At 69.0% G+C, this 56875-nt stretch carries 46 protein-coding genes and 1 pseudogene; 26 read left to right on the top strand and 21 right to left on the bottom strand.

Features of this window, described 5'->3' with window-relative positions; all coding sequences use genetic code 11:
• Positions 1–389 precede the first annotated feature (389 nt).
• The 4 genes from bioD to ACWF82_RS29210 all read right to left on the bottom strand — a co-directional run bounded on the left by bioD (position 390) and on the right by ACWF82_RS29210 (position 4042).
• Positions 390–1058 (bottom strand): dethiobiotin synthase, encoded by a 669-nt coding sequence (bioD, locus tag ACWF82_RS29225; protein ID WP_452506358.1) that lies wholly within the window; start codon positions 1056–1058, stop codon positions 390–392.
• Positions 1055–2248, bottom strand: coding sequence for an 8-amino-7-oxononanoate synthase (locus ACWF82_RS29220; protein WP_452506357.1), 1194 nt, complete (start codon positions 2246–2248; stop codon positions 1055–1057). The genes bioD and ACWF82_RS29220 overlap by 4 nt, the downstream gene beginning before the upstream one ends.
• Positions 2245–3522: an adenosylmethionine--8-amino-7-oxononanoate transaminase gene (locus tag ACWF82_RS29215; RefSeq protein ID WP_452506355.1), complete on the bottom strand. Its 1278-nt coding sequence runs from the start codon at positions 3520–3522 to the stop codon at positions 2245–2247. Before ACWF82_RS29215 ends, ACWF82_RS29220 begins: the two co-directional genes overlap by 4 nt.
• A 64-nt stretch (positions 3523–3586) precedes the next feature.
• A complete protein-coding gene (locus tag ACWF82_RS29210) occupies positions 3587–4042 on the bottom strand; it encodes a MarR family winged helix-turn-helix transcriptional regulator (RefSeq protein ID WP_452506353.1) in 456 nt (151 codons plus the stop codon).
• 29 nt (positions 4043–4071) lie between these two features.
• Here ACWF82_RS29210 and ACWF82_RS29205 point away from each other — a divergent pair, with 29 nt between their 5' ends.
• The 3 genes from ACWF82_RS29205 to treY all read left to right on the top strand — a co-directional run bounded on the left by ACWF82_RS29205 (position 4072) and on the right by treY (position 9246).
• A complete protein-coding gene (locus tag ACWF82_RS29205; protein WP_452506351.1) occupies positions 4072–4629 on the top strand; it encodes a cupin domain-containing protein in 558 nt (185 codons plus the stop codon).
• A 67-nt stretch (positions 4630–4696) separates the two neighbouring features.
• Positions 4697–6829, top strand: coding sequence for a glycogen debranching protein GlgX (gene glgX, locus ACWF82_RS29200; protein ID WP_452506350.1), 2133 nt, complete (start codon positions 4697–4699; stop codon positions 6827–6829).
• Entirely contained in the window at positions 6826–9246 is a 2421-nt protein-coding gene (gene treY / locus ACWF82_RS29195) for a malto-oligosyltrehalose synthase (protein ID WP_452506348.1), read from the top strand. Before glgX ends, treY begins: the two co-directional genes overlap by 4 nt.
• 54 nt (positions 9247–9300) lie before the next feature.
• Here treY and ACWF82_RS29190 read toward each other — a convergent pair whose 3' ends face one another.
• Together ACWF82_RS29190 and ACWF82_RS29185 are read right to left on the bottom strand one after the other, a co-directional pair.
• Positions 9301–9726 carry a hypothetical protein gene (locus ACWF82_RS29190; protein ID WP_452506346.1) on the bottom strand — a complete coding sequence of 142 codons (426 nt, stop codon included), beginning with the start codon at positions 9724–9726 and terminating at the stop codon, positions 9301–9303.
• A 29-nt stretch (positions 9727–9755) separates the two neighbouring features.
• Entirely contained in the window at positions 9756–10112 is a 357-nt protein-coding gene (locus ACWF82_RS29185; RefSeq protein ID WP_452506344.1) for a nuclear transport factor 2 family protein, read from the bottom strand.
• 158 nt (positions 10113–10270) lie between these two features.
• Here ACWF82_RS29185 and ACWF82_RS29180 point away from each other — a divergent pair, with 158 nt between their 5' ends.
• Positions 10271–13048, top strand: coding sequence for an AAA family ATPase (locus tag ACWF82_RS29180; RefSeq protein ID WP_452506342.1), 2778 nt, complete (start codon positions 10271–10273; stop codon positions 13046–13048).
• Here the strand turns inward: ACWF82_RS29180 and ACWF82_RS29175 are convergent.
• A complete protein-coding gene (locus ACWF82_RS29175; RefSeq protein WP_452506340.1) occupies positions 13037–13252 on the bottom strand; it encodes a hypothetical protein in 216 nt (71 codons plus the stop codon). The two genes, ACWF82_RS29180 and ACWF82_RS29175, sit on opposite strands and share 12 nt — an antisense overlap.
• A 96-nt stretch (positions 13253–13348) precedes the next feature.
• Between ACWF82_RS29175 and ACWF82_RS29170 the strand changes: the two genes are divergently transcribed.
• Together ACWF82_RS29170 and ilvA are read left to right on the top strand one after the other, a co-directional pair.
• The gene (locus tag ACWF82_RS29170; RefSeq protein ID WP_452506338.1) at positions 13349–13783 is read left to right on the top strand and encodes a nitroreductase family deazaflavin-dependent oxidoreductase; all 435 of its coding nucleotides are present in this window, start codon (positions 13349–13351) and stop codon (positions 13781–13783) included.
• A 97-nt stretch (positions 13784–13880) separates the two neighbouring features.
• Positions 13881–15233, top strand: a complete 1353-nt coding sequence (gene ilvA, locus ACWF82_RS29165) for a threonine ammonia-lyase IlvA (RefSeq protein WP_452506336.1) — start codon at positions 13881–13883, stop codon at positions 15231–15233.
• 4 nt (positions 15234–15237) lie between these two features.
• On the opposite strand, the gene ACWF82_RS29160 is transcribed toward ilvA, so the two are convergent.
• Both ACWF82_RS29160 and treZ read right to left on the bottom strand, forming a co-directional pair.
• Positions 15238–16488 carry a serine hydrolase domain-containing protein gene (locus ACWF82_RS29160; RefSeq protein WP_452506334.1) on the bottom strand — a complete coding sequence of 417 codons (1251 nt, stop codon included), beginning with the start codon at positions 16486–16488 and terminating at the stop codon, positions 15238–15240.
• Positions 16489–16564: 76 nt separating this feature from the next.
• The gene (gene treZ / locus ACWF82_RS29155; protein WP_452506332.1) at positions 16565–18316 is read right to left on the bottom strand and encodes a malto-oligosyltrehalose trehalohydrolase; all 1752 of its coding nucleotides are present in this window, start codon (positions 18314–18316) and stop codon (positions 16565–16567) included.
• A gap of 135 nt (positions 18317–18451) precedes the next feature.
• Between treZ and ACWF82_RS29150 the strand changes: the two genes are divergently transcribed.
• Together ACWF82_RS29150 and ACWF82_RS29145 are read left to right on the top strand one after the other, a co-directional pair.
• Entirely contained in the window at positions 18452–18670 is a 219-nt protein-coding gene (locus ACWF82_RS29150) for a hypothetical protein (RefSeq protein ID WP_189034826.1), read from the top strand.
• Positions 18667–19290 carry a hypothetical protein gene (locus ACWF82_RS29145; protein WP_452506330.1) on the top strand — a complete coding sequence of 208 codons (624 nt, stop codon included), beginning with the start codon at positions 18667–18669 and terminating at the stop codon, positions 19288–19290. Before ACWF82_RS29150 ends, ACWF82_RS29145 begins: the two co-directional genes overlap by 4 nt.
• Before the next feature lie 141 nt (positions 19291–19431).
• Here the strand turns inward: ACWF82_RS29145 and ACWF82_RS29140 are convergent, their stop codons facing one another.
• The gene (locus ACWF82_RS29140; protein ID WP_452506329.1) at positions 19432–21435 is read right to left on the bottom strand and encodes a hypothetical protein; all 2004 of its coding nucleotides are present in this window, start codon (positions 21433–21435) and stop codon (positions 19432–19434) included.
• 70 nt (positions 21436–21505) lie between these two features.
• Positions 21506–25096: a DNA polymerase III subunit alpha gene (gene dnaE, locus ACWF82_RS29135; protein ID WP_452506360.1), complete on the bottom strand. Its 3591-nt coding sequence runs from the start codon at positions 25094–25096 to the stop codon at positions 21506–21508.
• A gap of 314 nt (positions 25097–25410) precedes the next feature.
• Between dnaE and ACWF82_RS29130 the strand changes: the two genes are divergently transcribed.
• The 8 genes from ACWF82_RS29130 (at position 25411) to ACWF82_RS29095 (ending at position 34838) form a co-directional block, all read left to right on the top strand.
• Positions 25411–26592 carry a sensor histidine kinase gene (locus ACWF82_RS29130; protein ID WP_452506327.1) on the top strand — a complete coding sequence of 394 codons (1182 nt, stop codon included), beginning with the start codon at positions 25411–25413 and terminating at the stop codon, positions 26590–26592.
• 206 nt (positions 26593–26798) lie between these two features.
• Positions 26799–27596: a LytR/AlgR family response regulator transcription factor gene (locus ACWF82_RS29125; protein WP_452506325.1), complete on the top strand. Its 798-nt coding sequence runs from the start codon at positions 26799–26801 to the stop codon at positions 27594–27596.
• On the top strand, positions 27593–27958 hold the full coding sequence (locus tag ACWF82_RS29120; RefSeq protein ID WP_452506323.1) for a hypothetical protein: 366 nt from the start codon (positions 27593–27595) through the stop codon (positions 27956–27958). Before ACWF82_RS29125 ends, ACWF82_RS29120 begins: the two co-directional genes overlap by 4 nt.
• 279 nt (positions 27959–28237) lie before the next feature.
• Positions 28238–29992: a sodium/solute symporter gene (locus ACWF82_RS29115; protein ID WP_452506321.1), complete on the top strand. Its 1755-nt coding sequence runs from the start codon at positions 28238–28240 to the stop codon at positions 29990–29992.
• A 151-nt stretch (positions 29993–30143) separates the two neighbouring features.
• A complete protein-coding gene (locus tag ACWF82_RS29110; protein WP_452506319.1) occupies positions 30144–30500 on the top strand; it encodes a DUF485 domain-containing protein in 357 nt (118 codons plus the stop codon).
• Positions 30497–32131, top strand: a complete 1635-nt coding sequence (locus tag ACWF82_RS29105; protein ID WP_452506317.1) for a solute symporter family protein — start codon at positions 30497–30499, stop codon at positions 32129–32131. The genes ACWF82_RS29110 and ACWF82_RS29105 overlap by 4 nt, the downstream gene beginning before the upstream one ends.
• A 72-nt stretch (positions 32132–32203) precedes the next feature.
• On the top strand, positions 32204–34147 hold the full coding sequence (gene acs / locus ACWF82_RS29100) for an acetate--CoA ligase (protein WP_452506315.1): 1944 nt from the start codon (positions 32204–32206) through the stop codon (positions 34145–34147).
• A 58-nt stretch (positions 34148–34205) separates the two neighbouring features.
• Positions 34206–34838 (top strand): LON peptidase substrate-binding domain-containing protein, encoded by a 633-nt coding sequence (locus tag ACWF82_RS29095; RefSeq protein WP_452506314.1) that lies wholly within the window; start codon positions 34206–34208, stop codon positions 34836–34838.
• A gap of 6 nt (positions 34839–34844) precedes the next feature.
• On the opposite strand, the gene ACWF82_RS29090 is transcribed toward ACWF82_RS29095, so the two are convergent.
• Positions 34845–35819: an NAD(P)-dependent alcohol dehydrogenase gene (locus ACWF82_RS29090; RefSeq protein WP_452506312.1), complete on the bottom strand. Its 975-nt coding sequence runs from the start codon at positions 35817–35819 to the stop codon at positions 34845–34847.
• A 174-nt stretch (positions 35820–35993) separates the two neighbouring features.
• On the opposite strand from ACWF82_RS29090, the gene ACWF82_RS29085 reads away from it, so the two are divergent.
• Positions 35994–36413 carry a QcrA and Rieske domain-containing protein gene (locus ACWF82_RS29085; RefSeq protein WP_452506310.1) on the top strand — a complete coding sequence of 140 codons (420 nt, stop codon included), beginning with the start codon at positions 35994–35996 and terminating at the stop codon, positions 36411–36413.
• On the opposite strand, the gene ACWF82_RS29080 is transcribed toward ACWF82_RS29085, so the two are convergent.
• Positions 36414–36884, bottom strand: a complete 471-nt coding sequence (locus tag ACWF82_RS29080; protein ID WP_452506308.1) for a VOC family protein — start codon at positions 36882–36884, stop codon at positions 36414–36416.
• 154 nt (positions 36885–37038) lie between these two features.
• On the opposite strand from ACWF82_RS29080, the gene ACWF82_RS29075 reads away from it, so the two are divergent.
• The gene (locus ACWF82_RS29075) at positions 37039–37893 is read left to right on the top strand and encodes a TIGR03619 family F420-dependent LLM class oxidoreductase (protein WP_452506306.1); all 855 of its coding nucleotides are present in this window, start codon (positions 37039–37041) and stop codon (positions 37891–37893) included.
• 4 nt (positions 37894–37897) lie between these two features.
• Here ACWF82_RS29075 and ACWF82_RS29070 read toward each other — a convergent pair whose 3' ends face one another.
• Complete coding sequence (locus ACWF82_RS29070) at positions 37898–38593, bottom strand: hypothetical protein (RefSeq protein WP_452506304.1); 696 nt, start codon at positions 38591–38593, stop codon at positions 37898–37900.
• Positions 38590–39543, bottom strand: coding sequence for a hypothetical protein (locus ACWF82_RS29065; RefSeq protein ID WP_452506303.1), 954 nt, complete (start codon positions 39541–39543; stop codon positions 38590–38592). Before ACWF82_RS29065 ends, ACWF82_RS29070 begins: the two co-directional genes overlap by 4 nt.
• A gap of 84 nt (positions 39544–39627) precedes the next feature.
• Between ACWF82_RS29065 and lspA the strand changes: the two genes are divergently transcribed.
• The 4 genes from lspA (at position 39628) to ACWF82_RS29045 (ending at position 42917) form a co-directional block, all read left to right on the top strand.
• Positions 39628–40248 carry a signal peptidase II gene (lspA, locus tag ACWF82_RS29060; RefSeq protein WP_452506301.1) on the top strand — a complete coding sequence of 207 codons (621 nt, stop codon included), beginning with the start codon at positions 39628–39630 and terminating at the stop codon, positions 40246–40248.
• Entirely contained in the window at positions 40245–41171 is a 927-nt protein-coding gene (locus ACWF82_RS29055) for an RluA family pseudouridine synthase (RefSeq protein WP_452506299.1), read from the top strand. The genes lspA and ACWF82_RS29055 overlap by 4 nt, the downstream gene beginning before the upstream one ends.
• The gene (locus tag ACWF82_RS29050; protein WP_452506297.1) at positions 41164–41904 is read left to right on the top strand and encodes a hypothetical protein; all 741 of its coding nucleotides are present in this window, start codon (positions 41164–41166) and stop codon (positions 41902–41904) included. The genes ACWF82_RS29055 and ACWF82_RS29050 overlap by 8 nt, the downstream gene beginning before the upstream one ends.
• A gap of 272 nt (positions 41905–42176) precedes the next feature.
• Positions 42177–42917: a hypothetical protein gene (locus ACWF82_RS29045; RefSeq protein ID WP_452506295.1), complete on the top strand. Its 741-nt coding sequence runs from the start codon at positions 42177–42179 to the stop codon at positions 42915–42917.
• 19 nt (positions 42918–42936) lie between these two features.
• Here the strand turns inward: ACWF82_RS29045 and ACWF82_RS29040 are convergent, their stop codons facing one another.
• From ACWF82_RS29040 to ACWF82_RS29020, 5 genes and pseudogenes are all read right to left on the bottom strand, one after another.
• Positions 42937–43188 carry a hypothetical protein gene (locus tag ACWF82_RS29040; protein WP_452506293.1) on the bottom strand — a complete coding sequence of 84 codons (252 nt, stop codon included), beginning with the start codon at positions 43186–43188 and terminating at the stop codon, positions 42937–42939.
• Positions 43140–43790, bottom strand: a complete 651-nt coding sequence (locus ACWF82_RS29035; protein WP_452506291.1) for a hypothetical protein — start codon at positions 43788–43790, stop codon at positions 43140–43142. Before ACWF82_RS29035 ends, ACWF82_RS29040 begins: the two co-directional genes overlap by 49 nt.
• 171 nt (positions 43791–43961) lie before the next feature.
• The gene (locus ACWF82_RS29030; protein ID WP_452506289.1) at positions 43962–44135 is read right to left on the bottom strand and encodes a hypothetical protein; all 174 of its coding nucleotides are present in this window, start codon (positions 44133–44135) and stop codon (positions 43962–43964) included.
• Between the two features lie 23 nt (positions 44136–44158).
• Positions 44159–44284, bottom strand: a pseudogene (locus ACWF82_RS29025) (isomerase); the annotation flags it as partial.
• An 80-nt stretch (positions 44285–44364) separates the two neighbouring features.
• Complete coding sequence (locus tag ACWF82_RS29020; protein WP_452506287.1) at positions 44365–46788, bottom strand: cation-translocating P-type ATPase; 2424 nt, start codon at positions 46786–46788, stop codon at positions 44365–44367.
• A gap of 35 nt (positions 46789–46823) precedes the next feature.
• Here ACWF82_RS29020 and rarD point away from each other — a divergent pair, with 35 nt between their 5' ends.
• From rarD to ACWF82_RS29000, 4 genes are all read left to right on the top strand, one after another.
• Positions 46824–47747, top strand: a complete 924-nt coding sequence (rarD, locus tag ACWF82_RS29015; protein WP_452506285.1) for an EamA family transporter RarD — start codon at positions 46824–46826, stop codon at positions 47745–47747.
• A 114-nt stretch (positions 47748–47861) separates the two neighbouring features.
• Complete coding sequence (locus tag ACWF82_RS29010) at positions 47862–51131, top strand: arabinosyltransferase domain-containing protein (protein WP_452506283.1); 3270 nt, start codon at positions 47862–47864, stop codon at positions 51129–51131.
• Between the two features lie 43 nt (positions 51132–51174).
• Positions 51175–52170: a UDP-glucose 4-epimerase GalE gene (galE, locus tag ACWF82_RS29005; protein WP_452506281.1), complete on the top strand. Its 996-nt coding sequence runs from the start codon at positions 51175–51177 to the stop codon at positions 52168–52170.
• Between the two features lie 102 nt (positions 52171–52272).
• Positions 52273–53202 carry an ADP-ribosylglycohydrolase family protein gene (locus ACWF82_RS29000; protein WP_452506279.1) on the top strand — a complete coding sequence of 310 codons (930 nt, stop codon included), beginning with the start codon at positions 52273–52275 and terminating at the stop codon, positions 53200–53202.
• 99 nt (positions 53203–53301) lie between these two features.
• On the opposite strand, the gene ACWF82_RS28995 is transcribed toward ACWF82_RS29000, so the two are convergent.
• Positions 53302–56541 carry an arabinosyltransferase domain-containing protein gene (locus ACWF82_RS28995; RefSeq protein WP_452506278.1) on the bottom strand — a complete coding sequence of 1080 codons (3240 nt, stop codon included), beginning with the start codon at positions 56539–56541 and terminating at the stop codon, positions 53302–53304.
• Between the last annotated feature and the right edge of the window lie 334 nt (positions 56542–56875).

Below are 56875 nucleotides of genomic sequence, written 5' to 3'. Positions count from 1 at the left end.
CCTCAACCGGGGGGTATGAGAAGCGGAACCAATAATAATATTGGCACTGACATTCATCGACACACTATTGAGTTCTCAAAGAACACACGCACAAGCTTCTACCCGCAACATTTCGTAGGGGCTTCGGCAGGGCAAGGGTTCATACTTTAGCGCAGGCAATCCACCGAAGCAAGTCCGTGGGTTGTAACCCTGCACACATGATCAGTCAGGCGCTCATCGTCCTACCTCGTTTCCCTGCACCATCCGCCAGCCTTGAGAGGCTCAGCAGTTCGGCACCGGGTCGGTGTCCGTGTCGCTCTGACTCGAATTAAGTTACGCAGCCACGAACGCGAAGTCAAATCGGCTGGTCAGAGCCGGTTTTGGACACCGTCCATGATCATCGGGGTCGATCATGGATGCCAGTCCGCAGGAAACCAGCTCGGGGCCGCGGCGGTGAAGCGGTCACGGTCCCACTGTCCCGCTCCAGCGGGGACTGCGCCGAGCAGCCCGGTCTCGGTGACCCGGGGCAGGTCGTCTCGATTGCAGAGCGAGGCGAGGTCGGGTTCCGTCGGCCAGGATCCGATGACCAGCCCGGCGCAGGGCACGCCGGCCGCGGCCAGGGTGCGCGTGGTGAGTTCGCTGTGGTTGAGGGTGCCGAGTCCGGCGGCGGCCACGACGAGAACCGGCGCGCCGAGTTTCTGCGCCAGGTCGAGCAGCGTGAACTCCCCCATCCGGACGAGAAGCCCGCCGGCGCCTTCGACCAGGACCAGGTCGGCGTCGCGCAACGCGTCGATCGCGGCGACGGTGTCACCGAGGGACAGCAGAGGCATGCCTGCGCGGCGAGCGGCGGTGTCGGGGGCGAGCGGTTCCGGGTAGCGGGCGAGTTCGAGGGTGCGGGTCACCCCGGACAGGCGGGTGACCTCGGCGAGGTCACCCGGTTCGCCGGGGGCGATGCCGGTCTGGGCCGGCTTGCACACCGCGACCGACCGGCCCGCGGCTTTGGCGGCGGCGGCCACGGCCGCGGTGACGACCGTCTTGCCGACATCGGTCGACGTGCCGCTGATCAGCAGGAGGCTCATGCCGTCACCACTTCCTTGCCGCGCGCCTCGGCGAGCACCTCGCCGAGGACGTCGGCGATGACGTCGAGTTCGGTGGGCGTGAGGTTCGCGCGGGCGGTCAGCCGCAGGCGGGAGGTGCCTTCGGGGACCGACGGCGGCCGGAAGCAGCCGACGTCGAGGCCGCGGGCCCGGCAGGCCTGCGCGGCGTCGTAGGCGAGCTGGGCTTCGCCGAGCACGACCGAGACGACCGCGGATTCGGGTTCCGGTACCCCGGCGATCCGCGCGATATCGGCCGCGCGGTCGAGCACCCGCGACGCCATCGCGGGGTCGCGGCGCAGCAGACCGAGTGCGGCGCGGGCCGCGCCGACCGCGGCGGGAGCGAGGCCGGTGTCGAAGATGAAGGTGCGGGCGGCGTCGATCAGGTGGGCGCGGATCCGCGCGTCGGCGAGCACGACCCCGCCCTGTGCGGCGAACGCCTTGGACAGGGTGGCGGTGATGACGAGGTCCGGTTCACCGGCCAGGCCCATCTCGTTGACCAGACCGCGACCGCCCGCGCCGCGCACACCGAGCCCGTGCGCTTCGTCGACGATGAGGACAGCGCCGTTGGCCCGGCTCACCCGGTGCAGGTCGGCGAGCGGAGCCAGGTCGCCGTCGGCGCTGAAGACCGAGTCGGTGAGGACCAGCGCGCGTTCTTCGGAGCGCTCCGCGAGCAGGCGTTCGACCGCGGCGACATCACGGTGCGGGGCGATCTCGACGCGGGCCCGGGAGAGCCTGCACGCGTCGACCAGGGAGGCGTGACTGCCCGCATCGGAGACGACGAGGGTGCCGCGTCCGGCGAGCGCGGTCACCGCGCCCAGGTTCGCGGCGTAACCGGACGCGAAGACCAATCCCGTTTCCGCGCCGACGAATTCGGCCAGTTCGGCTTCGAGCTGCGCGTGTTCGGCGGTCGTTCCGGTGACCAGGCGGGAACCGGTTGACCCGGCACCCCAGCAGCGCACGGCGGCGATCGCGCCCTCGACTACCTCGGGATGGCGGACCAGTCCGAGGTAGTCGTTGGAGGCCAGGTCGATCGCGGGCGATTCGGCGGCGCGCACGCGCAACTGTCTGCGTAGCCCGGCGTCGACCCGCTCGGCCGCGCGCTCGTCCAACCAGGTCAACGGATCCGTACTCACAGCTGAGGAGCTTACTTGAACGCTGTTCAGGGGCGTCATCCGAGCGAGGCCTTGACCGCGGCGCGCACGGCGCCGGTGATGGTGGCGACGTCTTCGGTGGTGCTGATGAAGGGCGGCATCGTGTAGACGAGGTTGCGGAACGGGCGCAGCCAGGCGCCCGCGTCGACGGCGGCGTCGGTGGCCGCGCGCATATCGACCGGTTCGGCGAGCTCGACGACGCCGATCGCGCCGAGCACCCGGACATCGGCGACGCCAGGCAGGCCGGCGATCGGCTCCAGACCCACCCGCAGCTCGGACTCGATCCGGGCGACCTCGCCCCGCCAGTCCCGCGAGCGCAGCAGGTCGATCGAGGCCACCGCGACGGCGCACGCCAGCGGATTGCCCATGAAGGTCGGCCCGTGCATCAGGCCGCCGTGCGCCGCGCTGATCGTCTCGGCGATCCGGGCGGTGCACAGCGTGGCGGCCAGGGTGAGGTAGCCGCCGGTCAGCGCCTTGCCGACGCACATCACGTCGGGCGCGACGCCGGCGTGGTCGGCGGCGAACAGCGCGCCGGTGCGCCCGAATCCGGTGGCGATCTCGTCGAAGACGAGCAGGACGTCGTTCTCGTCGCAGATCCGGCGCAGTTCGGTGAGGTAGCGCGGATCGTGCCAGCGCATCCCGCCCGCGCCCTGGACAACCGGCTCGACGATCACCGCGGCCAGCTCGTCGCGATGGGCGGCGACGGAGCGTTCGAGCTCGGCGACGTAGTCGGCTTCGAAGCTCACCGGTGGCGCGGGGACGAAGACCTGCTCGGTGAGGACATCGGTCCACAGCGTGTGCATGCCGCCGTCGGGGTCGCACACGCTCATCGGGGTGAAGGTGTCGCCGTGGTAGCCGCCGCGCCACGTCAGCAGCCGGTGCTTGCCCGGCTTGCCGGCGCCGCGCCAGTACTGCAGGCACATCTTCGCCGCGACCTCGACCGAGACCGAGCCGGAATCGCAGAGGAACACCTTGTCCAGCCCGGCGGGCGTGATCTCGACGAGCAACTGGGCCAGCCGGGTCGCCGGTTCGTGGGTGAGCCCGCCGAACATCACATGACTCATCCGCTGCGACTGCGCGAGCAGCGCGGCGTCGAGCACCGGGTGCCGGTAGCCGTGCACGGCCGCCCACCAGGAGCTCATCCCGTCGACGAGCTCGCGACCGTCGGCGAGGGTGAGCCTGGTGCCCGCCGCGCTCGCGACGACCAGCGGTTCGGTAGTCGCGGGGAAGCCGCCGTAGGGATGCCAGACGTGGTCGGCATCGAGGGCGGTGATCTGCTCGGGAGTCAGGTCCACAGGTTTCCTCGTCGTCGTCCGGTGCCGCCGGAGCGACGGCCTTGAACACCGTTCAAGTTATCACCTACGGTTCGCGGCCGACGGGCTGATCGGCGATGACTCCCGGAATGCGCCCCAGCGCGGTACGAACGTCACCGAGTGCGGCCCCGCCGAGTTCGGCCGCGACCGCCTCCTCGATCCGGCGAATGTGCTCGCCCGCCAGCGCGAGGGCCTTCGCGCCCGCCGCGGTCGCGACGATCAGCCGCGCCCGCCGGTCAACGGGGTCGGGGCGGCGCTCCACATAGCCGCACCGCTCGAGGTGCGTGACGAGTTCACCCATCGACTGCTGGGTCATTCCCGCGGCCTCGGCGAGCGCGGTCACCCGGGAGCCGCTTGGTTCCAGGTGCCGGAACACGGTGTAGTGCGCGGGCCGCAGATCGGCCCCCAGCCCGGCACGCAGCCTGTCGTTCAGCTCACGCTCGTACGCCTCGGTCGCCTGGACCAGCAGTTTCAGCAAGGTGGGCGGTCGATCCATTGACATAATAGGAAGGTTACCTTTATACCTGAGTAGTGGCTGACATCGGCACCGTCCTCACCTTCCGCAACGGGCACCGCGTGACGCTCATCGACCGCGGCGCCGACGACCGGGGCGCCTACCTGCGGCTCGAGCATGAACTCCCCCGCATCGGGCGCCAAGCGGGCCCGCACTGGCATCCCGAGCTCAGCGAGACCTGGACGATTCGCACCGGCCGGGTCCGGTTCCGGATCGACGGCACCGAGATCGTCGCCGGACCGGGCGACACCGTGACCGCGCCGCCGCGTGCCGTGCACGAGTTCTGGAACGAGGCCGAAGACACGGTCATGGATCACGTGATCCGCCCGCCGCTGCGGCACTGGGAGATGTTCGAGTTCTGGAGCGGTCTCGACAACGCCCACCGGACCACCGCGAGCGCACTGCCGCGCAACCCACTCGCCCTCGGCCTGCTCTGGGAGTACCAGGACGGCTACCTGGCCGGTCCGCCCGTGCCGTTGCAGCGGCTGATCTTCGGCGGACTGGCAGCGCTGGCCCGGCGCACCGGCTACGCCCGGCGGCTGCTCGCGGCCACGGGCGGGCTCGATGCCCGCTGACCAGGCGTGACGAAGCACCCACCGCGCATCCGCGCGGGCGGGGACCGGATTCCTCTACTGTCGTAGCATGTCGAGCCCGAACGACCGATCCGGTGAGGTGACCCCACTGGGCGTCTGGCCCGGCACCGCCTATCCGCTGGGCGCCACCTACGACGGCGCGGGCACGAACTTCTCGGTGTTCTCCGAGGTCGCGACCAAGGTCGAACTGTGCCTGATCGCCAAGGACGGCTCCGAGACCAGGGTGAATCTCGACGAGGTCGACGGGTATGTCTGGCACGCCTATCTGCCCGCGGTCACGCCGGGTCAGCGGTACGGCTTCCGCATCCACGGCCCCTATGAGCCGGAGCTCGGCTTGCGCTGCGATCCGAGCAAATTGCTGCTCGATCCGTACGGGAAGGCCTTCGACGGACAGTTCGTCAACGATCCGTCGCTGTACACCTACGGGCTGGATTCGCTGGGCCACACCATGACCGGGGTGGTGATCAACCCGTTCTTCGACTGGGGCGCCGACCGGCCGCCGAACCGGCCGTATCACGAGACGGTGATCTACGAGGCGCACGTCAAGGGCATGACGATGACGCACCCCGACATCCCCGAGGAATTGCGCGGCACCTACGCGGGTCTGGCGCATCCGGCGATCATCGGGCATCTGAAGAGCCTCGGCGTCACCGCGATCGAGCTCATGCCGGTGCACCAGTTCTTCCACGATCACGTGCTGACCGATCAGGGCCTGCGAAACTACTGGGGCTACAACAGCATCGGCTACCTCGCCCCGCACAACCAGTACTCGGCCCGACCGCGTGGCGATGCCGCGGTCGCCGAATTCAAGGCGATGGTGCGCGCGATGCACGCCGAGGGCATCGAGGTGATCCTCGACGTGGTCTACAACCACACCGGCGAGGGCAACCATCTCGGACCGACGCTGAGCCTGCGCGGCATCGACAATGCCGCGTATTACCGGCTCGACGAGACCGACCCGGAGCTCTACAAGGACTACACCGGCACCGGCAACAGTCTCAATGTGCGGCATCCGCACACGTTGCAGCTGATCATGGACTCGCTGCGCTACTGGATCCTGGACATGCACGTCGACGGTTTCCGGTTCGACCTCGCCGCGACGCTGGCCCGCGAATTGCACGACGTGGACCGGCTTTCCGCGTTCTTCGACCTGGTGCACCAGGATCCGATCGTGAGCCAGGTCAAGCTGATCGCCGAGCCGTGGGATGTCGGTGAGGGCGGCTATCAGGTCGGCAACTTCCCTAGCCTGTGGACCGAATGGAACGGCAAGTACCGCGACACGGTGCGCGACTACTGGCGTGGTGAACCGGCCACGCTGGGCGAGTTCGCCTACCGGCTGACCGGCTCGTCGGACCTGTACGAGTCGACCGGGCGGCGCCCAGGCGCGAGCATCAACTTCGTCACCGCGCACGACGGGTTCACGCTGCGGGATCTGGTGTCCTACAACGAGAAACACAACGACGCCAACGGCGAGGGCAACCGCGACGGGGAAAGCTACAACCGGTCGTGGAACTGCGGCGTGGAGGGCCCGACCGACGATCCGGCGATCCTGGAACTGCGGGCCCGCCAGCAACGCAATCTGCTGGCCACCCTGATCCTGAGCCAGGGCACGCCGATGCTGGCCCACGGCGACGAGATCGGCCGCACCCAGCTCGGCAACAACAATGTGTACTGCCAGGATTCACCGCTGGCGTGGATGGACTGGTCGCTGGCGCGGACCAATGCCGACCTGCTCGAGTTCACCCGCTCGGTGATCGCCCTGCGCACCTCCCATCCCATCTTCCGGCGCCGCCGCTTCCTGGCCGCCGGACCCGGTGACGGACAGGACCGCAAACGCGAGATCGCGTGGTTCACGCCCGGCGGTGCCGAGATGACCACCGACGATTGGCACAGCGGCTTCGGCAAGTCCCTGGCCGTGCTGCTCGACGGTGACGGGATTCCCGAACCGGGACCACGGGGCGAGCGCATCAGCGACGATTCGTTCCTGCTGTGCTTCAATGCGCACGACGAAGCGCTCGAATTCGTGCTGCCAGGACCGGAGTTCGGTGCCGAATGGACGTTGGCCCTGGATTGTTCGACCCCCACCGGCGCGGCCGACGCGGTGTATCCCGCGGCCGCGTCACTCCCCGTCCCCAGCCGCTGCCTGCTCGTCCTGCGCCGAACCACCCAGCCGAAACGATGACCGAGACCTACGTGACCGATCCGCTGACCCTGCTGCATCGCGCGCCCATCCGGCCGAGCGCGGTGCGCAGCACCTACCGGCTGCAACTGCGGCCGGACGCGCTCACCTTCGCCGATGCCCGTGCCATCGCCGAGTATCTGCAGCAGCTGGGTATCTCGCATCTGTATCTGTCGCCGATCCTCACCGCGACGCACGGCTCGACGCACGGGTACGACGTCACCGACCCCACCACGGTGTCGGCCGCGCTGGGCGGCCCGACCGGTCTCAAGGCGCTCTCGGACGAAGTGCGCAGTCGCGGGATGGGTTTGATCGTCGACCTGGTGCCCAACCACGTCGGCGTCGCCGATCCGCGGCAGAACCCGTGGTGGTGGGACGTGCTGCGCAACGGCCAGAAAGCCAAGTACGCCAGGTACTTCGACATCGACTGGAGTCCCGGCAACGGCGCGGGCGGCCGGTTGGCACTGCCGGTGCTGCAGAACGAGAACGACCCGGCCGCGCTGACCGTCGACCGCTCGGGGCCGGAACCGATGCTGGCGCTGCACGATCTGCGGTTCCCGATCGCGCCAGGCACCGACGGTGACAACGCGCTGCGCATCCACGACCGCCAGCACTACCGGCTGGTGAGCTGGAAAGCAGGCGTGTGCACCTACCGGCGGTTCTTCGCGGTGAACAGCCTGGCCGCGATCCGTCAGGAGGACCCCGAGGTCTTCGAGGCGACCCACCGCGAGCTCGCCGCCTGGTGCGAACACGATCTGATCGACGGTGTGCGCGTCGACCATCCGGACGGCCTGTCGCACCCCAGCGCCTACCTGACCCGGCTGCGCAGGCTGATCGGCCCGCAGCGGCTGCTGCTGGTGGAGAAGATCCTCGCCAACCGCGAACCCCTCGACGCGACGCTGCCGGTCGACGGCACCACCGGGTACGACGCGCTCGCCGATCTCGGCGGTGTGCTGATCGACCCGGTGGGCGAGGCGACGATGACCGAGTTGTCCCAGCATGTCGCCGGGCACGGCAGCGACCGGGCGTGGTTCGGCGAGACCGAGCACCGGATCAAGCGCGCGGTGGCGGAAACCATTCTCGCGCCGGAGATCCGGCGGCTGGTCGCCGCGATCAAACGGGATGGGAACGCGGGCAGTTTCGACACCCTCGCGGTGAGCAACGCGACCATCGAGGTGCTGGCGTTCATGCCGGTGTACCGGGTCGACTACGCGCCGCTGGCCGGGATCACCGCGGCCGTGGTCGCCGAGGTGGAGAAGCGCAATGCCGAGCTCACCGCGCCGCTGTCGGTGCTGGTGACCGCGCTGGCCAAGTGCGGTGAGGCGGCGACCCGGTTCTCCCAGGTGTGTGGCGCGATCACCGCCAAGTCGGTCGAGGACACCATGTTCTACCAGGGCGCGCGGCTGGTGTCGCTGCAGGAGGTTGGCGGCAATCCGGCGCGATTCGGCCACTCCGTCAACGATTTCCACCTGTCCAACAGCGAACGCTCGCAGCGCTGGCCCGCGACCATGACGACGCTGTCGACCCATGACACCAAGCGCGGCGAGGATGTGCGCGCCCGCATCGGGGTGCTGTCGCAGGTGGCCGACATCTGGTCGCAGCGGGTGCGCGGCTGGCTGGAGACGACACCGGCACCGGATGGCGCGACGGCATTGTTCCTGTTGCAGAACATGTTCGGGGTGTGGCCCGCCGACGGCAGGCCCGCGTCGTCGGTGCCCGGTCTGCGTGACCGGCTACATCTGTTCGCGGAGAAGTCGATTCGCGAGGCGGGTGTCAAGACGTCGTGGGAGGAACCGGACGCGCAGTTCGAGGCGGCGGTGCACGGCTGGCTGGACGCGGTGATCGATGGTCCGGTCGGTACCGGTATCGGCGATCTGGCTCATGAGCTCGCACCGCACGCCTGGTCGGATGCGGTGGCGCAGAAGCTGTTACAGCTGTGCGGTCCCGGCATCCCGGACATCTACCAGGGCACCGAACTGTGGGAGGACTCCCTCGTCGACCCCGACAACCGGCGGCCGGTGAATTTCGCGATCCGCGCCGGATTGCTCCAATCCCTCACCGAGCCACCGACATTGGATACCACGGGCGCGGCGAAGATGTGGGTGGTCGCCTATGCGCTGTGGTTACGCCGGGAGCGGCCGGAGTGCTTCGTCGGCGGGATCTATCTGCCTCTGTACGCCGTCGGGGAGCACGCGCAGCGGCTGGTCGCCTACGGTCGCGGACCCGCGGGCGAGGCGCCCGAGGTGATCGTCGCGGCGACCAGGCATTCCGTGGGTCTCGCCGCGACCGGCTGGCTCGATACGACACTGCAACTGCCGGAAGGCAATTGGATCGACCGGCTCACCGGCAACACCTTCGCGGGCAGTGTCCGGATCGACAAGCTGTTCGCCCGGCTCCCGGTCGCGCTGCTGGTGCGCTGATGGTGCGGGGCCACGATGTCGTGGCCCCGCGTTTCCGGTCCGCGTTGCGGGTGGTCAGTGGCCGATGCCGCGCAGGCCCCGGTACTGCAGTGCGGCGAAGGCGCCGACCGTGACCGCCTGCATCACCGCCCAGACGGCGCCGGCGACGGTCAGTCCGAGGACGCCGGTGACCAGGGCGAGCAGACTCGCGACGACCCAGGTCGCGTTGCCGATCGCCACCGCCGCCGCACCGGACCGGGGCACTGGCGACTTCCGGCCGACCACGGCGACCGCGAGGCCGTAGGCGGTGAGGAAGGCGCCGATGGCGAGGCCTGCCCGGGAATCGAGGCCGAGCAGTCGTTCCAGCGGCTGTGCCAGCGCGAGGTAGGCGAGGCCGTTCACGGTGGTGACGACGGCGTCGAGGCGCAGCGACAGGCGCAGCAGCGGCTCGCCCGGAGCGAGCAGGGCGGACAGGCGGGACGGGGCGGTGGCGGTGGTCATGGCGGATCTCCTGGTTCGGGAAGGGTGGGTCAGGCGGGGGCGGGGACCTGGTCGAGGAAGCCGTAGACGCTGTCGATGCGGCCCTCGGCGAGCACGGCGACGTCGAAGCCGATCACGACGGGGTCGCCGTCGGCGGGGCCGAGGCCCCAGGTGAAGCGCACCTGGTCGTGGTGGGCGTCGACCGGTCCGGCCAGGCGGAAGGTCCAGTCGGGGAACTGGGTCTGCACGCCGGCGATGGCCGCCTCGAGTTCGGCGTGGCCGGTGACCGCGACCAGGGGGTCGACATAGCGCGCCTCCGGGGTGAACAGGCGGGCGACAGCGGCGCGGCGGGCGCCGGGTTCGCGGGTGTTCCATGCCTCCAGGTACTGCGCGACGACGGTGTTCATCTCGACCTCCGAAATATGCTGTGAGCTGGCGTTTCGCTGGTTGTTCCTGCGATGACACCTACGTTATGGCGCACCGGGGGTCCGCCGAATCAGTCGCCTATAGGTACTTCGCGCGACGTACTTACCGCCGGTACCGGTACGGCGATACCGTGGTGCGCATGCTGCACGGACGCGAAGCCGAACAGGCCACCATCGACGACCTGCTGACCGGGGCGAGGGGCGGGCGCAGCGGGGCGCTGGTGCTGCGTGGCGAGGCCGGGATCGGCAAGTCCGCACTGCTGGATTACGCGGCGGCGCAGGGCATTCCGACAGTGCGCAGCGCGGGGATCGAGTCGGAGGCCGAATTGCCTTTCGCCGCACTGCATCTGCTGGTGCGGCCCGGGATGGAGCTGGTGCGGCAGTTGCCGCCGCGGCAGCGCGACGCCATGGAAGCCGCGTTCGGACTCGGCGACAGTACCCCCGCCGACCGGATGCTGATCGGTCTCGCCCTGCTGACGCTGCTGGCCGAGGAGGCGGCCGAGGGCCCGCTGCTGTGCCTGATCGACGACGCGCACTGGCTGGACCGGGCGACGGCGGAGACGCTGTTGTTCGCGGCACGCAGGCTCGACGCCGAGGGCGTGGTGATGCTGTTCGCCACCCGCTCCGGCCCCGACGACTTTCCCGCGCCCGGCCTGCCCGAACTGGCGCTGTCCGGGCTGCGCGCCGACGCCGCCGCGGCGCTGCTCGACGCCGGACCGACCCGGCTGACGCCGGCGACGCGGTATCGGTTGCTCGCGGAGTCGGGCGGCAATCCGCTTGCCCTGCTGGAACTTCCGTCGGTGGTCGGCGCGACGGACGACCTGAATCCGTTGCCGCTGACGCAGCGACTACAGCTGGCTTTCCACGGCCGGATCGCCAGGCTCCCTGCTGCCACCCGGACAATCCTGCTCGTTGCCGCGGCATCGGGCGCCGGAGAGCTCGCGCCGGTGGTGCGCGCCGCCGCGGTACTGGGTGCGGCGCTGCCCGATCTGCAACCGGCCGCGGACGCAGGCCTCATCAACACCGACGGACAGACTCTGACTTGGCGTCACCCGCTGTCCCGCGCCGCGGCGTACCGGGGTTCCGCGCTCACCGACCGGCTCGCCACCCACCGAGCCCTCGCCGACGCGCTCGGCGGCGGCAACGACACGGCCGATCTGCGAGCGTGGCATCTCGCCTGTGCCGCAACGGGTCCCGACGAGCACGCCGCGACCGCGCTCGAGCACACCGCCGATCGGGTCAGGCGCCGCAACGGATTCCACGGCGCGGTCGCCGCCTACGACCGCGCCGCGGCACTGAGCGTCGACACCGAAGCCCGGCTGCGCAGGCTCGTCCTCGCCGCCGAGACCGCCACCGAGGCCGGACTCACCGCCCAGGCCGCCCACCTCGCCGACCGGGCAGCGGCACTGAACGCCGACGGTGATGCTCGGTTGCGCAGGCTCGTCCTCGCCACCGAGACCGCGCAGACCGGCCGACCGGCGCCTGCGGTAGACCAGGCCTCGCCACAGGCCACCGGTGACGGGTACGACCTGCGTCTCGACCTGGTTCGCGCGCAAGCCGAATTCGCGGCGGGCAAGCCGGGTTCCGCGCATCGGCGCCTGATGGGAGCGGCCGCAGCGGTACGGGAAACGGATCCGCGGGGTGCGGCGCGCATCGTCACCAGGGCGGTGCATACCGCCTGGTATCTCGGACCCGCCGAACTCGACGAGGTCGCGGAACTGCTGGCCACGCTGCGCCTGGACGAAGACGATCCCATCACCCCGATCGTGCGATACCTCACCGGATCCGTAGCCGGGAACCGCACGGTCGACCTGCGCGATGCGGCGGACACAGCCCGCGCGAACGGCGCCGACAGCCCTGCCGACCTCGTCCAGTTGTGCGGCAGCGGGCTGGTCGTCGGCCAGGACGACCAGGTCGGCGAGCTGGCCGACGAGCTCATCGGCGAGAGCCGCGAGCAGGGCCGGATCGCCTTGCTCGCGCCGCTGCTGTTCTTCCGTTCCGAGGCCGCGCTGTTCGGTGGACGCCCCGGGGAGGCCCTGGTCGCCGCGGAGGAGGGGTTGCGGATCGCCGAGGACATCGGCCAGCCGCAGTGGATCAGTCAGCTCACCGCGTTCCTGGCCTATCTGGCGGCGGTGCGCGGTGACGAGAAGTCCTGCCGCGCGTACGCCGATCGCGCGGCGGCCGAGGAGTTCGGTGGAGCGCAGTCGGTCGGGGCGCCGTGGGCGCACGCGGCGCTGGCGCTGCTCGCTCTCGGCAGGGGCAGCCTCGAGCAGGCAAGGGCCGAACTCGAGCACATGACGGTCGAACCGGCCCGCCATCACGTCAGCGGATTGCGCTGTCTCGCGGACCAGATCGAGGTCGCGACGCGGCTCGGCGCGACCGAACAGGCGGCCGAGGCATTGGCGAGGCTCACGGCGTGGTCGGCACAGACGGGACAGGAATGGATCGCGGCGCTGGCCGCCAGAGGCAGTGCGCTGCTGGCCGGCGGGCCGGAGGCCGAACAGCACTTCCTGGCCGCGCTCGCCGGGAACCGTCCGTTCGACGAAGCCCGCACCCGCCTGCTCTACGGGGAATGGCTGCGCAGGGAAAAGCGCAAGGTCGACGCGCGCGGGCAGCTGGCACAGGCACTCGAGCTGTTCGAACGACTCGACGCCACACCCTGGTCCGACCGGACCCGCACCGAACTGGCCGCGCTCGGGGTGGGTACCGGCGCCAAGGCGAGCGCAGGTCCGCTCAGCGTGCTGACCCCGCAGGAGTCACAGATCGTGCGGCTGGCCGCGCAGGGACTGTCGAATCGGGAGATCGCCGCGCGCCTGGTCCTGAGCCATCGCACGGTCGGGCATCACCTGTACAAGGCGTATCCGAAATTGGGTGTGCTCTCGCGCGGGGAGCTGAGCGAGCTCGACCTAGCGCAGTGAGTGCGCGCGGACGGCGCCGACCGACCAGCGCAGGGCGGCGACGGCGGCCGCGGCCAGCACCGCGGATTGCGGCGAACCGAGGATCAGCAGCAGCAGGGCACCGACGACGAGCCCGGCGACCAGCGCCTCGAGCTTGTAGACCGGCCAGGCACTGCCCGCGATGTCGACCGTCGCGGATGCTGCCGATGGGGTGACCACTGCCATGCACACAGGATAGACGCACGTCGAAGTTCGGGCCACCGAACTTTCGTGAACAGGCTTGTCGGGAACATCACACGACACGGAATCGTTGTGCAGGTCATGCCACTGACAGGAGAGTACGCACCGAGCACTTCGGACTGGGCCCGGAAGCAGGCCGAGACCTACGAGAACTCCGGCGGAGCCACCGGCACGTCGCTCCAGGGCAAGCCCGTCGTCCTGCTCACCACCAAGGGCGCCAAGACCGGCAAGCTGCGCAAGACGCCGCTGATGCGCGTCGAGCACGACGGTGAGTACGCCGTCGTCGCCTCGCTGGGCGGCGCGCCGAAGCACCCGGTCTGGTACTTCAACATCACGGCCGAACCGCACGTCGAACTGCGTGACGGAACGACCACCAAGGACTACACCGCCCGCGAGGTCTTCGGCGAGGAGAAGGCGCGGTGGTGGGGGCGTGCGGTCGAGGTGTGGCCGGACTACGCCGAGTACCAGAAGAAGACCGATCGCCAGATTCCGGTCTTCGTCCTCACCCCGCGCTAGCGTCCGCGCCCACCGAGCCCGTCACCCGGCGGGTTCGGTGCAGGCCACGGGAGGCGCGCCCTCGGGGCGCCGTTCCCGCCTCGGTACCATTTACCGGGTGTCCCCCATCGCTGACGTTGCCGAAGTGTCCGTAACCCGTCCGCCGCTGACCGCGGACGAGATCGACGCCGCCGCCAAGCGAATTTCCGACATCATCGAGCCGACCCCGCTGCAGTACTCCGCGCGGCTGTCGGCGAGCACCGGTGCGCAGGTGTACCTCAAGCGCGAAGACCTCACCGCGGTGCGCTCGTACAAGCTGCGCGGCGCCTACAACCTGATGGTCCAGCTCACCGCCGCCGAGCGCGCGGCGGGCGTCGTCGCGGCCAGCGCGGGCAACCACGCGCAGGGCGTCGCCTTCGCCTGCCAGGCGATGGGCGTGCGCGGGCGGATCTACGTGCCGACCACCACCCCGAAGCAGAAGCGCGACCGCATCCGCGTACACGGCGGCGAGTTCGTCGAGCTCATCGCCGTCGGCGAGACCTACGACGCGGCCGCCGCGGCCGCCGCCGACGATGTCGCCCGCACCGGCGCGACCATGGTGCCGCCGTTCGACGACCCGCGCACCGCCGCGGGCCAGGGCACCATCGCCGCGGAATTCCTCGAGCAGCTCGGCGCCGCGCCCGACCTGGTCATCGTCCCGGTCGGTGGTGGCGGTTGCCTCGCCGGCATCGGCACCTACCTGCGCGAACGCGCGCCGCAGACCGGCCTGCTCGGTGTCGAGCCAACGGGCGCGGCCTCGATGACCGCGGCCCTGGTGGCGCACGGCCCGGTGACGCTGCCCGAGATCGACCCGTTCGTCGACGGCGCCGCCGTGCGCCGCATCGGCGACCTGCCCTACCAGGCGGTGTCCGCCTTCGGCGGACGCGTGGTCTCGCACGGCTCGCTCCCGCTGCTCAGCACCACCGATTCCCCCACCGGCACAGCGTCTTTCCGGATGATGCACGTCGACGAAGGCGCCATCTGCACCGCGATGCTCGGCCTGTACCAGAACGAGGGCATCATCGCCGAGCCCGCGGGCGCGCTGGCCACGGCGGCGCTCGCCGAGGTCGACATCGAGCCGGGAACCACGGTGGTCGTCCTGGTCTCCGGCGGCAACAACGACGTCTCGCGCTACGGCGAGATCATCGAACGCTCGCTGGTGCACCGGGGACTCAAGCACTACTTCCTCGTCGACTTCCCGCAGGAACCCGGTGCGCTGCGCCGCTTCCTCGACGATGTCCTCGGCCCCGACGACGACATCACCATGTTCGAGTACGTCAAGCGCAACAACCGGGAGACCGGGGCGGCGCTGGTCGGCATCGAACTCGGCGCCACCGATGATCTGGCGTCGCTGCTGCATCGCATCGAGGAGTCCCCGATCCAGGCCGAGCGCCTGGAACCGGGTTCTCCCGCCTATCGCTACCTCACCTGAGCGGTTACGCGGCCGCGCGGTCGATCTTCGGCCCGCGGCTGCGGGTGGCGTTCGCGCCCGCGACGGCCAGTGGCAGCAGCCAGCCGAGGGCCAGCTGGTCATAGGGCAGCAGGGCCTGGTCGAGCCGGTTGTGCACGTAAGCGATCGACAGTCCCGAGCGCGGGTCGACCCAGCCGAAGGAACCGCCGAGCCCGATGTGGCCGAAGCCGTTCCTGGCGCCGGGCATCGGCAGGGAGTGGTAGCCGAGGTGCCACATCATCGGCAGATAGAACAGGGCGTGGTCGAGCTGGTAGGTCTGCACGCGGCGGATCGCCGCGTGCGTGCTCGGCTGCAGGAACGGGCGACCGTCGACGGTGCGGCCGTCGGCCAGCGCCGCGTACATCGTGGCCAGGCCCGCCGCGGTGCAGACGCCGTTGCCGGCGGGCATCTCGGTGTCGAGGATCGTCGGCTCGTCGCCATCGAGAATGCTGTCGAGACCGACGACGAACAGGCACCGCGCGGCGGCACCGAGTGGGCCGGGGACGCGCATGCCGACGCGGTCGAGGAATCCGGCGGCGATCGGGTGGCCGGCCAGTTTCAGGTGCGCCCCGGCCAGTCGCGCGTACTCGGTCGACGAACCAGCGGCCGGACGGCCGAGATGGATGCCGTCGATGCCGAGCGGATCGGTGACCTCGGTGCGGATGAGCTCGCCCATGCCCTGGCCGGTGACTGCCCTGGCCAGGCCGGCGAGCAGCCAGCCGTAGGTCAGCGCGTGGTAGGTCGGGACGCCGAGCAGCCGGTCGGGCGCGGCCAGCGCGAGCCGGTCCTCCATCAGCTCGTGATCGAGGGATTCGGCGGCGGTGGCGGCGACCGCGGGCAGCGAGGACAGCCCGGAACGGTGGGTGAGCACGTCGGCGACGGTGATCGCGCCCTTGCCGTTGGCGGCGAAACGCGGCCAGTATTCGGCGACCGGCGCCTGGTAGTCGATCAGGCCGCGATCGGCGAGCCGGTGGATGACGGTCGCGGTGACGCCCTTGGTCGCGGAGAACACGATGGGCGCGGTGTCGGCCGTCCACGGCCGGTCCCCGGCGCTGCCGGTCCACAGATGTGCCAGTGGTTCCCCGTGCCGATAGATCGCGAGGGCGCCGCCCGCACCACGGCGATGGCCGACCAAGGTGGCGAAGGCGCGCACCAGCGGACCGAATCCGGCCGGGGCGAAACCGCCGACACCGGCCGGAAGGGCAGCACTGTCCTGCCCGTAAGCGTCGTTGCTCATCGTATTACCGTACGGTCGTCAGTTCGCCTGGGCAACGGTCGGACACCGACCGTGCCCTAGCCGTGCCCTGGACGTATCACTCGGTGACCACGGTGCCCGCGCCGTCACCTTCTTCGAGCACGGCGAAACTGTGGCCCGAGATGAGTGTCCCCGCACCGGATTCGGTGGCGGGCGACCACGCGAGCAGCACCCGGCCGTGCACCGGGATCACCGCCTCGTCCTCGGCCAGGTTGCACACCACCGAGATCCGGCCGCGCCGCAGCACGAACCAGCGCCGCGCCTCGTCGTAGTCTGCCCAGACCCGTTCCAGCCAGGGGTCGGTGAACTCCGCCCTGGATCTGCGCAGTGCGAGCAGGGCGCGATAGCAGGCGAGCAGCCGGGCGTGGGGTTCGCGGGCCGGTTCGGTCCAGTCGAGCTTGGATCGGGTGAAAGTGCCCGGGTCCTGCGGGTCGGGCACGTCGTCGGTGGCCCAGCCGTGCTCGGCGAACTCGGCCCTGCGCCCGGTCGCCGTGGCGGCGGCGACGACCGGATCGGTGTGCGAGGTGAAGAACTGGAACGGCGTGCGCGCGCCCCACTCCTCCCCCATGAACAGCATCGGCGTGCTCGCCGAGAGCAACACCAGTGCCGCTTTCACCGCGAGCTGGCCGGGGGTGAGGTAGTCGCCCGGCCGGTCCCCGACGGCCCGGTTGCCGATCTGGTCGTGGGTGCAGGTGTAACCGAGCAGGGCGCTGCCGGGAATCAGGTCGCGGCGCAGTGGCGTGCCGTGGGTGCGGCCACGGAAGCTGGAATACGTCGCGGCGTGGAAGAACCCGTGGGTGAGGGTCTGCGCCAGGCAGGCCAGGGAGCCGAAATCGGCGTAGTAGCCCTGTCGTTCGCCGGAGACGGCGGTGTGGACCGCGTGGTGCAGGTCGTCGTTCCACTGACCTGTCAGGCCGTAGCCGCCCGCCGCGCGGGGCGTGATCAGGCGGGGGTCGTTGAGGTCGCTCTCGGCGATCAGGCTGAGTGGGCGGCCCAGATGTGCTGACAGGGCGGTGGTTTCGACGACCAGCTCCTCGAGCAGATGAGTCGCGGTGTGGTCGACGAGGGCGTGGACGGCGTCGATGCGCAAGGCGTCGATGTGGAAGTCGCGCAGCCAGCGCAGGGCGTTGTCGATGATGTGGCGGCGGACCGCGTCCGAGCCGGGACCATCCAGGTTGACGCTCTGCCCCCAGGTGTTGCGGCCCCCGGTGAGGTAGGGGCCGAAGCGCGGGAGGTAGTTGCCGGAGGGGCCGAGGTGGTTGTAGACCACGTCCAGGCAGACCGCGAGGCCGCGGGCGTGGCAGGCGTCGACGAAGCGTTGCAGGCCGTCGGGTCCGCCGTAGCTCTCCTGCACCGCGTACCAGAGCACGCCGTCGTAGCCCCAGTTGTGGGTGCCGTCGAACGCGTTGACCGGCATCAGCTCTACGGTGGTGACGCCGAGGGCGACGAGGTGGTCGAGCCGGTCGATCGCGGCGTCGAAGGTGCCGTCGGGGGTGAAGGTGCCGATGTGCAGCTCGTAGAACACCGAGCCGGCGAGTTGCCTGCCGGTCCAGCCCTGATCGGTCCAGACGCCGGGATCGAGGTCGTGCACGGCGGAGGGTTCGTGGACGCCGTCGGGCTGACGCGGCGAGCGCGGATCGGGCAGGACCGCCGGATCGTCATCGATGGCGAAGCCGTATCTGGCGCCCTGACCTGCGTCTGCCTTGACCGACCACCAGCCGCCGCCATTGCGGCGCATCGGGTGCGTCACCCCCTCCAGTTGCAGCCGCACCGCCCCCGCCTCCGGCGCCCACACCCGAAACTGCCTCATGGCCCCAGCATCGCACGCGCGCGGTGATCAGGCAGGACGACCATGGCTGCCCGGTCCGGCTCGGCGAATATTCAACGGCTCGATTACTTTGGGGCCGAAGAGTTTCGAGATCCCACTGCCGTCCAGGAAGGCGCGATGACCGACTCCCCCGCCGACGACCTAGGTCGACTGCTGAATTCCCCGCTGCCGCCGAGCTTCGCCGAGCTGACCCCCGAGCAGCTCGCCGACCTGACCGGACTGGTCGAGGCCGGACTGCAGCACCGGATCGACGCGCTCACCGCCGATGCCTTCGGCGCCCTCGACAACCTGCCCGTCTTCCTGCGCGGCGCGGTGCGCAAGGTGGTGGGACTGTGACCGCGTCCGCCGTCGCCATCTCCCGGCTCGCCGCCGCGCTCGACGTCCCCGACGAACGCCTGAGCTTCCTCGCCGATCGCCCCGCCGCCGATATCGACACCTTCCGCAGGCTGGTGACCGGCTATTTCTTCGACGCCACCACCGACGGTCTCGGCAAGATCCTCGCCGCGGTCCGAGTGCTGCCCGCCCCCGTCGCCGCCAAGGTCGCCACCCACAACGACAGCGTGCTGATGACCGCCCACCTGGCCAGCGTGCTCGACATCCCGCGCGCGATCTCGGTGGCGCGACGGCTGCGCCCCGAGTTCCTCGCCAGGGCAGCCGCCTACCTCGATCTGCAGCGGTCGGCGGAATTGATCGCCGGGCTGCCGGTGGACATGTCGCTGGCGGTGAGCCGCGAACTCGCCGCCCGCGAGGACTGGCTCACGCTCGGCTCGATCATCGGGGTCGCCACCGACGAGCAGCTGACGGCCTGCCTCCGCGGTCTGGATGCCGACGCGCTGCTGCACGCCGCGCGGACCGTGGCCGATCCCGCGACGCTGGAGCGTGCGGCGGCGGTGGCGGCCGAACCGCTGGCGACGCGGCTACGGGATATCGCCGCTGTCGCGGTCGACGAGGTCTGATCCGCCCCTCACCGGCGGGCAACGAGTGGCGGCCGTGGCAGGGCGCCCGGCCTCACGTTCTGGCCGGAGGGCGTGGCGAGCAGCCGCACCAGGTCCGGCCTGATCGAGCGACACAGCCGGGCCAACGGAGGCTGACGGATGTCAATCGTGTGCCACCACGCCGACCGGTCCCGCGCCGAAGCACAGTTCGGCGCCGGGGGTGAGCGCGCGCACGCGCAGTGCCGAACCGCCGCCGAGCATGCGGAGATAGACCGGATGCAGTCCGGCCCGCACCTCGGCGACGGTTTCGGCGCCGCCCTCGAACGACACGGCGATCGAGCCGTCCTGATCGGCGAGGTAGTTGAGCTGGGTGGTCCATTCGCGGATCTGCATCGGACCGTCCAGCGGCAGCCGCACCGCCTCTCCCCCGGCCACCCGGTAGCCGCAGCCGGGTTCGGGGGCGGGCACGATGGAGCGATTCCACCAGACCTGGGCGTCGACGAGGTCTCCGTCGTCGGTGAACATCCGCAGGTGCGGCGTCGACCGGGCGAAAGTACCTGGCCCGGCGAGCGAAGCGAAGACTCGGTCAGTCATGTTCTGCGGAAAGGCCAAGGGATTCAGCACATTCCACGGGACCTCTTGCGGCAGCAGCGGTGCGTCCGCGCCCGGTAGCGCGGCGCGGACACCGGTGACGTAGGTGCGGGCGGGACTCGGCTCCCACGATCGGGTGAAAGTGATCGTCGAAAACACACTGCTCGCCACAAAGATCACGGCCACTGTCACGCCCGCGATACGCCGCACCGGAAGTTCCCGCCCCGCGAGCCACGCACTGCTGCGGACATCCCGGTATCCATGAAGGCTGCCGCCGACGCGAAGGTCACCCACACCGCCCATATCGCCGGCGTCGCGCGCGGCAGCGATGCCCGCCTTGCCTAGGTCAGCAGCGGCGATGTGACTTCGGGAAGGCGTCGATGCGGCAAGCGGATCAGACGATGCGGCAGCAGTTCTGGTATCGCGAGGTGCAGAGCGCGGGGCAGTCATGATCAGTGCCACGCCGAGGCAGGCGATGACGGCGAAATCCGCGAAGTAGCGGATGGACTGCAGCAGTAGCGCCGCGGTGCCCGGCCCGTCGCGCAGCACCACCACGGGCGCGACGGTCAGCACCGTGTAGGCGGCCATGCACGCCCAGACCACGCCGACCCGGACGCGCGTGCGGATCGTCCACGCCGCGAACAGGATCAGCACCGTCCAGCACAGGGCGACCGCGATACCCGGCGGGTCCGCCCACGGGGTCGCGGGTTGCCAACGTTCCCAGCGCCACGGTCCGCCGAACAGGGCGGGGACCAAGCCGTCCGAGAGCGCCTGTCGCAGCAGGGCGGTGGGTTGTTCGGGCCGGGATAGTCCGCGTGGCCGCTGGATGACGAGCAGGAAGAACGCCGACCAGGCCAGCAGCACCGCGCCCGCCGCCGTCCACAACGCGGCACCGCGCCGGGCGGCCGCGCGCACCGAGTTCCCCGACACGTACGCCAGCAGCGCCACCACCACGAAGGCGACCGGCAGCACGACGACGGCCTTCTCGAAGCACAGCAGCGCCACCGCGAACACCGCCGCGCCCGAGACCGCGTAGCGCCTGCGCCCGGTCCGCACGAGCAGCACCGCGTCCGCGCTCACCCAGGCGAGCGCGATCTGTAACGGCAGCGCGTTCACCGCCGCCGACCACCAGGCGAACGCGGGCACCGTCAACGGCACGAACAGGTAGAAGATCAGCGGCACCAGCATCCGCGCGCCGGTCCCGAGCAGCACCACGACCAGCCGCAGCACCGCCAGCGAGGCCAGCAATTGCAACGCGACCAGCACGCCGGCCGCCGCACCCCATTGCAGCGGCGCCACCGCGGTCACCACCCAGGTCAGCACGAACGCCAGCGGCATCACATGCCCGTCGTGGCTGGTGAACAGCAGCTCGGCCGACCACAGCGGATGCCTGCCCACCTCGCCGATCAGGATGAAATCGTCCCAGTAGAAGAACCCCGACGCGGCGACCCAGCTACGCAGCACCAGCTGGAGCGCGATCAATCCGACCGCGACGAGCAGCCCGGCGCGCGGTAGCACGCGCGGCCGCGACGGCATCGCGGGCCGCGGTGAGTCGAGTCGAGTCGCTGTCGTCACATCTCTCGACGCTAGCCCGTCGTCGGCGGTGTTTCGATCAGCACCCGCCGGGGCAAGCCATGATCGGCTGTCAGCCCAGGCAGCCGGGACCGAGCAGTGCCTTCAGGTCACCCATCAACGCCGAGGACGGGGAGACCCGCCAGCTGTCGTCGAGCTTCAGCAGGGTCGTCTTCTCACGGGCGCCGACGTGACGGACGTGCACATCCGAGGTACCGGGGTGGCGCGACAGGACCTTCTTGAGTTCACCGATCTTGTCGGGCGTGCACATGCGCGTCGTCATCACGACCGCTACCGGCTTGGCCACGCCGATGGCCGAAAGATCAGGCACGACAAGGTCGTTGGCGATCAGCGAGATCCGGTCGTCACGGACGGAGACACGGGCCTTGACCAGCACCACCGCGTCCTCGACCACATCCATGCCGTACACCGAGTACGACTGCGGGAAGAACAGCACCTCCACACCACCGGTGAGGTCCTCGAGCTGCGCCGATGCCCAGGCCAGGCCGTTCTTGTTGATGCGCCGGTTCACCGAGGCGAGGATGCCGCCGATGGTGACCTGCGCGCCGTCCTTGACGTCGCCTTCCAGGATCGCCGGGATGGGGGTGTCGACCTGGGCGGCCAGCACGTGCTCGACGCCGTTGAGCGGATGCCCGGACACGTACAGGCCCAGCATCTCCCGCTCCAGCGCGAGCTTGTGCTTGGTCTCCCATTCGTCCTCGGGGACCTTCACGTTGAACACCGAGGCCACCGAGTCGTCGCCGTCGTCCAAGCCGCCGAACAGGTCGAACTGGCCGATCGCCTCGGCTTTCTTCGTCGACATCACCGCGTCGATCGCATCGGAATGGATCAGCAGCAGACCCTTGCGCGGGTGCCCGAGGGAGTCGAAACCGCCTGCCTTGATGAGCGATTCGGTAACTTTCTTGGAGCAGGCGATCGCGTCGATCTTGTTCAGGTAGTCGGAGAAGTCGGTGAACTTCGACTTCTCCTTGCGGGCGGCGATGATCGAGGACACCACGTTGGCGCCGACATTGCGTACCGCGCCGAGACCGAAGCGGATGTCCTTGCCGACCGAGGCGAAGTTCTGTTCGGACTCGTTGACATCCGGCGGCAGCACCGTGATGCCCATCTTGCGGCAGTCCGACAGGTAGATGGCGGCCTTGTCCTTGTCGTCACCGACGGAGGTGAGCAGACCGGCCATGTACTCGGCGGGATAGTTCGCCTTCAGATACGCGGTCCAGAAGGAGACGAGGCCGTAGCCGGCGGCGTGCGACTTGTTGAACGCGTAACCGGCGAACGGGAGGATGGTGTCCCACAGCGCCTTGATCGCGGGTTCGGAGAAGTCGTTGCCGAGCATGCCCTCGCGGAAGCCCGCGTAGGCCTCCTCCAGCACCGAGAGCTTCTTCTTACCCATGGCGCGGCGCAGGATATCGGCCTGGCCGAGGGAGTACCCGGCGACCTTCTGCGCGATCTGCATGATCTGTTCCTGATAGACGATCAGGCCGAAGGTGTCGGCGAGGATCTCTTTCAGCGGCTCTTCGAGCTCGGGGTGGATCGGTTTGACTTCTTGCCGGTTGTTCTTGCGGTCGGCGTAGTCGTTGTGGGCGTTCATGCCCATCGGGCCGGGGCGATACAGCGCCAGCACGGCCACGATGTCCTCGAAGCCGGTGGGCTGCATGCGGCGCAGCAGATCGCGCATGGCACTGCCGTCGAGCTGGAACACGCCGAGGGTGTCGCCGCGGGCGAGCAGTTCGTAGGTGGCCGGGTCGTTGAGCGGCAGGTGATCCATGTCGAGATCGATGCCGCGGTTGGCCTTGATGTTCTCCAGGGCATCACCGATGACGGTGAGGTTGCGCAAACCCAGGAAGTCCATCTTCAACAGGCCGATAGCCTCACACGACGGATAATCCCAACCGGTGATGATCGCGCCATCCTGCGCACGCTTCCACACCGGGATCGCATCAGTCAGCGGCTCCGAGGACATGATCACCGCGCAAGCGTGCACGCCCGCATTACGGATCAGGCCCTCCAGGCCGCGAGCGGTCTCATAGATCTTGGCGACATCGGGATTGGAGCCGATCAGCTCACGCACCTCAGCGGCTTCCTTATACCGCTCATGCTCCGGGTCGGTGATACCCGAAACCGAAATGTCCTTGGCCATGATCGGCGGCGGCAACGCCTTGGTGATCTGATCGGCGATAGCGAAACCGGGCTGGCCGAACAACACTCGCGCCGAATCCTTGATCGCGGCCTTGGTCTTGATGGTGCCGAACGTGATCACCTGCGCGACACGGTCGCTGCCCCACTTGTCGGTGGCATAGCGGACCATCTCACCACGGCGGCGATCATCGAAGTCGATATCGATATCAGGCATCGACACACGCTCGGGATTGAGGAACCGCTCGAAGAGCAGACCGTGCGGGATCGGGTCGATATTGGTGATACCCATCGCATACGCCACCAGCGAACCCGCCGCCGAACCACGACCGGGCCCGACCCGGATACCGACATCGAGTGCATGACGGATCAGGTCACCGACGACCAGGAAGTAGGCGGGGAAACCCATCTCGCAGATCACGCCGAGCTCGTAGTCGGCACGCGCCAGGTAGTCCTGCGGCGGGCCGTCGGGGAAACGCCGATCCAGACCGTCGAGGACTTCCTTACGCAGCCAGGTGGCCTGCGTGTGCCCCTCGGGCACCGGGAAAATCGGCATCCGGTCACGGTGGGCCCACACATCGTCGTAGGACTGCACCCGCTCACCGATGAGCTCGGTGTTGTCACACGCGCCGGGAACCTCCGCATCCCAGATCGCGCGCATCTCCGCGGCCGACTTCAGGTAGTAGCCGTCACCGTCGAACTTGAAACGCGTCGGATCCGACAACGTCTTACCGGTCTGAATACACAGCAGCGCTTCATGATTGGTCGACTGATCCTTGGTGACGTAATGACAGTCGTTGGTCGCGATCGGCGGGATCTCGAGCTGGCGGCTGACATTGATCAACCCCTCACGGACCCGGCGCTCGATCGACAGACCGTGGTCCATCACCTCGAGAAAGAAATTCTCCTTACCGAAAATCTCCTGCCACTTCGCGGCGGCCTCGAGCGCCTCACGTTCATGACCCAGACGCAGCCGGGTCTGCACCTCACCCGACGGGCAGCCCGTCGTGGCGATGATGCCCTCCGCGTGCTGGGCGATGATCTCCTCGTCCATCCGCGCCCACTTGCCCAGCTGACCCTCGATCGAAGCCAGACTCGACAACTTGAACAAGTTACGCAGACCCGTCGCGTTCTCCGCGACCATCGTCATATGGGTATAGGCACCCGAACCCGAGACATCGTCACTCTTCTGCCCCGGATCACCCCACTGCACCCGCTTGGTGTTGAAACGCGATTCGGGAGCGATATAGGCCTCGATACCGATGATCGGCTTGATACCCGCCTTCTTGGCGGAGTTGTAGAACTCCGAGGCGCCGTACATGTTGCCGTGGTCGGTCATACCCACGGCGGTCATACCCAACCGCTCCGCCTCCGCGAACAACGGCGAAATCTTCGCCGCACCATCGAGCATCGAGTACTCGGTGTGGTTGTGCAGGTGAACGAACGATCCGGACGAGGCCAAGACGGTCCTTCCTCCCAGGGTGTCGACGGGGGTTGGCTTAGGCATTCTAGGCACGTGGGTCCGACAACTTTTCCCGTGCCACACGGGCACCCCACCCCCGCCTCGGCCCGGTCCGGCGTGTCGTGGCGAAGGTCACCGGCGAGTCCTGGGCAACGTCTGTTTTCCGCTAGTTCTCGACGTTGTTCCCGGCGCGGGCCGCCTGTCGGTGATCACCGGCGCACCGCGTCGGCTTGCGGCGATAATCGGCGGATGTCCGCACCGGGTGGCGAGGGGTTTCCCGCCGAGTGGATGCTTGGTCGTGCCCAGCGGCCGCGCGGACACAGTGGCCGGTTGGTGACGCGGGCAGACGGGAGCGCACGGTGACAACCACGGCGGTGGTGCTGGCGTGTGTGGTGATCGTGCTGATCACCGCGTGGCTGGTATGGCGGCGAACCCAGCGGGTGGTGACCACGCCTGCGCAGCGGGCGGTTCATCAGGCATTGCATACCGCGTCGCTGGCCGCGGTGCCGTTGCGGCGGGGGTTGACGGCGGAGGCGGCGCGGGAGGCTGCGCCGCATCTGCGGGCGCTGGCCGGGGCCGAGGCGCTGGGGGTGGTGGATGCGGAAGCGACGCTCTTGGCGTGGGATGGGCCGCATACCGGGATGGTCGACGCGTTCGCCGAGGCGGCGCGGCGGGCGATCGCCGACGAGCGGGCAGTGCTGGTCAGTGGGGACGAGCATTCGCTCATCGCGCAGCCGCTGCTGATCGATGCGGGGGCGGCGGTGGGGGCGCTCGGGATGGTGACCACCGGGAAGCCGGGGCCCGGGATGCTCGGGGCTGCGGGTGAGGTCGCCCGGTATGCGTGCGGGCAGCTGGAGCTGGCCGAGCTGGACGCCTCGAGAGCCCGGGTCGACCGGGCCGAACTGCGGGCGCTGCGGGCGCAGATCAGCCCGCATTTCATCTACAACGCGCTCAACACGATCGCCTCGTTCGTCCGCACCGACCCCGACCGGGCCCGCGAACTCATCCTCGAATTCGCCGACTTCACCCGCTATTCCTTCCGCGCCGCGGGCGAATTCACCGTCCTCGCCGACGAACTGCGCAATATCGAGCGCTACCTCGCCCTGGAACAGGCCCGCTTCGGCGACGCACTCGACGTGCGGTTGCAGATCGCGCCGGAGGTACTCGGTGTCGTGCTGCCGTTTCTGGCCCTGCAACCACTCGTCGAGAACGCGGTCCGGCACGGCCTCGGCGGCGGCGCCCGCGGCGGGCAGCTGAGCATCGTCGCCAGCGACGAGGGCACCGACTGCCTGATCAGCGTCGAGGACGACGGCATCGGCATGGACCCCGAACTCCTGCGCTCGGGCGCCCTCGACGCCGTCGACACCGACACCGGCCCCGCCCGCACCGGCGAAGCCGCCCACGTCGGCCTCGCCAACGTCGACGACCGCCTCCGCGCCGCCTTCGGCAACGACTACGGCCTGGTCGTCGACACCGCCCCCGGCGCGGGCACGAAAGTCAGCATGCGTGTCCCGAAATTCCGCGCCGGCATCCGCGCCTGACGCCAGTTCGTCGTCGGCGCTCCACCGGTCTCACCGCACGACCGGCCGCAGAAACGGTTCCACTACGACGCACGCAGTGCCGCGAACGGTAGGTCCGCTGTGGTTCTGGGCTGGATGGTGATCACAGGTGTCGCCCCTCCTCGACGCGTGAACAGGGGAGGATACCGTTCTCGGTGATCTAGGGCGGCGGTTACCATGGACGGGCTGTGACCTGGAACACCGATGAAACCCTGACCGCTCTGCGGGTGCTCGCCGTCGATGACGAGAAGCCGGCGCTCGATGAGCTGGTGTATCTGCTGAGTACCCAGAGCGGGGTCGGGGAGATTCATCGGGCGGGTGAGTCGACGAGTGCGTTGCGGTTGTTGCGGGCGCATCCGATCGATGCGGTGTTTCTCGATATCGATATGCCGGGGCTCACGGGGATGGAGCTGGCGGGGATTCTGTCGGAGTTCGCGGAGCCGCCCGCGGTGGTGTTCGTGACGGCGCATGACGATCATGCGGTGGCGGCGTTCGATCTGGGGGCGGTGGATTATCTGCTGAAGCCGTTGCGGGGGGCGCGGCTGGCCGAGGCGGTGCGGCGGATCGTTGCCGCCAGGGTGTCGGTGCAGGCCGCGACACCGCCGAAGCCCGCGCATCCGAGCGAGGTGATTCCGGTGGAGCTCGGCGGGGTGACCACTTTGGTGAACCGGGCCGATGTCGCCTGGGTCGAAGCCGACGGTGACTACGCACGGCTGCACACCGGCACCGGCTCGCATCTGGTGCGGATCCCGCTCTCGGCGCTCGAATCACGGTGGGAGGACGCCGGATTCCTGCGCGTGCACCGGTCGTACCTGGTGGCGTTGCGGCTGGTCACCGGGTTGCGCACTGCGGGTAGCGGCACGGTGGTGTGCCTGCGTGCCGAGGGCGCGGCCGGTGCTGTGGAACTGCCGGTGAGCCGGCGTCAGGTCCGCGAACTCAAGCAGCGGCTGGTGCACGGTCCGCGACAGAACTGGTCGCAGCGGTGACCGGCCCGCAGCGGCCTGCACGGGAACGGGTGGTGCTGGCGCAGCGGCGCGGGGCCCGGCAGGTGCGCACCCGCACCGAGGTGGTCGAGCAGACCGATCTCGGCGCCGCGCTCATCGGCGGGCTGATCCGCGCGCAGCTGGGTTTGGCACTGCGCCTCGGCCTGGTCGTTGTCGCCGGTTTCGGTGCGCTGCCGGTGCTGTTCGGCATCGATGCGATCGCCGAGTCGACGATGGCAGGCATCCGCCTGCCGTGGCTGATCCTCGGCGTCCTCGCGTTCCCCGCGCTGTACGCGGTGGGGCGCCTGTACGTGCGCTTGGCGCAGCGCAACGAAGACGACTTCCTGGAACTGGCCGGCGACTGACATGGCCGCCCCTGCGCATCGGCGCGTGCTGTCCGCTGCCCTGTCGGCCGTGTCGCACCCAGCGACGCGCGGTCCCGCACGCTCGAATGCACCTGGCGTGCCTCGGCTGATCGGCCGATCGAACAGACCGGCGGCGACCATCCGCACGAGATCGACGGCGAAGAAGCCGATAGCCGCCCTCGGCGACAACTGTTCGATGGCGAACCCCGCACCGGCCACCATGCTTCCGAGCTCTGCCCGCGCGACCAGCTCGGCGACCACATCCCAGGTATGGGCCCGATGAGTTCCGGCAGCCCCGCGCTGACGGTGACCGCGCTGCTGCTGGCGGCACTGGCCACCATCGGGATCGGGTTCTATGGAGTCCGATTGTCGCGCACGACTTCCGACTTCCTGGTCGCCTCACGGACAGTGGGCTCGCGGTGGAATGCGGCGGCGATCTCCGGAGAATATCTTTCCGCTGCGTCGTTTCTCGGTGTAGCGGGACTCATCGCCAAATATGGCGCCGACGCGCTGTGGTATCCGGTGGGCTTCACCGCCGGGTATCTGGGACTGCTGATGTTCGTCGCCGCGCCGCTACGCCGATCGGGCGCCTACACCGTTCCCGATTTCGCGGAGTTCCGCCTCGGCTCGATCCGATTGCGGCGCATGGCCGCCGGACTCGTGGTGCTGGTGTGCGCGGTGTATCTGATCCCGCAGTTCCAGGGCGCCGGGCTGACGCTGCACATCCTGCTCGGGGCGCCGCACTGGGTGGGGGCCGTCGCGGTCGGGTCGATCGTGCTGGCGAATGTGATCGGCGGCGGCATGCGGTCGGTGACATTGGTGCAGGCGTTCCAGTACTGGCTCAAACTGACCGCGGTGGCGGTGCCCGCGCTGGTACTCGGCCTGCATTTCCTCGCCGACGAACGGCCGGTCGGTACCCCGGCGCCGCCGCTGGTCGACCAGCGCACCACGGTCGACATCTCCACCGATGTGGTGGTGCACCTGGATGTTTCGCAGCAGGTGACCGTCACCGGCACCCTCGACGGGCGCACCGAGGACGGACCGGTCCTGCTCACTCCCGGAAACCACACCCTGGCGACAGGCACCGAACTGATCCTCGAACCGGGGTCGGCGGTCCCGGTGGTCGCCGGCGCGCCTGCCGACGGTGCGAGCTGGGTCGCCGCGGGTGGCGGGTTCGGTGGCGAACATCCGCAGTACCAGGTGTTCTCGCTGATCGTGGCGACCTTCCTCGGCACCATGGGTCTGCCGCATGTGCTGGTCCGCTTCTACACCAACCGGGACGGTCCGTCGGCCCGCCGGACCGCGCTGACCGTGATCGGGCTGGTCGGCCTGTTCTATCTGTTCCCGATCCTGCTCGGCGTCTTCGCCCGCCTGTACGTGCCGCAATTGCTGATCACCGGCGCGTCCGACGCCGCGGTGGTCCTACTGCCGGGGGCGGTGCTCGGTGGACTCGGCGGGCAGCTGCTCGCCGCCCTTGCCGCCGCTGGTGCGATCGCGGCGTTCCTGTCCACCTCCTCGGGCCTGCTGGTCAGCCTCGCCGGCGTGCTCAGCACCGACGTGCTGCGCGGCCGGATCCGGGACTTCCGCGCCGCCGCTCTCGTCGCCGGGCTCGTCCCGCTGACACTGGCGCTGACCGTCGCCTCCCTCGACCTGTCCCGCACGGTCGCGCTCGCGTTCTCGGTGGCCGCGTCGACCCTGTGCCCACTGCTGGTGCTCGGCATCTGGTGGCGCGGGCTGACCGCGGCGGGCGCGGCGAGCGGGCTGCTCACCGGCGGGATCACCGCGGGCGGCGCGACCGTGCTCGCGGTGCTGGGCGGGGTCTCCCCCGAGCTGGCCGGCGGTTGGGCGTCGGCGATCGTCGACTATCCGGGCGCGGTCAGCGTGCCGCTGGCGTTCGCGGTGACGATCCTGGTCAGCCTGCTCACGAAGGGCCAGGACACACGGGCGATCGCGGGGATCTTCCTGCGCATGCACGCGCCGGAACGACTCGGCATGAGCGCCGACCGCGACCCGGAAACCGCCGCCAACCGGTGATCTTGCGCTGACCGTTCGTCGCGCGAGAGCGACCGTTCACCGCACGGGCGACCACCTTCACCGAGTGACCCACGCCACACCATCCCGCGCGCATACTCGGCACCTTACGGTCATCCCACGCACGACCCCCCTCACGCTAGGACCACCAGGCATGACCGAAACCGACACCGAAGAAGCGCCCGACCGGCGCACGCCGAGTGCCGACGAATGGCTCGCCGTGCAGGCGAGCCCGCAGTTCCAGGATCTGCGCAACCGCCTGCGCCGCTTCGTCTTCCCGATGACCGCGCTGTTTCTGGTGTGGTACCTGACCTACGTGCTGCTCGGCGCGTACGCGCACGACTTCATGGCGGCCAAGGTCTTCGGCAACATCAATGTGGGTCTGCTGCTCGGTCTCGGGCAGTTCGTCTCCACATTCCTCATCACCGGGCTCTACGTCCGTTTCGCCAATCGTGAGCTGGACCCGCGTGCCGCGGCCATCCGCGAATCTCTCGAGGAAGGCCGCGCGTGAACATTCTTGCCGCGGATACGACGGTGGGTAACCCCATCGCCAATATCGCCATCTTCGCGCTGTTCGTCGCGGTCACCATGGTCGTGGTGATCCGGGCCAGCCGCAACAATGCCAGTGCCGCCGACTATTTCACCGGCGGCCGCGGCTTCTCCGGTCCGCAGAACGGCATCGCCATCGCCGGTGACTACCTGTCGGCGGCGAGCTTCCTCGGTATCGCGGGCGCGATCGCCGTCTACGGCTACGACGGGTTCCTGTACTCGATCGGGTTCCTGGTCGCCTGGCTGGTCGCGCTCCTGCTGGTGGCCGAAATGCTGCGCAACACCGGCAAATTCACGATGGCCGACGTGCTCAGCTTCCGGTTGAAGGAGGGCCCGGTGCGCACCGCGGCCGCGCTGACCACCCTGACCGTGTCGCTGTTCTATCTGCTCGCGCAGATGGCGGGCGCGGGTGGCCTGGTCGCGCTGCTGCTCGACATCTCCTCGCGGGCGGGGCAATCGGTCGTGATCGCGATCGTCGGCCTGCTGATGATCGTCTACGTGCTGGTCGGCGGCATGAAGGGCACCACCTGGGTGCAGATCATCAAGGCGGTGCTGCTGATCGCGGGCGCCGCGCTGATGACGGTGCTGGTGCTGGCCAAGTTCGGCTTCAACTTCTCCGACATCCTCGGCGCCGCACAGGAATCGGTGAGCGAGTCGGCCAACAAGGCCGTCGCCGCCCGTGACGTCCTCGCTCCCGGCGCCCAGTACGGCGGCAGCGAAACCTCGAAGCTGAACTTCCTGTCGCTCGGCCTGGCGCTGGTGCTGGGCACCGCGGGTCTGCCGCACGTGCTGATGCGCTTCTACACCGTGCCCACCGCGAAAGAGGCTCGGCGCTCGGTGGTCTGGGCGATCAGCCTGATCGGCGCGTTCTACCTGTTCACCCTGGTGCTCGGCTACGGCGCGGCGGCCATCGTCGGCCCGGACAAGATCCTCGCCGCGGCAGGCGGGCAGAACTCGGCGGCTCCGCTGCTGGCGTTCGAACTGGGCGGGGTGATCCTGCTCGGTGTGATCTCGGCGGTCGCGTTCGCGACGATCCTCGCCGTCGTGGCCGGTCTGACGATCACCGCCTCGGCCTCGTTCGCCCACGACATCTACGCCAGTGTGCTCAAGAAGGGCAATGTCGACGAGCGCAAGCAGGTGCGGGTCTCGCGGATCACCGCCGTGGTGATCGGTGTGCTCGCGATCGGTCTCGGCATTCTCGCCAACGGCCAGAACATCGCGTTCCTGGTGGCGCTGGCGTTCGCGGTGGCGGCGGCGGCGAACCTGCCGACGATCCTGTACTCGCTGTTCTGGAAGCGGTTCAACACCACCGGCGCGCTGTGGTCGATGTACGGCGGCCTGATCTCGACCATCGTGCTCATCGTGTTCTCCCCGGCGGTGTCGGGCACCAAGACCTCGATGATCACCGGGACCGATTTCCACTGGTTCCCGCTGTCCAACCCCGGCATCGTGTCCATCCCGCTGGCGTTCGCGCTCGGCGTGGCCGGCACCTTCGCCGGTGGCCGTGGCGAGCGGGTCGACACGGCCAAGGCCGCCGAGATGGAAGTACGGGCGCTCACCGGTGTCGGTGCGGAGAAGGCGATCTCGCACTGATGCCGTCCTGCCCGGGCCGGTGGTGACCCCACCGGCCCGGGCTTTACCCCTGTTGTTCGAAGGAGATTTCTCGTGACCGGTGCAGTCACCGACCCCACCCGACCCGACCACGCGACCAGCTATCCGCCCGCCGCGGAGTTCGTCGCGCAGGCCAATGCCGACGCCACGCTCGCCGAGCGGGCGCTGACCGATCGCGACGGTTTCTGGGCCGAGCAGGCCAACCGGCTGCACTGGCACAAGCCCTTCACCCAGGTGCTGGACTGGAGCGAGGCCCCGGTGGCGCGCTGGTTCGCCGACGGTGAGCTCAATGTCGCCTACAACTGCGTCGACCGGCATGTCGTCGACGGGCACGGCGACCAGGTCGCCATCCACTGGGAGGGTGAACCGGGCGATTCGCGCGCCATCACCTATCAGGAGTTGCTCGACGACGTCTCACGAGCCGCCAATGCTTTCACCGCGCTCGGCCTGGTGGCGGGCGATCGGGTCGCGGTGTACATGCCGATGGTGCCCGAGGCGATCGTGACCATGTTGGCTTGTGCGCGTTTGGGTCTCACCCATTCGGTGGTGTTCGCCGGTTTCTCGCCGACGGCGCTGCGCCAGCGGGTCGACGACGCGCAGGCGCGGTTGATCGTCACGACCGACGGGCAGTGGCGGCGCGGTAAGCCCGCACCGTTGAAGTCGGCGGTCGACGAGGCGCTGGGCGACGATCCGTCCTCGGTCGAGCATGTGCTGGTGGTGCGGCGCACGGGTCTGGATGTGCCGTGGACCGAGGTTCGCGATCTGTGGTGGGACGAAACCGTTTCTCTCGCTTCGCCTTCACACGAAGCACAGGCATTCCCCGCCGAGCACCCCCTGTTCATCCTCTACACCTCCGGCACCACCGGAAAACCCAAAGGCATCCTGCACACCACCGGCGGCTACCTCACCCAAACCGCCTACACCCACCACAACGTCTTCGACCACAAAGCAGGCCACGACGTCTACTGGTGCACCGCCGACATCGGCTGGGTCACCGGCCACAGCTACATCGTCTACGGACCCCTCGCCAACCGCGCCACCCAGGTCGTCTACGAAGGCACTCCCAACTCCCCCAACGAGCACCGTCACTTCGAGATCATCGAAAAGTACGGCGTCACCATCTACTACACCGCCCCGACGCTGATCCGCACCTTCATGAAGTGGGGCCGCGAGATCCCCGACGCCCACGACCTGTCCACCCTGCGACTGCTCGGCTCCGTCGGCGAACCCATCAACCCCGAAGCCTGGCGCTGGTACCGAGACGTCATCGGCGCCAACACAACCCCCATCGTCGACACCTGGTGGCAGACCGAAACCGGCGCCATCATGATCTCCCCGCTGCCCGGCCTCACCGTGACCAAGCCGGGCGCGGCCACCGCACCGCTGCCGGGAATCTCGGCCAAGGTCGTCGACGACGACGGCACGCCGCTCGGCAACGACGCCTCGGGTCTGCTCGTGCTGGATCAGCCGTGGCCGTCGATGCTGCGCGGCATCTGGAACGACATGGATCGCTACCGCGAAACCTATTGGCAGCGTTTCGCTTCCGAGGGCTGGTATTTCGCCGGTGACGGCGCCAAGCTCGACGCCGACGGCGACCTGTGGATCCTCGGGCGCGTCGACGATGTCATGAACGTCTCCGGTCACCGGATCTCCACCGCCGAGGTCGAATCCGCGCTCGTCGGACATCCGGCCGTGGCCGAGGCCGCCGTGGTCGGCGCGAGCGACGCGACGACCGGTCAGGGCATCGTCGCGTTCGTCATCCTCACCGGATCGGCCGCGCCGGACGACACGCTGGTCACCGAGCTCAAGGCCGCCGTCTCGGTGGAGATCAGCCCGATCGCCCGGCCACGCGAGATCCATCTCGTGCCGGAACTGCCCAAGACCCGCAGCGGCAAGATCATGCGCAGGCTGCTGCGCGACGTCGCCGAGGGCCGCGAACTGGGCGACACCTCCACCATGGTCGACCCGACCGTGTTCGAGGCGATCGCGAAGGGATGAACGGCGGCCGAGCATGTCGGACCGGCACGGCACGCGGGATACCGGGCATGCTGTGACGGTGGAGATTCCAATGTTTCCGCTGGGGGCGGTCCTGCTGCCCGGCGAGCCGCTGTCGCTGCAGATCTTCGAACCGCGCTATGTCGCGCTGGTCGAGGACTGCCTCGACGGACGCCGGGAACCGGAGTTCGGCGTCGTCCTCATCGCGCGCGGGCACGAGGTCGGCGGCGGTGACGTGCGCACCGATGTCGGCGTCGTCGCCCGGATCACCGACGTCGTCGAACTGTCGGGCGCACGGTTCCGGCTGCGCTGTCTCGGCACCGACCGCATCCGCGTCGAGCAGTGGCTCACCGACGCGCCGTATCCACAGGCCGAGGTGCGGGTATGGCCGGACGAAGTGGGCGCCGACGATACCGATCTGCTCGCGGACCTGCGCAAACGCGCCGATCGCCTGCACATCCTGACCGCGCGGCTCGCCCGCCGCTCCGGCATCCGGCAGCCACCGCCGTCGGCGTCGCTGGAGGATCTCTCCGACGACCCGACAACCCGGTCGTACGAACTAGCCGCAAGGCTGCCGATCGGCCCCACCGATCGGCAGGCGGCGCTGTCGGCACCGGATCCACACACCCGGCTGGCGAACCTCACCACCGCGGTCGACGACGCGATCGCGATGATGGAGTTCCGGTTGCAGTGATCGCGTTCAGCCGACGGTGATGGCGATCTTCGCCCTGGCGTGTTCGGTTTCCATGTAGTGGATCGCGGCGGGGACCTCGTCGAGAGGGTACGTCCGGTCGATGATCGGACGTACCTTGCCCGTGTCGACGAGTTCGCGGAGTTCGGCGAGTGCTTCGCGGCTCTGCCGTGCGAGCGGGACCCGGATCGCCGGGCGCACGAACGGGCGGCTCAGCTGGGCACGGGCCATCAGTCCGATCGGACCGAATGTGGTTCCCCCGCTGTAGTTCCCGCCGCCGGACAGCACCAGGGTGCCGGTCGGCTCGACCAGGCGCAACAGCTCGCGCAGGGCGCGGCTGCCCGCCAGGTCGAGCACGGTGTCGTAGCGTCCGGTCACCGTGTCGCGGGTGTAGTCGACCACCTGGTGCGCACCGAGTTCACGGACCAGGTCGACATTGCGGGTGCTGCACACTCCGGTCACCTCCGCGCCCGCGGCGAGCGCGATCTGCGCGGCGAAGGTGCCGACACCGCCGGAGGCACCGATGATCAGCACCCGCTGCCCCGCCTCGACGTCGCGCAGCAGGGTCAGCGCGGTATTGGCGGCCAACGGCAGCGTCGCCGCCTCCTCGAAGGTCAGCCCCGCCGGTTTCGGGCCGACCACCGACCCGTCCACCGCGAGGTATTCGGCGAACGCGCCGCTGATCGATTCCCCGTACACCTCGTCCCCCGGCCGCAGATCCGTCACCCCCGCCCCGACCGACTCGACAATCCCCGCGAAATCGCCGCCGTTGATCGGCTGCGCGGGCCCGCGCCGCGCGAACACCGACCGATCCATCCACCGCGCGATCAGCGGATCGCCCCGCATGACATGCCAGTCCCGCGCGTTCACCGAGGCCGCCCGCACCCGGACCAGCACCTGCCCCTCCGCCGGCTCGGGCCGCTCGACCTCCGCCACGCTCAACATCGCCGATGAGCCGTATACCCGCTGCACGATCGCCTTCACCTGTGTGACGGTAAGCCCGCCTGCCACCTACCCACATCAGGGAATCCCCCGAGGTCTCCACTGATTCGGCGCGGGTTCGAACCCGGGGCGGGTGGGTCACGTTGAATCGGTAAGGAGCGGGTCGGGTCCGGCCGACCGGTGGCTCATAGCGACAGGTGTGATCGGAGTTCCACCATGACCAGCAATGAGATGCGGATCGACCGCAGGGCGGTGATGGTCGGCGCCGGGGTACTCGTGGCGACCGCGGCGCTGACCGCCTGTTCGGAGGAGAAGGACGGTGCGCCCGCGGGCGCGCAGGCGCCGGTCGGCGGGCCTGCGGGCGAGCTCGCCAAGACGGCCGACGTGCCGGTCGGGGGCGGGGTGATCGTCGGTGACACCGTGATCACCCAGCCGACCGCGGGCAATTTCGTCGGCCTGTCGTCCACGTGCACGCACGCGGGGTGCACGGTCGGGAATGTCTCCGACGGCACCGTCAACTGCCCGTGCCACGGGAGCCGGTTCGGGCTCGACGGCAGCGTCAGCGGTGGTCCGGCCACCCAGCCGCTGCCGCCGAAACCGATACGGGTGGAGGGTGATTCGATCGTGGCGGCCTGATCAGCCCGCCGCGTTCATCATCTCCTCCATGCGCCGCCGCATCTCCTCCTCCGACACGTCTTCGATGTGGGTGGCCACGGTCCAGCGATGGCCCCACGGGTCTTCGAAGGAGCCGCTGCGGTCGCCGTAGAACTGGTCGGTCATCGCGTTGATCTCGGTGGCGCCCGCCTGGAGAGCGGCCGCGAAGGCGGCGTCGGCATCGGGCACGTAGACCATCAGGTTGACCGGCGAACCGCCGACCTCCTTCGGATCGGGGAAGCCGATCTCGGGTGCCGGGTCGCCGATCATGAGAACAGAGTCGCCGACGAGCAGTTCACAGTGCGCGACGGTCCCACCGGGGCCGGGCATGCGCATGCGTTCGGTGGCGCCGAAGACCGCGGTGTAGAAGTCGATCGCGGCCGCCGCGCCCGCGCACGAAAGGCCGGGACAGATGCGCGGATAGCCTTCGGGAAAGGGGGAAACATCAGACATCGGATACCTCCGGGTCGAGGTTGATGCTCGGACCGTTCGAGCCTATTCTCCTCGCCCTGCCGGGGAAAGGCTGTCGGGTCCGTGGCCTTCCGGCAGGCCCGAAAGACTGATAGAACTTGTTTCAGTTTTGTTGTCTGATCCGGAGGGCCGGAACATGCGGTACGGGCTCGTGTTGTTCACCAGTGACCGGGGCATCACGCCCGCCGACGCCGCGTCGGCGGCCGAGAACGCCGGATTCGACGCGTTCTACGTGCCCGAGCACACCCACATCCCGGTGGTGCGCGCCGCGGCCCATCCCCAGACCGGTGACTCGTCACTGCCCGACGACCGGTACCTGCGCACGCTCGATCCCTGGGTCGCGCTGGCCACCGCGGCCGCGGTCACCGAGCGGATCACGCTGTCGACGGCGGTCGCGCTGCCCGCCGAACATCATCCGATCACCCTCGCCAAGACCATCGCCTCGCTCGATCACCTGTCCGGCGGCCGGGTGGAGCTGGGCGTCGGATTCGGCTGGAACACCGACGAACTCGCCCACCACGGTGTCAACCCGAAGAAGCGCCGCACTGTGCTGCGCGAGAACCTGGACGCGATGCGCACGATCTGGTCGCAGGAGGAAGCCGAATTCGACGGCGAGTTCGTGCGTTTCGGGCCGAGCTGGTCGTGGCCGAAGCCGATCAGCCCGACCATCCCGGTCCTGCTCGGCGCTGGCGGCACCGAGAAGTCCTTCGGCTGGCTCGCCCGCCACGCCGATGGCTGGATCACCACCCCGACCGAGGGCGACCTCGGCGACAAGATCGCCCTGCTGCACCGGGTGTGGCGGGAAGCGGGCCGCGAGGGGACGCCGCGGGTGATCGCGCTCGCAGGCCGCCACGATGCCGCCCAGCTCGCGCAGTGGGCCGAACTCGGCGTCACCGAGACGGTCTTCGGGCTGCCCGATCGCTCGGCCGACGAGGTGCGCGGCTATATCGCCCATCTCGGCGGCAAGCTCGCGGTACCCGTCACCGGGTGACGGCTCAGCCGCGCAGTTTGCGCACCTGCGCGGCGGTCAGGTCGGCCAGCACACCGGGGTCGACGGATTCCGGCGCGGTCACCACGACCTGGACCAGGGTGTTGCCTACCTGGACCAGGGCCGTCGCCGAGGTGAGCGTCAGGCCCTCGCTGGTGGCGGTGAGGGTGAAGGCCGAATTCGCGTCGCCCGCTGCCGGCTGGGTCAGCGCGGTGGTGCGGTAGTCGATATGCACGCCCGCGTCGTCGCCGGAGTAGGTGACGCAGCGACGCGGCTGTGCCTGCAGCGCGTCGAAAGCCGCGGACAGGGCGGCATCGGGATAGCTCGCGGCGTCGATATCGATGGTGGCGTAGCTCGGCCCGGCGAACTGGACCGACGCGGCGGCCGATGACCCCGGCCACTGTTCGGCGATCGGCGAGAGCAGGCGTCCGCAGTCGGGCGGGTCGGTCGGCGCCGCGGGTGGGACGGCGGTGTCGCCGGCCGGCGTGCGCGGTGGCACGACGCTGAACTCCCCGGGTAGATCGCCCGCCGCCAGCAGGCTCGCCGACAGTTGCGCTGCATCACGGACGACCGTGCCCGAGCCCGGCGCCGCGGTGACCGCCGAGGGGAAAGAACCGGTGGAATCGTCGTCGGACCCACACCCGGCGAGCACGGCGCACGCCGAGGCGACCGCGCTCGCGCGCAGCAGAGCCGAACGCATCATTCGGTCCAGGAGACGCGGGTCGACTGCGTCTGCACGAGGGTGCTCACGCTGCGCGAGTCCCGGTAGATCTGCTGACCGCCGACCTCGATCGCCCCCGACACCGGAAGCGGTAGACCGAGGTCGACGGTGATCGTGCCGGTGCCCTCCATGACGTAACCGTCGATGTCGAGGGCGCCGGCGTCGTTGGGCAGCATCCAGACGTTGTCGGTCGGGGTCTGACTCACCTGGAGATCAATGGTGAGCCGGTCGCCGTCGCGACTGGTCAGGGTGGCCGTGGTGATCTGGTCGAGGGTGACGCCGCCGGTGATCTCCTGATGCACCGTCCACACCGCGCCGACGCCGACCGGCTCGTCCGGGAACGCGATCGAGCGGTACACGGCCTGATAGAAGGCCTGTTCCAGCGCCGCGCGTGCCGTATTCGGGGTGTCGGGGGACGGCGCCAGACGCAGCTCGGTGATCGCGCCGAGATCGCTCATCTCCAGGCCGGCGTGGGAGCCGTCGGCGGTGGTGAACGCCTTGTTCAGGGCCGGGTCGGGGGTGGTGACGGTGCCGACGGTGAGGTCGACGCCGTCGTCGCCCGCGCAGGCCGTCATCGGGATGGTCAGCGCGGCGGGCGAGAAATCGCGGGCGGGCTGATCGTTGACCTGCTGCTGGATGCGGTAGTCGGTGCGCAGCGTCACCTCCTGGGTCGTGCCGACCGCGTAGCGCGGACGCAGCAGATCGCGCGGCTCGTCGCCCGCCGACACCAGCGTGGTGACGGCCGCCGAGATCGGCACCGTCACTTCCTTACCGATGCCGAGCGGCTCGGTGCCCTCCACGTCGGCCGGCGACGCCGACCGGTCGGCGCACCCGGCGCCGAAGGTCGCGAACCCGAGCACGAGCGCCACCAGTAACACCCCGGGGCGCGCGATGCGGGGCAAGCGAGAACTAGACAACACCGTCACAGCCATCAGCGTACGACCGCTTCCTGAGTAACAGCTGGGATCCCGGGCACCGCGGCGCAGCACCGATCACCACTAGGGAATGATGGTCGCGTGAGTGAAGACCGGCCAACCGACAACGCTGGCGTTCCCGAGACCGGCGACGACGCAGCGGCACCGGCGACCGACGCCGCGCCGAAGACCGCGGGCACGGCCAAACCCGCTGGTCCCCGCCGGTTGCCGATGCTGCTGATCATCGCGGTCGTGCTGTTCGGGCTCGACCTGCTGACCAAATGCCTCGCCGTGGCTTTCATCGATCCCGGCGAATCGGTGCCGATCATCGGCGATTTCGCGCGGTTCACCCTGGTGCGCAACCCGGGCGCGGCGTTCTCGATGGCGACCGGCATGACCTGGCTGCTGACCCTGATCGCCGCCGCGGTGGTGGTCGGCGTCATCCGGATCGGGCGCACGCTGCGCTCGCTGTGGTGGGCGATCGGCCTCGGCATGGTGCTCGGCGGCGCGCTGGGCAACCTGGTCGACCGGATCTTCCGTTACCCCGGCCCGCTGCAGGGCCATGTCGTCGATTTCGTCGCCGTCGGCTGGTGGCCGGTGTTCAACGTCGCCGACTCGGCCATCGTGTGCGGGGCGATCCTGCTGGTCGCGCTCACCGTGTTCGGTTTCGAACCGGACGGGACCCGCAGCGGTCGCAAACACACCAGCGAGGAGACCGCATGAGAGAAACCAGGACGATGCCAGTGCCCGACGGGCTGGACGGGATGCGCGTCGACGCGGGCCTGTCCCGGCTGCTCGGGTTGTCGCGCACCGCGGTGGCCGCGCTGGCCGAGGAGGGCTCGGTGCAGCTCGACGGTGTCGCCGCGGGCAAGTCCGACCGGCTGACCGCGGGTGCCTGGCTGGAAGTGGTGTTCCCCGAACCCAAGCGGGAGCTGGTCGTCGAGGCCACCCCCGTGGAGGGGATGAAGATCCTCTACGCCGACGACGACATCGTCGCGGTGGACAAGCCGGTCGGCGTCGCCGCGCACACCGGCGTCGGCTGGACCGGGCCGACGGTGGTCGGCGGGCTGGCCGCCATGGGCTACCGCATCTCCACCTCCGGCGCGCACGAACGCCAGGGCATCGTGCACCGGCTCGACGTCGGCACCTCCGGCGTGATGGTCGTCGCCCAATCCGAACACGCCTACACCGCGCTCAAGCGCGCCTTCAAGCAGCGCACGGTCGACAAGCAGTATCGTGCACTCGTGCAGGGACATCCCGATCCGAGCAGCGGCACCATCGACGCGCCGATCGGGCGGGCGCGCGGCAACGACTGGAAGTTCGCGGTCACCGGCGACGGGCGTCCCAGCGTCACCCATTACGACACGGTCGAGGCGTTCCAGTCGGCCAGCCTGCTCGACGTCCACCTGGAGACCGGCCGCACCCATCAGATCCGGGTGCACTTCTCGGCCGTGCGCCACCCGTGCTGCGGTGACCTCACCTACGGCGCCGACCCGACCCTGGCCAAGCGCCTCGGCCTGGAACGGCAGTGGCTGCACGCCCGTCAGCTCGGCTTCCACCATCCCGCCGACGGTCGCTGGCTCGAGATCACCAGCGAGTACCCCGACGACCTGGCGAACGCCCTGGACGTACTACGCAATGCCTGACGACCCGCGGTCGTCCGAACCGGCGCCGGACACGGTGCCGGACGACCGCGGGGGCACCGAGCCCGACTCGGAGCGGCGATCACCCTGGCGGATCCCGCTGATCCTGGCCGCGGCGGTGGTGCTGGCCGTGGTCGTCGTGGTGCTCGGCATCGTGAATCCGCGACCATCCACGGGTATCACGACCGATCGGCTCGGTCCGGCCCAGGGCGAGCGGGTCGAGGACTACCTGAACGACTCGCGAAACTCGCTGACCGGCGACGACACCGACCTCCACTGGGCCTTGGTGTCGTTCACCGAATACCTCACCCCGCAACAGATCCCGGCCGCCGCCGGCGGATTGCGGATCTCCGGCGTGATCCAGCACGTGCCGATCGACCGGGTGCAGACACCGGTGATCACCGTCGCCACCCCCGCGGGCGACGAACCCGCGGTGAGGTCCGCCGACGCCGCGGCGGGCCTGCTCGCCGCGCAGCGGTACCGCGATCAGCGCGGCGCCGACATCGCCCGGGTCACCGAGGCCAGGCTGCGCGAAGACTGCGCGTGCACGGCCGGACTCGTGGTGCGCGGCACGCTCCCTCAATTACGTGAGCTGGCAGCACAACCCGGCGTCCGGGCGGTGCAGGTACTGCCCGCCGACGCGATTGCCGGGCGTTTCGCGGTGGCGCCGTTGCTGCCGGAAGCCACCGGCGTGGTCGCCCCGACTCCCGACGACGCACCGGTTCCCACCGAGTAGTCCGCCCAAGGTCATCGATCATCCGGGCCGCGGCAGACTTCGAGACTCCGAACACAACCGCGAGCTGCCGCGAAATCGTGCCGATAACCCGGACGCACTGCACCGCAACAGGATCGGCGCCACCGCAATTGACCATCGAACCCCTGGAAGACAATTCGCGATTTCACCGGCGATTTGATTCAAGCCAATGCCACCCAAGCGGCGGCCGTGGGGATCTACTTCAGCTCGAGAGATCGCCCGTCGCCAAAAAATTGTTCGATCACTATTATCGCGTGGCCGGCGATGACTACGTGCTGGAGGAATCGACGATCGAAAATTGGATCAGCGAAGACCGCCACGCGTACAACAACTCCGCGATTTCAACCTGCCCCGTGGCAATCTCCGACAACAAGGAGGCCGCGATAAGCCGGGCGACCACCGTGGTGGTCGCCCATCCAGGTTCGGCCGGATCACATCAGATCGAGCTGAGGCAGCAGTCCCACATCTGGCGATATCTACGATTTCCATACCGACGCCGACTGCGGCAACATGGCCCAGGCCGCCGTGAACACCATGGCGCAGAGCGAGGAACTCGGCCTTGCCAAGTCGTTCCTGATCTACGGTTCCGGTGCGGTGCATTCCTGGTCGGGTTCGAAATAGGTGGGGATATGACTGACAAGAACAGCAGGACGGATGATGTGCTGGTCCCAGCGACCTTCGGAGTCATCACCGGCGGCATACTGGCGGTGATCGCCTATTTCCCCTTGGTCGCGCTGCTGCAGAACGTCTTCGACGTCCCCGAGCTCACGGCGACTCCCAAGAAATACCGAGGCGACACGGAACCGATCTCGCCGTGGTATTGGATAACGTGGATGGTTCCGGTACTCGTCGCGATTCCCGCCGGATTGGCATTGTCCTGGTGGCGGCGCGTCCGGGTTTTCGCACTGGCGTCCACGGTGACGTTCGTCCTCGGCGCTGCCGCGGTCGCCGCTGTCGTGATTTCATTCGAGGTCAACGGATTCGCGCCCGACTGACCCGACCGGAGTAGCTGGGTCAGAAGGAGACGGCATGTTCGAACCACACGTTGTCGCCGTATCCGTACCGAATGGCGCCCAGGTCGACGATCACCTTCTCAGGGAGTTCGAATTCGCTCGCGTTGTAGACCGGGGCGGTGCGGCCGGACTCGTAGCCCAGGGCGCCGGAGATCCGCTGGATCGTGGTCGTTATCGCGTCCTGGCGAGTCGCGGCCGACTTCTTCAGCGCGTCGACGGCGGAGGTGATCTGAGATTTGGTCGGCTCGTCCATCGCTGGTCGATCAGCTGCGCCCAACTGGCCAGGGGGAGCATGAAATTGGCGAAAGTCATGCGCTTCGTGAGGGAGCCCGCCAGGTCCGCGGCCTGGTTGTAGACAAGCCGTTCGAGCAGTAACGCCCCGTTCTCGACGATCTTGGAGACCGCGTCGAGATCGATGCTGCGGGTGTCGAACGACTGTCCGAGGGTGGTCGCGGTAGCTCCGAACGCGGTCGCGGCCTCGGCGACGGGCTTGATGCCGATGGTCCGGCCGAGCGGCTCGTCGTAGGAGGTGAGCAGCTCGACGCAGCCGGTGACGACCTGGCGGACCGTGTACTGGGCTTCCTCCACGTTCTGCAGGCTGAGCTGCTGCAGGCCGGTGAATCGGCGGACGTCCCCGGCCAGGCTTGTCGGCGCGACACCCTGCCCGTCGGTCACGGTCGCCCCGGCCTGGTTGATCGAGACAGCGTGATGCTCATCGGAATTCTGGTACGCGGCGGCCGCGGTCCCCAGTCCGGAACCTAGCGTGCCGAGGGCGCTCGTGTCCTTCTGATGTTCGCCGGACAGTGTGGTTTGCAGCTTCTGGATCGGCAGCCACAGTGAGTTCGACCATTCCATCCCCCCGGAGACAAACGTTGCGCACATGCTGACCCGGGACGACCGCAGCCGGGTCACCGAGGCTCGGGCCGGGTGAACCAGCACGGCGCGGGAGCACTGCATTCGATCCCGCGACCGTGCGAGTGGATGCCGTAGCGGACGGAGTTCGGCTGGCCCGAAAGCGGCACCGACCTACGGTAGTTCGGTGTCGCCACCTTGTTCCGCCAGCTCCCACAAGGCGCGCGCCCTGTCCACATCTCCGGCGTGATCGTAGGCGTCTGCCATCAGTTCCAGCGCCGCTGAGTCGAGCCGATCAATCTGCTCCAGAAGCCGGGAGAAGAGCTCGTCCAGCTCGTCGGGGGTCACTGGAATGTCCGAAGCGATTCGGGTTCGGCGAGGTCGTTCTCCTCGGCCAGTTGTTCCGGCAGCCAGCTGGGCAGCAGCATGACCGCAGCCGGGTTGCCCGAGAACGGTGCGTCGGCGAACGCGTCGATCTGGTGCAGCAATACCTCCATAGTGCGCAAAGGTACTCCAACACCGAATGTTCATCGGGCACAAGGGTTCTCGAGGCAGACCCGGCCTGGTCAGCGGTGGGTCAAGCGCCCTGGGCCCCGACCGCTGGAACGAACTTGCCGGTGTTGCCGGACAGCCGCGACTGCACCCACCACGCCAGCTCGACCAGCACGATGCCCACCGCGCCGCACACGAACGCGGCCAGCGTCAGCCGCGGGTTCGACGGGTCGAGTTTGAAGAACTCGCGGGTGAACGGAATCGTGAACAGCGCGACGTAGGCGAGCACCGACACCGCGATCAGCACCACCTTCCACCACACATACGGACGGGCCACCAACGCGAGCACCCACACCGCGATCATGATCAGCGTGATCAGCGCGGTGGTGCCCGCCTGGACCTTCTGCGTCTCCGAGGCTTCCGGACCGGCGTAGGCGATCAGGTAGGCGACGAACGTCGCGACGCCGATCACCACACCCGATGGCACCGCAAGGCGCATCACCCGGCCGACGAACCCCGTGCGGGCGCGCTCGTTGTTCGGCGCCAGCGACAGGATGAACGCCGGGATACCGATGGTGAACCAGGCCGCGATCGTGACGTGGCGCGGCAGGAACGGATAGCCGATCGGGTCGTAGCCGAAGATCTGCGAACCGACACCGGCCAGGCCGACGAGGAACGCCAGCAGCACCGAGTACACGGTCTTGGTGAGGAACAGATTCGAGACGCGCTCGATATTGCCGATCACCCGGCGGCCCTCCCCCACCACATACGGCAGGGTCGCGAACTTGTTGTCCAGCAACACGATCTGGGCCACCGCGCGCGTCGCCGGACTGCCGACACCCATCGCGACGCCGATGTCGGCGTCCTTGAGGGCGAGGACGTCGTTGACGCCGTCACCGGTCATCGCGACGGTGTGCCCGCGTGACTGCAGCGCGCCGACCATGGCGCGCTTCTGGTCGGGGCGGACGCGGCCGAAGGTGGTGTCGCGGTCGAGGACGTCGGCGAGTTCCTCGCGGTCCTCGGGCAGGGTGCGCGCGTCGACGGGGTGGTCGCCGCCGGGAAGGTCGAGCGAGGAGGCGACCGCGCCGACCGAGACGGCGTTGTCGCCGGAGATCACCTTGATCGAGACATGCTGGCTCGCGAAGTATTCGAGGGTCCCCTTGGCGTCGGGGCGCACCTTCTGCTCGAGCACGACCAGCGCGGCGGGCTCGACCCGGCCGGGGGCGTCGCCCGCGTCGACCGGGCGGTCGCCGCGAGCCAGCAGCAGCACGCGCAGGCCCGACGAGCCGAGCTGTTCGGCGTGCTCGGCGTCGGCGGAGGTGGGATCGAGCAGGACATCGGGCGCGCCGAGCAGCCAATCACCCTGGGCGCCATAGGAGATGCCGCTCCACTTCTTGGCCGAGGAGAACGGTGCGATGGCGGTCTGCGACCAGCCCGGCGCGTCCGGCAGTGCCTCGGCGATGGCCTGCACACTGGCGTTCGGGCGCGGATCGTCGCTCGCGAGCGCGGCCAGCGCCTGGCGCACCTGCGCTTCGTCGAAAGTGCCGAGCGGTTCGATGTGCGACAGGCGCATGCCGTTCTCGGTGAGGGTGCCGGTCTTGTCGGCACACACCACGTCGACCCGGGCCAGACCCTCGATCGCGGGCAGTTCCTGCACCAGGCAGTTGCGCTTGCCCAGGCGCACCACGCCGACCGCGAACGCGATCGAGGTCATCAGCACCAGACCCTCCGGCACCATCGGCACCAGCGCGGCGACCATGCCCGACACCGCGGGCCGCCAGGATTCCTTGCTGGAGACCAGCTGGTTGTAGATGCTCAGCGCGCCCGCCGGGATCAGCAGGTAGGTGATGAACTTGAGGATCTTGTCGATGCCGGAGCGCAGCTCCGAATGCACCAGGGTGAACTTGCTGGCCTCCTCGGCCAGTTTCGCCGCGTAGGCGTCCTTGCCGACCTTGGTCGCGCGGTAGGCGCCCGAACCCGACACCACGAAGCTGCCCGACATCACCGGGGCGCCGACGCCCTTGTCGATCGGGTCGGCCTCGCCGGTGAGCAGCGACTCGTCGATCTCGAGCGCGGCGGCTTCCTCCACCTCGCCGTCGACGACGATCTGGTCGCCGGGCCCGAGCTCGATCAGATCGTCGAGCACCACCTCACCCGGCGCGATCTGCTCGGCGACGCCGTCGCGGCGGACCGTCGGCTTGGCCTGGCTGACGATCGCCAGCTGATCCAGGGTCCGTTTGGCTCTGATCTCCTGGATGATGCCGACCGCGCTGTTGGCCACGATGAGCAGGCCGAACATACCGTCGATGATCGAGCCGGTGGACATCACCAGCAGGAACAGCACACCGAGAATGGCATTGATGCGGGTGAACACGTTCGCGCGGACGATGTCGCGCACCGACCGGCTGGCCCTGGCCGGCACATCGTTGGTGCGCCCGTCGCGGCGTCGTTGTTCGACCTGTGCTGCGGTGAGCCCGGTCGCCGCGGGCTCCTGCACGGAAATGGACATGCTCGTCAGGCTACGTCAGTCGTAACATGGGATGAATGCAGCGCAGCTCGTCCCCGCCCGGTGTCGTCTTCGGAACAAGCGCCTATCTGATCTGGGGATTGTTCGCCGCCTTCTTCGGGCTGCTGGCCTTCGCCTCGCCCGCCGAAGTGGTGGCACAGCGGATCATCTGGACGCTGGCGGTGGTGTTGCTGCTGCTCACGGTGACCGGGCGGCTGGGTGGGCTGCGCGGGATCGACGCCAGGACCTGGCGGATGGCGGCCATCGCCTCCGCGGCGCTGTCGCTGAACTGGGGTGTGTACGTCTTCGGCGTCACCACCGGTCACATCGTTGAGTGCGCGCTGGGGTACTTCATCAATCCGCTGGTGACGGTCGCCATCGGGGTGGCACTGTTCCGGGAGCGGCTCACCAGGGCGCAGTGGGTGGCGCTGGGGCTCGGCGCGCTCGCGGTGGTGGTGCTGACCGTCGACTACGGCAGGCCGCCGGTGATCGCCCTGATCCTGGCAGGCTCGTTCGCCACCTACGGCTTGGTGAAGAAGGTGATCCGGCTCGACGCGCTGCGAGGCATCGCGGCCGAGGGCATCGTCGCCGTCCCGTTCGCCCTGGCCTTCCTGATCGTGCTGCTGGCCACCGGCCGCAGCGAGTTCACCTCCAGCCCCGCGCATTTCGGCCTGATGCTGGCCACCGGGCCGGTCACCCTCGTCCCACTGCTGCTGTTCGCCGTCGCGGCCCAGCGCGTCCCTCTCTCGATGATGGGCATCCTGCAGTACCTCACCCCGGGTATGCAGATGGCCTGGGGCGTCGCCGTCATGCACGAACCGATGCCCGCCTCTCGCTGGGCGGGTTTCGCCCTGATCTGGGCGGCCCTTGTCGTCTTCACCACCGATGCCCTCCGCCGCGCCCGCCGGACACGGCGTGCGGGGTCGGTCGCTGAGCCGGCCGGCGAAGTCGCCACGCGCTGAACCACGCATTTCGGCGAATTCACGGCGGAATATTCGCGGTGCCGAAGTGCATTGCCGCCGTGGGTATTCGGCGCACCGAGGCGTTTTCCGGCGCGGTGGCTAGTATCGGAAATCGTGACCTTGGTGCTGAGCCGACGGCGGCCGTCCGACGATCAACCAGTGGATTCCCGAGACCAGCGGCAAGATTCTGACCGGTTGTGGCGAATTGTCGCGATTGTCGCGGGGATTGTCGGCGCGGTGCTCGCGGTGGCGGTGCCGCTGCTTCCGGTGCAGCAGCAACAGGCGTCGTTCTCATGGCCGCAGGATGGTCGTGCGGCCAGTGTGACTGCGCCTTTGGTGTCGTATTCACCGGTCAGCGTCACGATGAACATTCCCTGTGCGGCGATTTCCGGACTGAGTCCACGTGGCGGAACTCTGGTGGCGACGGTTCCGCCCGCATCCGGGCAGGCGTGGCATTACGGCTTGAACGTGCTCGTCTCGTCGGCCGACAGCGGGCGCCGACTGCAGGTTGTGCTGCGCAATAAAACCTTGATGGACACCGCTGTTGCGGACTTGGCCACGAACTGCCGGATTTCGGTCGTATCGACCAGCGCAAAGACTTCGGTCGAGCTCAGTGGTTCCGATCCCGTGGTCGTCGAGGGTGATCTCCGGCCGCAGCTGGTGGGGATATTCACCGACCTGACCGGCGATGTGCCTGCGGGAATGCTTACCGAGGTGGAGATCGATTCTCGTTTCACGACCTCTCCCACGATGGTCAAACTGATCGCGATCATCGGCGTTCTCGTGGCCGCGGCGCTGGCATTGTTCGCCTTGCATCGGCTCGATTGCCTCGACGGGCGCCGCAACCGCCGCGTCCTTCCGCAGCGGTGGTGGCGGCCGCGGTGGGTGGACGGAGTCGTCGTCGGCACGCTGGTCCTGTGGTATTTCATCGGCGCAGGTACCGCCGACGACGGCTATATCCTCGGTATGGCCCGAACGGCAGGGCACGCGGGGTACCTGGCGAATTACTTCGCCTATTTCGGCGTTCCCGAAACGCCGATCGGGATTCCCTACGACCTCGTCATCGGCTGGCTGGCGCAGATATCGACAGCGAGCATCGTCGTGCGGCTGCCTGAGCTGATATTCGGCATCGTGTGCTGGTTCCTTGTCAGCAGGGAGGTTGTGCCGCGGCTCGGTATCGCCGCGCGCGGGGATAAGGCGGCGATCTGGGCCGGTGGCCTGGCGTTGCTCGCGTTCTGGCTGCCGTACAACAACGGCCTTCGGCCCGAGCCCGCGGTGGCGCTCGGTGTGTTGCTGGTCTGGGTGTCGATGGAACGCACGTTGGCGACTCGACGTCTCACGCCCGCCGCGGTGGCCCTGATTCCGGCCGCGCTGGCGGTGGTTACCAACCCCGCCGGCCTGATCTGTTTCGCGGCGCTGCTTGCCGGTGCTCGCCCGCTGGTGCAGATCATCGTCGAGCGGGCCCGCCGTGTCGGCTACCTGGCGGTGCTCGCGCCCGCGGTGGCGGTAGGACTGTCGATTTTGGCGATCGTGTTTGCCGGACAGCCGATTTCCGAAGTCGCGGCGATGAGTGACGCACACTCTGTTGTCGGTCCGAATATGCCGTGGTACGACGAAACTCTCGTCTATCAATCTCTGTTCCAGGCAGGGCCGGACGGTTCGATGGCGCGCCGGTTCGCCATGTTGCTGCTGTTCCTTACCCTTGCTGTTTCGGTGCTGGCGCTGCTGCGTCACGGCGGCAGGATCCCCGGTCTGGCCGCCGGGCCGACCCGTCGCATTCTTGGCACCACCATCGCCACGATTCCGCTGATGGCGCTGTCGCCGACCAAGTTCACCCACCACATGGGGGTGTTCGCCGGGCTCGCCGGCGCGGTCGCGGTCGTTGCTGCCGTCGCCGCGGGCCCGCGGGTCGTGCGGTCACCACGTAATCGCGCACTCTTCGCGGCCGCGGTTTTCGCCGTGTTGGCGGTGTCGTTCACCAGCTCGAACAGCTGGTGGTACGTGGCCAGCTACGGAATTCCGTGGTGGGACAAGCCGATATCGGTCAGCGGCATCGGCGCGGGCACCGTATTGCTCGGCGTCGCCGTCGTGCTGGTCGGCATCGCGGGATGGCTGCATATCCGGGAACCGTTCCGGCAAGCCGAACACCGGACACACCGCCGGATTCCCGTCCTGACGCTGGCGGTGGCGATGGTCGTCGCCTTCGAGGTCGCCTCGTTCATCAAAGCCGGAATCGACCAGTATCCGGCGTACTCGCTGGCGAAATCGAACCTGTCCGCGCTCGCCGGAGAACCCTGTGGTCTCGCGAACGACGTCCTCGTCGAGCCCGACCCGAACGCAGGTCTGCTGCCACCGTTGTCCGGCGATGCGGCGACCGCGTTGGGCGTGGAGACCGACGGCTTCACCCCGAACGGCGTCAACACCAACGATCTGATTCCCGACGCCTCCGACGCGGCCGCTGCCTCGGTCGGCCAATCGCTTGGCAGTGCGGGAACGACCACCAAATCCGGATCGACAGACGGCAGCGGTGGCGCGGGCGGGTCGATTCCACACGGCATCAACGGCAGTACGATTCCGCTCCCGTTCGGACTGAATCCGGCCACCACACCCGTACTCGGCAGCTACGGCAGCCCGGGTGTCACGAAAACTCTCGTCTCCGGCTGGTACCGGCTGCCGTCCCCCGATGCGAGCGGCAACCGTGGCGAGATCCTCGCGATCGCGGCCGCCGGGCGCGTCGCCTCGACCGATCTCGACAACCTGCCGGTCCTCGGCCAACATGTTCAGATCGAATACGGCACCGGCGGCCCCACCGAGATTCGATCGCTCGGGCGCATCACTCCCGACGACGTCAGCGTGCTCCAACCTTCGTGGCGCAACCTGCGTGTTCCTTTGCAGCAGTTGCCCGCCCAAGCGGACCTGGTTCGCATCGTCGCCACCGTCGACAGCTCCGATGCCGAGCAATGGGTCGCCGTGACACCACCCCGTGTCCCCGACCTGCGCACGCTCGACGAGCTGGTCGGCCACACCCGCCCAGTGCTCCTGGATTGGCTTGTCGGCCTGCAATTTCCCTGCCAGCAGCCGATGAGACACCGCAACGGAGTAGCCGAGATCCCCGAATACCGCATCCTGCCCGAGTTCTCTGCGGCGATCATGACCAGCAACTGGCAGAGCCACACCTCCGGCGGTCCGCTCGGCTACACCGAACTCGTGACCCGCGCCGAAGTCATGCCCTCCTATTTGAACAATGATTGGAAACGCAATTGGGGTGAGATCCACCGCCTCGTCCCCTTCGATCGCACCGCGACACCGGCAGAACTCGACACCAGTACCGTCAATCGTTCTGCGCGATGGACCCCTGGACCACTCAACTTCGGAATTCGATGAACACCGGTGGCGACAGCGCCGCGAGGACACAAGGAGACCGACCGTGAAACTGCTCGTGACCGGCGGCGCCGGATACATCGGCGGCGTGACCGCCCACCACCTCGTTGCCGCAGGCCACGAGGTCCACGTGCTCGACAACCTCGCCACCGGCTTCCGGGAAAACGTGCCGGCCGAGGCGGCGTTCCACGAGATGTCGGTGCACGATGTGGCCGAGATCCTGACTCCCGACGCCGAATTCGACGGTGTGCTGCATTTCGCCGCGTCGATCGAGGTCGCCGAATCGGTGCAGAATCCCGAGAAGTACTGGCACAACAACATCGAAGGGTCGCTGGCGTTGCTGCGCGCGATCCGCCACGCACGCGTGCCGCGGCTGATCTTCTCCAGCACCGGCAGCATGTACACCGGCGACGGCAGCACCGCCTTCGACGAAAACGCCGAGGTGCGACCGAAGAACCCGTACGCGGCCACCAAAGCCACCGTCGACCAGCTGATCGCCGGAGAATGCGGGGCATCGGCCACGCTGGGCGCGGCGTCGCTGCGCTACTTCAACGCATCGGGCGCTGTGGTGACCGGCGACGGAGTGCACCTCGGTGAACGCCACGATCCCGAGTCGCATCTGATTCCGATCCTGCTCCAGGTCGCCGCCGGCGAGCGGCCGCGGTTCACGCTCTTCGGCACGGACTACCCGACCGACGACGGCACCTGCATTCGCGACTACGTTCACGTCGCCGACCTCGCGGATGCGCACTCGCTCGCGCTCGATGCGGTGCGGCCCGGCGAACATGAGATCTTCAATCTGGGTAACGGCCGAGGCTTCTCCAACCGGGAAGTCATCGATGCCGTCCGGGCCGTGACAGGTTCGGACTTCCCGATCGACATCGAGGGCAGGCGTCCGGGCGACCCGGCGGTCTGCATCGCGTCATCGGCGAAAGCCCACCAGCAGCTCGGATGGTCGCCGCAGAAGACAGGCCTGTCCGACATCATCGGCGATGCCTGGGGATTCCACCGGTCGATGCGGTTGACGTCATGGCAGCGGTGAGTGTCGGTACGGGCGGGCGCGCCGGGGCGAAAGCTTGGTGTGTCTCACAAGCCGACCGGTAGGGTCGGGAGCTGGATAATCGGAGAGTGGTGCCCGAGAGGGGTGGGTTCTGTGCAGGATGCGGGGTTTTCCGATCGGGTGGCTGGGGTGCTCGTCGGTGGGGCCGCGGGGGACGCGCTGGGGGCGGGGTATGAGTTCACCAAGCCGGGGGCGGGGGTGGTGATCGATATGGTCGGCGGTGGGCCGTTCGATTGGGCGCCGGGTGAGTGGACCGACGATACGTCGATGGCGCTGGCGATCGTGCTGGCGGCGGTGAACGGGCCGGGGATCGATCTGGATGCGGTGGCGGCGGGGTTTGTCGCGTGGTTCGACTCGAAGCCGCCGGATATCGGGAATCAGACTCGGAATGTATTGTCGGCCAGGCCTTCTTCCGCGCTGGATATGCAGGGAGTGGCGATGTCGCTGACCGGGCGGACCGGCGGGAACGGGTCGTTGATGCGGACCGCGCCGGTGGCGCTCGCCTATCTCGACGACGCGGACGAATGTGTCGCGGCGGCGGGGCGGGTCGGGATGCTCACGCATCACGACGAGCATGCCATCGAGGCGTGCAAGATATGGACCTACGCGGTGCGGCATGCGGTGCTGAACGCGGACTTCGGTGGGGTGCGCGAATACGTCGGCGGCTCAGCACAATCGGAGTATTGGACCGAGCGCCTGGACGAGGCCGAAAAGGGCACCCCCGACGACTTCCCGAACAACGGCTGGGTGGTGCACGCCTTACAGACCGCCTGGTGGGCGATCACGACCACCGACCAGTCGACGCCGGAGCACCTGCCCCGCGCCCTGGAAGCCTGTGTCCGCGCGGGCAACGACACCGACACCACGGCCGCCATCGCGGGTGGACTGCTCGGCGCCCGCTGGGGCGCCTCCGCCGTCCCGGCCAGGTGGCGGGCCATGCTGCACGGCTACCCCGGCCTGACCGGCGCGGACCTGCCCGATCTGGCGCAGCGCATCGCCGCATACGCCCCCTGACGAGCCCGGGCCGGTCGCCGCGCTGAACGTTCACCATCCCCGATGGGTGAATGCTCAGCGCAAGCTGACAGCGCGTGCGTTCGATCGCACAGGTCGGGCTTACCAGGCCGTGATGATCGGGCCCGGAGTCCATGTCCCCCAACGGTTGTCGGAGTCGACCGCCGGGTTCGCGGGCACCGCGCCGTTGTCCAGGGGCAGGTACTGCTCGATCGAGCCCCAGTCCCGGTCCCAGTCGTTGTTCAGGTAGGTCGGCAGGGTGCGGGCCGTGAACAGGAGCTGGGTCCAGCCGAGCGGGCCGCCACCGTCGTGGCCCTGCCACAGGTTGGTGATGGTGGCGCCGTTGCGGTCGGGCAGGACGCGGTATTCGGGCAGGGCCGAGATCCCGTTGTAGGTGGGCAGGTGGTTCTGGCACGGGAAGTGCAGGCCCACAGCCCAATCCAGCAGGACCGGGGTGTCGCGGCCGACGAGCGCGTTGAGCGTGGTGGTCTGCGGCATGCGCGGCGGGGTGATGGCCAGCCACTGGTCGGGGCCGAGATCCTTGTCCTGGGCGACCAGCCGGACGACGCCGGTGTCGGCGGGGAGCTGGTCGAGCGGGACGCGCAGGTTGCGCCAGGTCGGGGCGGGGCCGATGTCGATCGGCATGACCTGGCCGGTCACGGTGACCGTGCCGTCGGGGGCCGCGGTGCCGTACTCGACGAGGAGTTCCTGACCGGGGTGCACGATGCCGTCGGCGTCGACCGACCGGATCCGGCCCGCCACCGAGACCGCGAGCAGCGGGCCGCGCGGGCCGTCGGGCAGGCGGAACCAGCCGGTGGTCAGCGCGGCGGGTTCCTGTGCGCCGGAACGGTAGCTGCCGAGGACGGGGGTGGTCGCCGGGTCGAGCCCGAACGGGAGCTGTAGTGAGCCCTGCCGGGATTCCGAACCGGCCGAGGTCGAGGCGTCACGCAGCTCGTCCGGGTCGTCGGACACCGAATTCGCCTGGCCCGTGGTCGATTCCACCTCGTCGGAGGTCAGCACGGGGGCGACGCCGTCGGGGCGGAAGCCGGTCGAGCCTGCGCCAGCCATCGTGGTGGCGGCATCGCCGGTCAGCGGGGCCAGCATGGACGCGTTCGGGTCGGTCTCGACGAGTACCTCGTCGGCCATGCCGCACCCGCCCGCGAACGCGGCGTCGAAGTTGGAGCTCGCCACCGAATAGGCGGGGTACTGGGCGATCGTGGCTTTCGCGAAGGAGGCCAGCTCGAACAGCACCATCAGCGCGGCCGCGACGGCCAGGACCGGCACCGCCGCCAGCCGCCCCGCCCGTGGCTTCGGGTTCGGGTGGATGTGGAACCACGCGGCGACAGCGAGGGCGAGGAAGGTCAGGCCGGCGAACACGGTCGACAGGCCGAAGCCCGCGACGGTCGGCGGCTTGTCCCACCAGGGAATTCCCCACGAGGACACATACCAGTAGCCGTTGGCGCCGACGAAGGTCATGGCCATGGCGAAGAAGACCGCGGCGGCGAACAGCGCGCGATTACGCAACGGCCGCAGCACATCCGAACTCACCGCGACCGCGGTCACCGCGGCGACGCAGGTGGCCAGACCGGCGAACACGCCGAACTGGTGGGTCCACTTGGTGGGCGAGAACATCATCAGCACCATGGCGGCCAGGGTGATACCGAGCATGCGCCGGGTCGGGCCGACCGCGGTGCCCGGGATGTGGCCGCCGCGGCGCAGCATGACCGCGGTGCACACGATCAGGCCGAGCAGCATGGCGAACACGCCGAAGCGCCGGGTCAGCCAGCCGTCGGCATTGAGCTGCAGCAGGTACTGGTAGCGCAGGAACTCGAAGAACCAGGACTCCCCCGGCCCGATCTTGCCGTGCACCTCGAACATCTCCAGCACACCGGCCAGGGTCCGGTCGGCGAACACGACGGTCAGCACCACCGTGCCCGCCGCCAGGATCGGCAGCAGCAGCGCGAGATAGCCGACCGCCTTCGCCCGCTGCACGACGACCGCGGTGACGACGCGCGCGCCCGCCACGAGCGCGCCGAGGCAGATCAGGCCCGACGGCGCGCCGGTGAGGGTGAACGCGGCGACGATCACCGCGACGGCGAAGGGCAGCAGCCGCCGGGTCGCGATGGCTCGTTCGACCGAGACCCAGGTGACCAGCACGCCGAGCGCGACCACGAATTCCGCGCGCAGACCGTTGTTGTAGGGCAGCCAGAAGGCCAGGAACACCAGCGCGGCGGTCCAGGTCGCGACCCGCTGACGGCGCACCGCGACGCCGAGCCGGGGCAGCACTTCCCGGCTGATCAGCCACCAGGTGAGCAGGCCGGCGCCGAGGGCGGGCAGGCGGACCAGCGGGCTGACGGCGGAGATATGGGTGATCCAGCCGATGATGTCGGTGTAGGGCGTGTAGAACGGGCCCTCGTCGACGCTGAACCAGCGGTAGTAGTTCGACATGGTGCCGGAACTGCGAGCGCCCCTGGCCATGCCGAGGATGTAGCCGTCGTCGGAGGTGTTGGCGCCGATGAAATGCCACACGACCAGGACCGCGAACACCAGCCAGTCGACCGGGCGCAGCCGCCACCAGCGCTGCGGCAGGAACCGGCGGGCCGCGCGGCCGTCGAGGGCGTCCAGCCGGTGCAGGGCGAACAGCGACAGCGCGGTCGCGAGCAGGCACAGCACGATCGCGGCGAGCTTGATCCAGGTCGGTGACGTCGTGTAGCGGGAATCGGCTACCACCTGCACCGCGAGGTCGGCCGGCGGTGCGCCGGTCAGCTCGCTGAAGACGCCGACCACCTGGGGTCGCAGGTCGGCGGGCACGGTCGCGCCGGACGCACCGAGACCCGTCGCGGTGACGGCGGCTTCCTGAGGTGAGATCGCGACGGAGATCGCGCAGGTGTTGCCGAGCACGTCGGCGAGCGGCGCCGTCCACAGCAGTGTCGAGCGCGACACCACGTCGACGCGGCCGGGCCGGTCGGGAGTGTCGGCGACGACCTTGACGACGAAGCCGTACTTCTCCATGTCGGCCGACTGGCGGGGAATCGTCGACACGGCGACGCCACCGCTCTCGGCGAGCGTGCTCAGCGCGGCGCACGGCACGGTGGCCGACAGCGCCGCGGGCGCGTAGGCGACCAGCGGTGATTCGATCGAGGTGGTCGCGCCGCGCTGCGGCCAGGACACCGTGGCGGTGTCGACCCGGACCGGCAGGAACGGGATGGCGACCGCGCTCAGCACACCGATGAGGGCGGCGACGAGCGCGACGATGCGGGCCCACCCGCCGAGCCGGGCCCGTCGTGCGGGCTCCGAAGCATCCTTGGGCGGATGCCCCTGCCGCACGATCGTCTCTACCACGGGGCCCGATAGTAGCGGCGCGGACGACGGCGGTCGAAACCCCGACATCGCGCGGTCACTTCCGCGGGCCCGCCCCGCCCCGCGTTGGCGAACACGTGCCCACGTCGGCGGGCTCTTCGACGCGATGCGGAGACGGCGCCGGTCTTCCCCGTACCCCCGAGAAGCGACGGCTACCGGCGATCAAGGAGCGGCCGCGACTCGCGATCACAGCTCTCCGACCAACCCAGCCCCGCACGACCCGACCTCGAGGAGGGTCCGCCGCGCAGCGGCGGTTCGCGGCCGTCCCGCCGGTCAGGCGCCGTTGCGTAGGCGACGAAGGAGCAAGCAACGGTGC

The organism is Nocardia sp. NPDC055053 (assembly GCF_053608285.1).
This window is presented reverse-complemented; position numbering and strand designations above follow the sequence as displayed.

Bases quoted from the DNA above. Each gene is read 5' to 3' on its own strand.
- bioD (WP_452506358.1), bottom strand. From the start codon at position 1,058: ATGAGCCTCCTGCTGATCAGCGGCACGTCGACCGATGTCGGCAAGACG.
- ACWF82_RS29220 (WP_452506357.1), bottom strand. From the start codon at position 2,248: ATGACGCCCCTGAACAGCGTTCAAGTAAGCTCCTCAGCTGTGAGTACG.
- ACWF82_RS29210 (WP_452506353.1), bottom strand. From the start codon at position 4,042: ATGTCAATGGATCGACCGCCCACCTTGCTGAAACTGCTGGTCCAGGCG.
- glgX (WP_452506350.1), top strand. From the start codon at position 4,697: ATGTCGAGCCCGAACGACCGATCCGGTGAGGTGACCCCACTGGGCGTC.
- treY (WP_452506348.1), top strand. From the start codon at position 6,826: ATGACCGAGACCTACGTGACCGATCCGCTGACCCTGCTGCATCGCGCG.
- ACWF82_RS29190 (WP_452506346.1), bottom strand. From the start codon at position 9,726: ATGACCACCGCCACCGCCCCGTCCCGCCTGTCCGCCCTGCTCGCTCCG.
- ACWF82_RS29185 (WP_452506344.1), bottom strand. From the start codon at position 10,112: ATGAACACCGTCGTCGCGCAGTACCTGGAGGCATGGAACACCCGCGAA.
- ACWF82_RS29180 (WP_452506342.1), top strand. From the start codon at position 10,271: ATGCTGCACGGACGCGAAGCCGAACAGGCCACCATCGACGACCTGCTG.
- ACWF82_RS29175 (WP_452506340.1), bottom strand. From the start codon at position 13,252: ATGGCAGTGGTCACCCCATCGGCAGCATCCGCGACGGTCGACATCGCG.
- ACWF82_RS29170 (WP_452506338.1), top strand. From the start codon at position 13,349: ATGCCACTGACAGGAGAGTACGCACCGAGCACTTCGGACTGGGCCCGG.
- ACWF82_RS29160 (WP_452506334.1), bottom strand. From the start codon at position 16,488: ATGAGCAACGACGCTTACGGGCAGGACAGTGCTGCCCTTCCGGCCGGT.
- treZ (WP_452506332.1), bottom strand. From the start codon at position 18,316: ATGAGGCAGTTTCGGGTGTGGGCGCCGGAGGCGGGGGCGGTGCGGCTG.
- ACWF82_RS29150 (WP_189034826.1), top strand. From the start codon at position 18,452: ATGACCGACTCCCCCGCCGACGACCTAGGTCGACTGCTGAATTCCCCG.
- dnaE (WP_452506360.1), bottom strand. From the start codon at position 25,096: ATGCCTAAGCCAACCCCCGTCGACACCCTGGGAGGAAGGACCGTCTTG.
- ACWF82_RS29115 (WP_452506321.1), top strand. From the start codon at position 28,238: ATGAGTTCCGGCAGCCCCGCGCTGACGGTGACCGCGCTGCTGCTGGCG.
- ACWF82_RS29110 (WP_452506319.1), top strand. From the start codon at position 30,144: ATGACCGAAACCGACACCGAAGAAGCGCCCGACCGGCGCACGCCGAGT.
- ACWF82_RS29085 (WP_452506310.1), top strand. From the start codon at position 35,994: ATGACCAGCAATGAGATGCGGATCGACCGCAGGGCGGTGATGGTCGGC.
- ACWF82_RS29080 (WP_452506308.1), bottom strand. From the start codon at position 36,884: ATGTCTGATGTTTCCCCCTTTCCCGAAGGCTATCCGCGCATCTGTCCC.
- ACWF82_RS29075 (WP_452506306.1), top strand. From the start codon at position 37,039: ATGCGGTACGGGCTCGTGTTGTTCACCAGTGACCGGGGCATCACGCCC.
- ACWF82_RS29070 (WP_452506304.1), bottom strand. From the start codon at position 38,593: ATGATGCGTTCGGCTCTGCTGCGCGCGAGCGCGGTCGCCTCGGCGTGC.
- ACWF82_RS29065 (WP_452506303.1), bottom strand. From the start codon at position 39,543: ATGGCTGTGACGGTGTTGTCTAGTTCTCGCTTGCCCCGCATCGCGCGC.
- ACWF82_RS29055 (WP_452506299.1), top strand. From the start codon at position 40,245: ATGAGAGAAACCAGGACGATGCCAGTGCCCGACGGGCTGGACGGGATG.
- ACWF82_RS29050 (WP_452506297.1), top strand. From the start codon at position 41,164: ATGCCTGACGACCCGCGGTCGTCCGAACCGGCGCCGGACACGGTGCCG.
- ACWF82_RS29040 (WP_452506293.1), bottom strand. From the start codon at position 43,188: ATGGACGAGCCGACCAAATCTCAGATCACCTCCGCCGTCGACGCGCTG.
- ACWF82_RS29035 (WP_452506291.1), bottom strand. From the start codon at position 43,790: ATGGAATGGTCGAACTCACTGTGGCTGCCGATCCAGAAGCTGCAAACC.
- ACWF82_RS29020 (WP_452506287.1), bottom strand. From the start codon at position 46,788: ATGTCCATTTCCGTGCAGGAGCCCGCGGCGACCGGGCTCACCGCAGCA.
- rarD (WP_452506285.1), top strand. From the start codon at position 46,824: ATGCAGCGCAGCTCGTCCCCGCCCGGTGTCGTCTTCGGAACAAGCGCC.